Here is a 56,276-nt window from a genome sequence, read left to right as displayed (position 1 = left end):
ACGCCTCCGCCTCGGCGAGGTCCTCACCCGGGGATCCGCCGATCCACAGGGTCGTGTAGCCGAGGCGTTCGACTCCGGCCGCGAACTCGGGCGTGAGGCCGTCGCGCCGACGCCATACGCCGAACGTGCCGAGGGGGCGCGGGAGTTCGGTCATGCTCTCAGTCTCGCCGGAAACGGAGCGGGCGCGGCATCCGTCCCGCTCTGTGGAAGACGGATGCCGCGCCCGCGCGACGAGGTCGGATCAGCGCCCGGCGTGCACCTGCTCGTCGTGCGCCTCGATCTCGGCGTCGAGGTCCACCTCGGGGGTGTCCTCGGCACTGTCGTCGACGAACGGGAGGCCCTGGCGGGGAGCGTTGTACAGCTTCTCGTCGAGGATGCCCTCGCGCTTGGCGACGATCGTCGGCACGAGCGCCTGCCCCGCGACGTTCACCGCGGTGCGGCCCATGTCGAGGATCGGGTCGATCGCCAGCAGCAGGCCGACGCCTTCGAGCGGGAGGCCGAGGGTCGACAGCGTGAGCGTGAGCATGACGGTCGCACCCGTCGTGCCGGCGGTCGCGGCAGACCCGAACACCGAGACGACCGCGATGAGCACGTAGTGCAGCGGCGAGAGCTCGATGTTGAAGAACTGCGCGACGAAGATCGCGGCGATCGCCGGGTAGATGGCGGCGCAGCCGTCCATCTTGGTCGTCGCCCCGAAGGGCACGGCGAACGAGGCGTACGCGCTCGGCACGCCGAGATTGCGCTCGGTGACGCGCTCGGTCACGGGGAGCGTGCCGATCGACGAGCGGCTCACGAACGCGAGCTGGATCGCCGGCCACGCGCCCGAGAAGTACTGGCGGATCGAGAGGCCGTGCGACTTCACGAGGATCGGGTAGACGGCGAACAGGACGAGCGCGAGGCCGATGTAGATCGCGATCGCGAACCAGCCGAGCGATGCGAGCTTCTCCCAGCCGTACTTCACGACGGCGCTGCCGATGAGTCCCAGCGTGCCGATCGGGGCGATCCGGATGATCCACCACAGCACGCGCTGGATGACCTTGAGCGTCGACTCGACGAACGACAGGAACGGCTCGGCCTTCTTGCCGACGCGCAGGGCTGCGAGGCCGATGACGGCCGACACGACGATGACCTGGAGCACGTTGAACCCGACCGACGAGGCGACCGCGCCGGCCTCGGCGTCGAAGCTCGACGACACCTGGAGGCCGAGGAAGTTCTGCGGGATGAGACCGATGAGGAAGTTCCACCAGGAGCCGACCGTGTAGGGGTCGCTCGGCTCGAGGCCCTCGCCGGCGCGCGAGCCGGGCTGGATGACCAGGCCCAGCACGATGCCGATCGTCACGGCGATGAGCGCCGTGATCGCGAACCACAGCAGCGTCTGGCCGGCGAGGCGCGCGGCGTTGCGGACGCGGCGGAGGTTCGAGATGCTCGCGACGATCGCCGTGAAGATGAGCGGTACGACGGCCGCCTTCAGCAGCGTGACGTACGACGAGCCGATCACGTCGAGCGTCGCGGCGAGGCCGTTCGGGGCGCCCTCGGCGTCGGGCCCGATCCCGCGGGCGACGAGGCCCAGCACGATGCCGAGCACGAGGGCGACGAGGATCTGGAAGCCGAAGCTGCCGAGCAGCCTGCGCGGCGAGAAGCGCTTCGGCGCGGATTCGGTGTCCGCAGCGGCGGACGCGGTGGGGTTGCTCATGGTTCTCCGTGTTCGTGCCCGCGGGGCTGGGGCGGAACCTGGGGAGGGGCTCCGGCGGGCAGACCGGTGACGATCGTACGAATGCCTGACAGGGGGCAGGTGCTGTGTGACGCTGCGTGACGTCACACGCCGCCCGGTGAACGGGAGAAGGGGCGGATGCCGCGGCATCCGCCCCTTCTCATGAAGCCTCTGCGAGCTGCTCCTCGAGCCGGTCGATCGCCGGGCGCTGCCCCTTCACGAGCCTGCCCCGCGCCTCGTCGAAGCTCACCCACTCGACGCGGTCGACCTCGGGGAACGTCTGCGTGCGCCCCGACCGCGGCGGCCACTCCAACTCGAACTCGCCGAACTCGAGGCCGTCGAGCTCGAAGCTCGCCCCGTCGGCGACGAAGACCGTGACGCGCTTGCCTGAGGAGTACGGGAACGTGCCGAGCTCGGCGAACGGGCCCTCGGGCGGGTCGATGCCGAGCTCCTCGCGGAACTCGCGCTTGGCAGCGTCGAGCGCCGATTCCGAGTCCGCGTCGTACTCGCCCTTCGGGACCGACCACGCGCCCTCGTCCTTCGACGCCCAGTAGGGGCCACCCAGGTGCGCGATGAGCACCTCGGGCGCGCCGTCCTTCAGGCGGTACAGCAGGATCCCCGCGCTCGTGACGGCCATGGCTCCCACGATGTCAGGTCAGTCGCGCCTTCGGGGAGGACTCGTACGTCTTCTGCGGGTCGGTGATCGCGACGTCCGCGAGGGCCTCGTCGACCGCCGCCTTCACGGCGGGGTCGAGGGCGACCCCGGATGCCTTGACGCTGTCTTCGAGCTGCTCGGGGCGAGACGCCCCGACGATCGCCGCCGACACGTTCGGATTCGCGAGCACCCACGCGATCGCAAGCTGCGGCATCGTGAGGCCGGCATCGGCGGCGATGGGCTTGAGCCGCTGCACGGCCTCGAGCACGTCGTCGGCGAGGAAGCGCTTGATGAAGTTCGCACCCGACTCGTCGGTCGCACGCGACCCTTCGGGCAGCGGCCGTCCGGGCAGGTACTTGCCGCTGAGCACGCCCTGCGCCATCGGCGACCACACGATCTGCGAGATGCCGAGCTCCTGGCTCGTCGGGATGACCTTGCCCTCGATCACGCGCCACAGGGCCGAGTACTGCGGCTGGTTCGAGATGAGCTGCACGCCGTAGCTCTTGGCGAGCGCGTGGCCTTCGCGCAGCTGCTCGGCGGTCCACTCGGACGTGCCGATGTAGAGCGCCTTGCCCTGCCGGACGACGTCGGCGAACGCCTGGATCGTCTCTTCGAGGGGCGTCTCGTAGTCGTAGCGGTGCGCTTGGTAGACGTCGACGTAGTCGGTGCCCAGGCGTTTGAGCGAGCCGTTGATCGACTCGAGGATGTGCTTGCGGCTCAGGCCGTGGTCGTTCGGCCCCATGGGCCCCGTCGGCCAGTACACCTTCGTGAAGATCTCGAGGGACTCGCGCCGCTGCCCCTTGAGCGCCTCGCCGAGCACGGACTCGGCGGCGGTGTTCGCGTAGTTGTCGGACGTGTCGAAGCTCGTGATGCCGAGGTCCAGCGCCTTGTGCACGGTCGCGATCGCGGCCTCGTTCGCCACCTGCGACGCATGCGTCAGCCAGTTGCCGTACGTGATCTCCGAGATCTTGAAGCCGCTGTTTCCGAGGTACCGATACTGAACCATGCGCACAAACGTAATGGCGAAGCGGATGCCGGAACCGCCCGCTCACGCCGGACGGAGCCCACTCTTCGGGACTCGCTTCGGACTATTCACAAATTCGTGAAACGCGCGTAAGGTGACGCGGCATGGCGACAGTCATCCGCACGAGCGGACTGCACAAGCACTACGGGCGCGTCCGCGCGCTGGACGGACTCGACCTGGAAGTCTCCTCCGGTCAGATCCACGGCTTCCTCGGCCCGAACGGCGCCGGCAAGTCGACGACCATCCGCGTGCTCCTCGGTCTCGCGCGAGCGACGAGCGGCGAGGCGCTCGTGTTCGACCGCGATCCGTGGCGCGACGCCGTCGCGCTCCATCGCCGGATCGCGTACGTTCCGGGCGACGTGAGCGTGTGGCCCAACCTCTCCGGCGGAGAGGCGATCGACTTCCTCGCACGGCTGCGCGGCGCCTCGCGTCGCGATGCCGTGTACCGCGCCGAGAAGCAGCGGCTGCTCGAGGCGTTCCAGTTCGACCCGCGCAAGAAAGGCCGCGCGTACTCGAAGGGCAACCGGCAGAAGATCTCCCTCATCGCGGCTCTCGCCGTACCGGCCGACCTCTATGTGCTCGACGAGCCCACGAGCGGCCTCGACCCCCTCATGGACGTCGTCTTCCGGCGCGAGGTCGCCCGCGTACGGGACGCGGGAGCGACGGTCCTGCTCTCGAGCCACATCCTGTCGGAGGTCGAGCAGCTGTGCGATCGCGTGTCGATCATCCGCGCGGGTCGCATCGTCGAATCGGGAACGCTCGCCGATCTGCGTCACCTCACCCGCACCGAGGTGTCGTTCGAGGCGGACGACGCGACCGCGCTCGACGGCATCGTGGGCGCCCACGATCCGGCCTATGAGGCCGGCCGCGCCCGCTTCACGGTCGACAGCGACGCCGTGGCATCCGTGCTGCCGGAACTCGCCCGCCGCCAGGTGGCCGGCCTTCGCGTGCAGCCTCCCACGCTCGAGGAGCTCTTCCTGCGGCACTACGGGGAGGACGTCGCGGCTGAGCAGAACGGCGAACGCGAGCGAGCGCGCGTGTCGTCGACGTCGGGGCGGTGACGATGGGACTCGGCACACTGTGGGCGCAGCGCGTGCGGCGCGACTGGCGCCAGCTGCTGATGTGGACGGTCGGCACCGGACTCCTCGCGTACCTGTCGTACGTCGGCGTCTCCCAGTCCTACGGCTCCGAGCAGGAGCGCGCGTCGCTGCTCGCGGCGGCCGTCGCCAATCCCGTGATCCTGCTGTTCCGTGGGCTGCCGTCGGGAGCCGACGAGGGCGCATTCATGGTCTTCCTCATCATGCCGTGGCTGGCTCTGCTGGCCGCCTTCATGAGCGCGTTCCTCGCCGTGCGGCACACGCGCGGCGACGAGGAGGCCGGGCGGGCCGAGCTCGTGTCGGCGACCCCGGCGGGACGCATGATGCCCGTCGTCGCGACCGCCCTCCACGGCATCGGGGCGAACGTGGTGCTGGGCGCTCTCGTCGCCGTCGCCTACATCGCGGTGGGCCTCGACCCCGCCGGAGCCGTCGTCGCGGGCGCCGCCGCAGCCTGCGTTGGGGTGTGCTTCCTCGGCGTCGGACTCGTGTGCGCCCAGCTTCTGCGCACGTCGCGCGCCGCGAACGCTACCGCGGTGTGGATCACGCTCGCGGCTTTCCTCGTATCGGGCATCGGCAACGCGATCGGCACGCCGAGCGACGACCTCTCCCACGTCGAGAGCTCCGGGTTCGCGTGGGCGTCGCCGTTCGGTTGGGCCGAGAACACCCGCGCCTTCGACGAAGACCTCTGGTGGCCGGTGCTCCTGGGGCTCGCCGCGGGGTTCGTGCTCGCCGGGTCGACGATCGCCCTCGCTGCGGCGCGCGACCTCGGTGAGAGCTTCATCCCCGCTCGGCGCGGGCGGACCGAGGCATCCGTCGCCCTGTCATCGCCGACCGCGCTCGTGTGGCGGCTCACGCGTGGCGCCATCATCGGCTGGCTCGTCGGCGGACTCATCGCCGGGGTCATGTCGACGTCGCTCGCATCGATCGTCGAGGAGGTGGGCGCGTCGAACCCCGCGATCGAGGAGATCGTCCGCCAGATCTCCGGCGACGCAAGCGTCGAGCAGGGAACGATCACGACGTTCTTCACGATGCTCGGAGTGCTCGCCGCGTGCTGCGCGGTGCAGGTCGTGTGCCGCGCACGTCAGGAGGAGGCACACGGAACCGCGGAGATCGTCCTCTCGGCGCCGGTCGCGCGCGTGCGCTGGCTCGCCGACTACCTCGCCGTGGCCGCGGTCGGAATCGTGCTCGTCGTCGCGGCCGCCATCGGCGGTGCCGCGCTCGGGATCGCCGCGCGCGGCGGCGACGGGGACCTCATGCTCACCGTCGTCGTCACCGGCGCGGGGCAGGCGATCGGCGCATCCGTCTTCCTCGTCGCGACCGCGCTCGCCTTCGTGCTCGTGCCGCGCATCACCATCCCGCTCGGGTGGTCACTGGTCGTCCTCGGCATGACGCTGGGTCTCTTCGGTCCGCTTTTCGGGTTCCCCGAGTGGCTCGTGCGGGTGTCACCGGTCGCCGTGACGCCGATCGTCGACGGCGACACGATCGACGTGCGCGGGCTCTGGTGGCTCGTGGGCGCCGTCGCGGTCGGAGCCGTCGCCTCGCTCGGGCTCATGCGTCGTCGAGAGCTCGCAACAGGAGGATAGATTCGGGGAGGGGGGAGCATGAGCGACGAGCACGCGGGGATCGACGCCGCCGAGCAGGGCGCGGCCATGCTGGCCGCGGCCGGTATGCCGCGGATGCCGGCGCGGGTCATGATGGCGCTGGTCGGATCCCCGGACGAGGGCTACACCGCCGCGGAGCTCGCCGATCGACTCGGGGTGTCGGCCGCCGCGGTCTCGGGGGCCGTGCGGTACCTGCAGTCGATGCGCATCATCCAGAGGCTCTCGAAGCCCGGCGATCGCCTCGCGCGCTACGACCTCATGGACGACGGGTGGCGTTCGATGGTCGTCGCGAATGCACCGCTGTATGCGAAGCTCGGCGAGTTCCTCGACGCGATCGCGGACGAGAACACGGATGCCCCGGCATCCGTGTCGCGCGCACGCGACATGGCCGCGTTCCTTCGGTACCTCGCCGAACGCATGCCCGAACTCGTCGAGGAGTGGGAGAGCCGCCGACGCTGATGCGCCGGCCTTGAGCCCGAACGCCGCCGACGCCGGCGGTGGGCCTCACGGCAGACCCACCGCCGGCGGGGTCAGTTGACCGACGCGGTCTCGTCGGCCGGCTCGCCCTCGGCGCGGGCGGTCGCCTCCTCGGCCTCGACGCGGAACTCCTCGTCGAGGTCGATGACGGCCTGCTCGAACTGCGAGTTGTACAGCCGGTAGTACGCGCCCTCGGCGGCGATGAGCTCGTCGTGCGTGCCCTTCTCGACGATTCCGCCGTTCTCCATCACGAGGATGAGGTCGGCGTCGCGGATCGTGGAGAGGCGATGTGCGATCACGAACGACGTACGTCCCTTCCGCAGCGCCGCCATGGCGTGCTGCAGCAGGAGCTCGGTGCGCGTGTCGACCGAGCTGGTCGCCTCGTCGAGGATCAGCACGGACGGCTGCGCGACGAACGCGCGCGCGATCGTGATGAGCTGCCGCTCGCCCGCCGAGATGTTCGACGCGTCTTCGTCGAGCAGCGTGTCGTAGCCGTCGGGCAGAGAGTGCACGAACCGGTCGACGTACGTCGCCCGCGCGGCCTCGAGGATCTCCTCGTCGGTGGCGTCGGCGCGCCCGTAGCGGATGTTCTCGCGGATCGTGCCGGCGAACAGCCACGGGTCCTGCAGCACCATGCCCGTCTTGGCCCGGATGTCGCGTCGGGTGAGCTCGGCGATGTTCTGCCCGTTGAGGAGGATGCGGCCGCTGTCGAGCTCGTAGAACCGCATGATGAGGTTCACGAGCGTCGTCTTGCCGGCACCCGTCGGCCCCACGATCGCGACGGTCTGGCCCGGCTCGACCCGGAACGACAGGTCGTGGATGAGCGGCCGGTCGGGCGAGTAGGAGAACGACACGTTCTGGAACTCGATCGTCCCGTCGCCCTCCACCGGGACAGGGGCGTCGGGGGCATCCGGCTCCTGCTCCTGCTCGTCGAGGAACTGGAACACGCGCTCGGCGGATGCCGTGCCCGACTGGACGACCGCGGCCATCCCACCGAGCTGTGCGAGCGGCTGCGTGAATTGCTGCGAGTACTGGATGAACGCCTGCACATCGCCGAGCCGCAGCTGGCCGCCGGCGACCATGAGCGCGCCGAACACCGCGATGCCCACGTACGTGAGGTTGCCGATGAACATCATCGCGGGCTGCATGATGTTCGCGAGGAACTGGGCTTTGAACGAGGCCTGGTAGAGCTCTTCGTTCTCTTCTCGGAAAGCCTCGCGAGCGGCCTGCTCGCGACCGAACACCTTGACGAGCGCGTGCCCCGAGAAGGACTCCTCGACGCGCGCGTTGAGGCGCCCCACCTTGCGCCACTGGATGCCGAACGCCTTCTGCGAGCGCGGACCGATGACGCCGAACAGGATGCCCATGAGCGGGAAGCTCACGAGCACGACGAGCGTGAGCTGCCACGAGATCGACAGCATCATGATGAGCACGCCGACCACGGTCAGCACGCTCGTGAGCGCGCCCGAGAGCGACTGCTGCATCATCTGCGTGATGTTGTCGATGTCGTTCGTCACACGCGAGATCACCTCGCCGCGCTGCACGCGGTCGAAGTAGCGCAGCGGCAGGCTGTTGATCTTCGCCTCGACCTGCTCGCGCAGACGCCACATCGTGCGCACCATGATCACGTTGATGACGTAGCCCTGCAGCCACATCAGCAGCGACGACGCGAAGTACAGCGCCAGCACGAGCAGCAGCACGCGGCTCAGCGCGAGGAAGTCCACGCCGGCGCCGGGCACGAAGTTCTGCATCGCCTCGACGATGTTCGCGAGGTCCTGCTGGCCGGCGTCGATGAGGCCCTGGACGACCTGCTCCTTCGTCGCGCCCGCGGGCGCCAGCGACGAGACGACGCCCTCGAACAGGATGTTCGTCGCCTCACCGAGCACCTTCGGCGACAGCACGGCGAGCACGACGCCGATCGCGCCGAGGAGCGACACGAAGCCGAACGCCCATGCGTGCGGCTTGAGCAGGCCGATGAGCCGGCGGAACGAGGGCCAGAAGTGGGCGGGCTTGCCGGGCGCGACGCCGCCGCTCCAGTCGTCGGCGGCCAAGCGGGCCTGTTCGGCGAGCTCGAGCTCGAGCTTCTCCTCTTCGGTGAGCTCGCGCTCGGCGCCGCGGCCGCGGCGGGTGGCTGTCTTGTCGGTGCTCATCGAGCCGCCTCCACTCCGAGCTGGGATTCGACGATCTCCTGGTAGGTCTGGCACGTCTCGAGCAGCTCGTCATGCGTGCCGAGTCCGACGACGCCGCCGTCGTCGAGCACGACGATGCGATCCGCGTCGGTGATCGTCGAGACGCGCTGCGCGACGACGATCTTCGTGACGTCGGGCAGCTCTCTCCACAGCGCCTGCCTCAGTCGCGCATCCGTCGTGAGGTCGAGTGCCGAGAACGAGTCGTCGAACACGAGCACGCGCGGGTTGTGCACGATCGCACGGGCGATCGCGAGTCGCTGCCGCTGGCCCCCCGACACGTTGGTGCCGCCCTGCGCGATGCGCGCGTCGAGGCCGCCCTCCATCTGGCTCACGAAGTCGCTCGCCTGCGCGATCTCGAGCGCGCGCCACAGCTCGGCATCCGTCGCCTCCTCGCGACCGAACCGCAGGTTGGTCGCGACCGTACCCGAGAAGAGGAAGGGCCGCTGAGGAACGAGGCCGATCGTGCTCCACAGCGCGTCGAGGTCGGCCTGGCGCACGTCGACGCCGCCGACGAGCACCGCGCCACCCGTGACATCGAACAGCCGTGGGATGAGCGACACGAGCGTCGTCTTGCCGGCGCCGGTCGAGCCGACGATCGCCACGGTCTGGCCGGGCTCGGCACGGAAGCTCACGCCCGACAGGATCGGATGCTCGGCGCCGGGGTACGTGAAGGTCACGTCGCGGAACTCGACCGCGCCCGGCTCGGGCTGCTCGGCCACGCCGTTCACGGGACGCTCGAGCGTGCTCTGCGAGTCGAGCACCTCGCCGATGCGCTCTGCCGACACGGATGCGCGCGGGATCATCAGCGTCATGAAGCTCGCCATCATGACGCCCGACAGGATGATCATGACGTACTGCATGAACGCGAAGAGCGTGCCGATCTGCACCTCGCCCGCGTCGACCTGGATGCCGCCGAACCAGATCACTCCGACGACGGTGACGTTGAGGATCAGCATGATCGCCGGGAACAGCACGACGAACAGCGAGCCGACCTTGCGGCCGACGACCATGATGTCGGTGTTCGCCGCGCGGAAGCGCTCCTCTTCGATGGGCTCGCGCACGAAGGCTCGGATGACGCGGATGCCGGTGAGCTGCTCGCGCATCACGCGGTTCACGGCGTCGAGCTTCAGCTGGTAGGTGCGGAACAGCGGCACCATGCGGCTGATGATGAGCGCCGCGACGACCAGCAGCACGGGCACCGCGACCGCGATGATCCACGACAGGCTCACGCTCTGCTCGATCGCGAGGATGATGCCGCCGATCGCGAGCAGCGGCGCCGAGACGAGGAAGGTCGCCGCCATCATCGCGAGCATCTGCACCTGCTGCACGTCGTTGGTGTTGCGCGTGATGAGCGAGCCCGCGCCGAAGCCCGTCACCTCGCGCTCGGAGAAGCCCGAGACCCGCGCGAAGATGTCGTCGCGCAGATCGCGTCCGGCGCGCATGGCGGCCTTCGCCGCGAGGTAGGTCGCGATGACCGACGCGACGATCTGCCCGAGCGAGACGGTGAGCATGAGGACGCCGGTGCGCCAGATGTATTCGGTGTCGCCGCGCGACAGGCCGTTGTCGATGATGTCGGCGTTGAGGCTCGGGAGGTAAAGCATCGCGAGCGCGGAAGCGAACTGGAACAGCAGCACGCCGAGCAGCAGCCACACGGAGGGCTTGAGGTAACGGACGAGGAGCTTGGCCAGCACGATGACTCCCGGGGGCGGCGAGGGGAAGACGGCGTAGCCCCGCAGAGGGGGCACGAGTTGAAGGGATGCGGGATCAACCCTGGCACGCACTCCAGACATTCATCAGGTGCGTTCACCGAGGGCGAAACGATTCAGCAGCGGATGCCTCGGCCGCGGCATCCGAGCTCAGGTAACACGATATATCGCGTTACGCCGTCATCACGCCTCGAGCGGCGTCTCCGCGGCGACGCGCTCGTCGTCCTCGGTGGCGACGAGCTGCCCGCAGGCACCGTCGATCTCCTTGCCGCGCGTGTCGCGGAGCGTGGTGGGGATGCCGGCGTCGTTGAGGCGGCGCACGAACTCGTCCTGCACGTCGCGCTCGGACGCGGTCCAGATCGATCCCGGCGTCGGGTTGAGCGGGATCGGGTTGACGTGCACCCACCCGCGGCCGCGCGCGTTGAGCTTCTCCGCGAGGAGGTCGGCGCGCCACGCGTGGTCGTTCATGTCCTTGATGAGGGCGTACTCGATCGAGACGCGGCGGCCGGTCTTGTCGAAGTACGCGCGCGCGGCATCGAGCGCCTCATCGACCTTCCAGCGCGAGTTCACGGGGATGAGCTCGTCGCGCAGCTCGTCGTCGGGCGCGTGCAGCGACAGCGCGAAGGTCACCGGGATGTCCTCGTTCGCGAGCTTCGTGATCGCCGGCACGAGGCCGACGGTCGATACGGTGATCCCGCGCGCGCTCATGCCGAGCCCGTGCTCCTTGTCGACCATGACGCGCACGGCCTGCATGACGCGCGCGTAGTTCGCGAGCGGCTCCCCCATGCCCATGAACACGATGTTCGTGACGCGCTCGCCCTTGTGGCCGACGCGTCGCGGATCGCCCAGTCCCCCGTCCGCGATGAGACGGTTCGCGCGCACGACCTGCTCGATGATCTCGGCCGCCGACATGTTGCGCGTGAGGCCCGCCTGGCCCGTCGCGCAGAAGGGGCAGTTCATGCCGCATCCGGCCTGTGACGACACGCACAGCGTGATGCGCCCCGGATACCGCATGAGCACCGACTCGACGAGGGCTCCGTCGTGCAGCTTCCACAGGAACTTGATCGTGTCGCCGCGGTCCGTCTCGAGGCGCCGCACCTCGGTCAGCAGCGGCGGGAGCATGCCGTGCACGAACTCCTCGCGACCCGCCGCGGGAAGATCGGTCATATCGGCCGGATCGTGGGTCCAATGCGTGAAGTAGTGCTTCTCGAGCTGCTTCGCGCGGAACCCGGGCATACCGAGCTCCTTCACCTTCGCGATGCGCTCGGCGGGTGTGAGGTCGGCGAGGTGCACGGGAGGCTTGCCGCGCTTCGGGCTCGCGAACTGCAGCAGCGGGCGGCCCTCGGCGTCCTTCTGCTGCGTCCACCCCTCGGTGGTCGGACGCACCTGGGTCGCCTCTCGCACCCGCGGGGTCGCCGGACGCGTCTCACGGGCAGGCGGGCGCGACGAAGTCATGGATTCCAGGGTAGGCGACGCGCCTGCGCGAAACCTGGTCGGCCCGAACGCGCACTCCCGCACGCGTCGCGCCGGGTCTACCGTGATACTCGACGGGCGGAGCGGGGAGCGGTGAGATGGATGTCGCGGAGCGGGCCGAGCTCGACGCGCTGAGGCGCCGGGCGTACGGTCCCGCGGCAGAGACCCTCGGAGCGGACGAGCTGGCACGCCTGATCGAGCTCGAAGACAGGGTGCGCGCCGAGCACGCGCAAGCCGCTCACGCCGCGAACGACGCGGGGCCGGTGGCGGATGCTCCGGCTGGCGGCGCGACGTACGACGCCCAGGCCACGGGCGACACGACCGCCCCGGTCGACGCGGGCTCCGCGGGCGTGCAGGTGCTCGCGCGGCCGGCCGAGACATCGGCGGCGGAGCGGGACCGCTCGGGAGAAGGCGGGGGCGAGGCATCCGGTTCGTCGGGGTCACCCGGGTCGTCCCGTTCACCCGGTTCGCCTGCTCAGCCCCTCGAAGCAGCCCAGTCGAAGGGCTCGCGTCGCCGCACGCTGATCGTGGCCGGAATCGCGGTCGCCGTCGTGGCCGCCGCCGTGATCGGCTCGAGCATCGTGCAGAACCTCCTGCGCGATGCGGGTCCCGCGACCGACGTCGACTACGTGGAAGCCCCCGAGGCGTACTCGTTCACACGGGATCTCACGTCGAAGATCCTGCTGCGAATCCCTCTCGACGGGTCGTTCGGCAGCTTCGTGGATCTGCCCGACTCGGACGCGCCGGAGATCCCCACGAGCGGCACGGTGCAATGGGTCGAGCCGCTCGGCGAGTACTACGGCTGGAGGGTGTGGATCGCCGGCGCCGATGGCGCGCTCCAGCGCGAGCACTGCGTCGTCGTCGAGCGCGAGGACCGCGCACGCGGGCGCTGCGTGCCGGCCGTGCTGCGCAGCGAGAGCGCGCTGGTCGTACCGATCCCCTACGCGTGGATCCCGGCGGACGAGCGACCCCGGGAGATGACGCCCGGGCAACGGCTCGGCTTCTGGTGGGGCGGGACGAACGCCGTCATCGTCATGATCGGCGACACGCCCCAGCCGCGCTGACTCAGCCGACGATCGGGATGCGGATGCCGTCGAACTCCGGCCCCCCTCCGATGAGCACGAGCTCCACGTCGGAGTCGTCGTCGAGACCCTCGACCTGGGCGACGTTGCCGCGCGGCCCGATGTCCATCGTGCAGACCTGGTCGGCGGGAGGCTCCTGGAACGTGACGGTGACCTCGGCCTCGCCGGTCGCTTGAACGTCCTCGATCACCGGCGGGCACGACGACGAGCCCCACGTCAGGATCACGAACTGGCCGTCCTCGTCGGTCCACCCGGCGGTCGGCTGGTAGTCGGTCGGGCCGTCGGGCATCGGCAGGTCGACGCCGTCCAGGTCGGTGTCCTCATCGAGCCCCTCCCCCTTCGCGACGATGCGCAGGCCGGCCGACGGGTCGACGGGCTCGGGCAGGCCGACGAGCGTCACACGCGGAACGAGGTCGCGCGTGCACGGCTGGGCGCGGTCGCCGGGCACGACGAGCGTCACGGTCAGCACGCCGTCCGCCAGCTCGACGTCGTCGGCCACCGGCACGCACGTCGACGATCCCTGCGTCACGATGCCGACCATGCGGCCGCCGTCGAGCCACGCGGCCTCGATGTCACCGTCCGACCCCGACCCGTTCGCGGGCGATTCTCCCGCGGACTGGTCGGCCGGCGACGGGGTCACCGCGCCGGGATTCGTGGCGCACCCGCCGAGCAGGGCGGCGAACAGCAGGGTGGCGGCGGCGAGGGTCACACGGCGAGTCGACGACATGCCTCGATCATCCCGGAGCCGGCCGAGCGTCGCCAGGGAGTCCGATCACGGCTCGATAACGCGGATGCCGCGGCATCCGTCACTGCAGAGCGGACGTGAGCCGTGCGAGGTTGTCGAGGACGGTCGAGCGCAGCGGCTGCTTCTCCCACTCCTCGATCGTGAGCTCGCGGCTGAGGTCGCGGTACTCCTGCTCGACCTCGCGCATCTCGTCGATGAACTCGGTGCCGCGCACGAGCATCGAGATCTCCATGTTGAGACCGAACGAGCGCATGTCCATGTTGCTCGACCCGATGATCGCGACCTCGTCGTCGATCGTCATGGACTTGGAGTGCAGGATGAACGGCTTGCGGTACATCCAGATGCGCACGCCCGCTCGCAGCAGCGTCTCGTAGTAGCTGCGCTGCGCGTGGTAGACCATCGCCTGGTCGCCCTCTTCCGACACGAACAGCTGCACGTCGAGCCCGCGGTGGCACGCCGTCGTGATCGCGAGCAGGAGCGCCTCGTCGGGCACGAAGTACGGGCTCACGATGATGACCTTGCGCTGCGCGTAGTACATGAGCCCCGCGAACAGGCGCAGGTTGTTCTCGAACTCGAATCCCGGCCCCGACGGCACGATCTGGCAGTCGAGGTCGCCGGGTCCGGACTTCACGTCGAACAGGTCGATCTCGTCGGTGAGCACTTCGTCGGTCTCGCTGTACCAGTCCGAGAGGAAAACGGCGTTGACGGATGCCACGACCGGCCCCTCGAGGCGCACCATGAGGTCGACCCAGTGGAGCCCTCGGCGGATGTTCTTCTTGAGGTTGTAGGTCGAGTCGGTCACGTTCTGCGACCCCATGAAGGCGACCGCGCCGTCGACCACGAGGAGCTTGCGGTGGTTGCGCAGGTCGGGACGCTGGTACTTGCCCTTGAGCGGCTGCACGGGGAGCATGAGCCGCCACTGGGCGCCCATGCGGTCGAGGCGCTTGAGCGTCTCCTTGTAGAACGGCTTGCCGCGGTTCGCCCAATGGTCCAGCAGCACCCGCACGGTCACGCCGCGTGCGCAGGCCTCCTCCAACGCCCGGAACAGGTTGTCGGTCGAGGCGTCGGACTGGAAGATGTAGAACTCGACATGCACGTACTTCTGGGCGGTGCGGATCTCCTCGGCCATCGCGTCGAGGCTCGACTGGTAGTCGGAGATGAGGTGCGCGGCGTTGTCGCCCGTGATCGGCATCGCGCCGAGCTTGCGGTTCAGGGTCACCATCGACGTGAACCAGTCGGGCTGACCGGGCCGCAGCGACCCGAGCTCGAGTGAGGCGCTCGTCTCGCGGATGTACGCGTTGATGCGCTCCTGTTTGAGCCGGCGCTTGCGCGGCAGTCGCGGGTTGCCGATCAGCAGGAACAGGAAGACGCCGATCAGCGGGATGAAGTAGATCGCGAGCAGCCATGCCATCGCCGCCGTCGGACGACGGTTGCGCGGCACGACGATGATCGCCGCGATGCGGATCGCGAGGTCGAAGACGAAGACGATGATCAGCCACCAGCTCGCGTCGAACGTGATGCTGATCACAGATCCCCCTTCCCCCAGCCGAGATCACCAGCGTAGTGGGAGGGACCCTCACGGGCCGGAGAGGCTCACTTCGCGTCGGCGACGGGCGGAAGTCCGCGCTTCGCGCGCTCCTCGGCCTCGATGCGCGCGTACTCGCGACGCTCGTTGCGGTCGGCGCGGACCACGCTGCGCAGGACGAAGAAGAAGATGGCGCTGACCACGACGGTCGGCAGCAGCGACCAGATCACGGCGAGCCAGTAGTTGTCCACAGACCAAGGATACCGGCGACGCCTCCTGCACAGCCCCGCCCCGGTCACGACCTTCGCCCACGCCGACGCGATCGCGGATGCCGTGCCCGCCGGCTCGGGGATCGTCGGCGTATGACCACGACGACGATCATCACCGCCGGCAGTGCCGCGGAGTTCCTGTCCCTGCTCCCCCGCATGCTCGGCTTCCGTCCGCGGCGAAGCCTCGTGCTCGTGCCGTTCACGCGCACGCGCACGCTCGGCGCGATGCGCTTCGACCTGCCGGATGCCGACGCCGACGACGTCGAGGCGTACGCGGCGACGTGCGTGGGCATGGTGTGCCGCGTGGAGTCCGCCGAATCCGTCGCGCTCGTGGTGTTCGACGATGCGCCGTTCGACGCCGACGGCACCCCGCCGCGCGATGAGCTGGCGCGCGCACTGGTGTCGAAGGCCGACGCGTGCGGGCTGCGGATCGTCGACGCGCTGTGCGTCGCATCCGATGGATGGGGCTCGTTCGTGCGACCCGAGCTGTCGCCGCGGTCGCTCGCCGAGCTCGAGGTCGACCCGTTCGGCGCCGAGCAGCTCGCCGAGCCCGACGGCGACCAGTGGTCCGGCAGTGACCTTCCCGAGGTCGATGACACGGATGCCGCGGCGGTGGAGTCCGCGCTCGAGGCGCTCGCCGGCGCCGTCGTCTTGCTGTGCTCGGACGCGGCGCTCGACGAGACGGAGCGCGTCGATCCGCGGGCGCTCGACGCCGCGGTGGCGCTCGACGACCTGCCGACGCTCTTCGAGAGGATGCTCGCGTGGGACGCGACGCGGCTCGAGCCGTTCGACGTCGCGACCGCGGCGTGGTGCCTCTCGCGACCCGCGCTGCGCGACATCGCCCTCGTCGGGTGGACCGCCGGACCCGAGCGCGGCGACGAGGCGCTCGCCGCGCAGCTGCGCTGGGAGAAGGGCGAGCCGTACCCGGCCGAGCTCGCGCAGATCATGTGGGGCGAGGGCGCTCAGCCCGAGCCGCGTCGCCTGCTCGATGCGCTCGCGGTGATCCGTGCGGTGGCCGCCCTCGCGCCGGCGTCGCACCGGGCAGGGCCGCTCGCCGTGTGCGCGTGGCTGTCGTGGGCGGCGGGCCGATCGACCCACGCGGCGTCGTACGCGAAGCGGGCCGTCGAGATCGAGCCCGAGCACGGGCTGGCCGAGATCGTCCTGTCGTTCGTGACGGCGAACCACCTGCCCGACTGGGCGTTCTCACGCCCGTGAGGTCACTTCACGAGGGGGAACAGGATCGTCTCGCGGATGCCGAGCCCCGTGAGCGCCATGAGCAGCCGGTCGATGCCCATGCCCATGCCGCCGGTGGGCGGCATGCCGTGCTCGAGCGCGCGCAGGAACTCCTCGTCGATGCGCATCGCCTCGAGATCGCCCCTCGCCGCGAGCTTCGCCTGCTCGACGAAGCGCTCGCGCTGGATGATCGGGTCGACGAGCTCGGAGTACCCCGTCGCGAGCTCGAACCCGCGCGTGTAGAGGTCCCACTTCTCGACGACGCCGGGGATCGAACGGTGCTCGCGCACGAGCGGACTCGTGTCGAGCGGGAAGTCCATCACGAACGTCGGGCGGGTGAGCGAGGGCTTCACGAAGTGCTCCCAGAGCTCCTCGACGAGCTTGCCGTGGATCGGATGCGGCGGCAGCTCGAGGCCCTCGGCCTCCGCGAGCGCGACGAGCTCGTCGAACGGCGTCTCGGGCGTGATGCGGCGGCCCGCGGCATCCGACAGAGAGTCGTACATCGGAAGGCGGTCCCATTGACCGCCCAGGTCGTACTCGGTGCCGTCGGCCAGCGTGACCGTCGTCGAGCCGGTGACCGCGATCGCCGCGTTCTGGACGAGCTCCTGCGTGAGGTCGGCGATGCCGTTGTAGTCGGTGTACGCCTGGTACGCCTCGAGCATCGCGAACTCGGGGCTGTGCGTCGAGTCGGCGCCCTCGTTGCGGAAGTTGCGGTTGATCTCGAAGACCCGCTCGATGCCGCCGACGACGGCCCGCTTGAGGTAGAGCTCCGGGGCGATGCGCAGGTAGAGGTCGGCGTCGAACGCGTTCGAGTGCGTGATGAAGGGGCGAGCGGATGCGCCGCCCGGCTGCACCTGCAGCATCGGGGTCTCGACCTCGAGGAAGCCGTGCTTCGCGAACGTCTCGCGCAGGCTCGCGTTGACCTTTGCGCGCGCGACCACGGTCTCGCGCGCACGCTCGCGCACGATGAGGTCGAGATACCGACTGCGAACGCGGCTCTCTTCGCTGAGCTCGCGGTACATGTTCGGCAGAGGCAGGATCGCCTTCGAGGCGATCGCCCACTCCGAGACCATGATCGACAGCTCGCCGCGGCGACTCGAGACGACCTCGCCCTTGACGAAGACGTGGTCGCCGAGGTCGACGAGCTCCTTCCACCGCTGGAGCGACTCCTCGCCCACGACCGCGAGCGACACCATCGCCTGGATGCGGCTGCCGTCACCGGCCTGCAGCGATGCGAAGCACAGCTTGCCGGTGTTGCGGCTGAAGACGACGCGACCCGAGACCGCCGCGATCACCCCGGTCTCGGCGCCGGCCTCGAGGTCGCCGAAGCGCTTGCGCAGGTCGGGGATCGTGTCGGTGATCGGCACGGCCACCGGGTAGGCGCCGCCCGCGGCATCCGCACGCTCCGCGATCAGTCGCTCGCGCTTGCCCAGCCGGACGGCCTTCTGTTCGAAGACCTCTTCTTCGGTCGGCTCGGCGGGCGCGTCGTTCTGCGCGTTGGCGTCGGTCATGGGGGCTCCTCAGAAGGCGGACCCTCAAGTCTATCGACGGCCTCCTGCACGCCCGATGCGGGCGAATCACACGGATGTGACTTCCCGTCGGAAGTGGGCTATGGTCTCGGGCAATCGCCAACTGTGATAGGGGAAGCGAGGACGACATGGCGAAGCAGCAGCAGAAGAAGCCCGCGAAGATGTCGCTCAAGGAGAAGCGCGAACAGAAGCGGGCGAAGGCCCAGGAGGGCATGGTCCGGGTTCGCAAGGGCTCGTAGCCGCAGCGGACCGAGCGGGCGCAACGGCGCGCTCGACTCCCGCGCCCAGCTGCTCGCGACGCGCGCGGCTGGGCGCGGCGAGCGCGCCGAACGCTCAGTGGATGTAGATCTCGGCGTTGTCGACGAACCGGTGACCGGCCACGGTCGCCGCGATCAACGCGATCGCGCGACCCTCGTGTCCTTCGTCGACGGGGAGGAACGAGTCGGGATCCACCACGCTCAAGTACTCGAGCGTGATGCGCGGCTCCCCCATGAGGGCGGACTGCGCGGCGGCGATGCAGGCATCCACACCGCGATCGGCGTTGGAGGCCGCGGCGTCGAGCGCCCGCGGCAGCTTGGCGGCCGCCGCGAGGTCGGCGTCGTCGAGCATGCCGACGCGGGTCGACACGGGAAGGCCGTCATCGCCGCGGACCGTATCGACTTCGACGACCTCGACGTCGAAGAAGAGGTCGCGGATCATGCGCTTGACGAGGAACACCCGCTGGCGGTCGCGCAGACCGTACACCGCGATGTCGGGTCGCACGAGGTTGAGCAGCTTGGCCTCGACCGTCAGGAGGCCATCGAAGTAGAAAGGTCGCGAACGCCCCTCGTATCGGAGCCCGAGGTCGCCGGCGCCCACCTTCGTCGCCGAGCCCGGCGGCAGCAGCTCGTCTCGCGTCGGCGCGAAGACGACGTCGACGCCGAGCGAGTGCAGGAGCGCTTCGTCCTCATCGGGCGTGCGCGGGTACCCCTCGAACTCGGCGACCGTCGCGAACCGCAGCGGGTTGACGAAGATCGAGACGACGACGATGTCGGCGGACTCGCGTGCCGTGTGGACGAGGTCGATGTGGCCGTCGTGCAGGGAGCCGATGGTCGAGACGAGCGCGACACGGGCCCCTTCGCCGGCTGCGGCTCTGGCCTGGGCCAGTCGGGTGCGCAGTCCGTCGATGGTCGTGATCATCCGTCGATGCTATCGGCGGGTCCGCCCGCAAGACCGCCACCGGCGAGCCCCGTGTCGGCGGCCGCCCCGTCCGAGAGGGCGTGGTCGATCGTCGAGTGCACGAGTGTGCGGAGGTACGACCCGGGGTCGGAGACCCCGGCCTCCGAGAGCAGCGACATCGACTGCGCGACGATCGAGCGCGAGAATGCCGTCGCCGTCGCGATCGCCTCGCCATAGGCGGCGCGATCGGACTCGGCGATCACGACCGGCTCGCACCCGAGCTCGACCGCGAGCGCCTGCGCGATGGGCAGCACGGGCACCGGCGCGGTCACGGCCGCGTACGCGCCCGAGAGCTGGCGCAGGTCCATCGATGTCCCGGTGAAGGCGATGGCCGGATGCAGCGCGAGCGGTATCGCTCCCTGGGCGACCGCGGGCGCGAGGACGTCGGTGCCGAACGCGGGGTCCGTGTGCAGCACGAGCTGCCCAGGCTGCCACGCGCCGACATCGGCGAGGCCGCTCACGAGGTCGGGAAGCTGGTCGTGCGGCACCGCCACCACGACGAGTTCCGCGCGGCGCGCGACCTCGACGGCGTCAAGCACCGGCAGCCCGGGGAACAGCGCCTCGACCCGCTCGGGGTCGGAGCCCTTCGTGATGCCGACGAGGGCGTGTCCGGCACCGGCGAGTGCGGCGGCGAGCACGGGACCGACACGTCCCGCACCGATCACGCCGACCCCGAGGCGTCCGTCGCGTGTCATGGGCGCTCTCCGTCGGCCGGCGGGGGTGCGGGGATGTCGGGGGTGTCCGGTGCAGCCGGAGCCTGAGGTGCGGGCGGCGCCTCTGGCGCGGGCCGCGCTCCGGACGCGGATGCGGCGTCGGGAACCGGCTGCGCTCCGGACGCGGCGTCGGGAACCGGCGAAGCTGCGCCTCCGGCCGGAGGAACGACCTCGGACTGCGGGCTGGGCTGCAGCGGAGCATCCGTCGCGCTCCCGCCGGCTGCAACGGCACCGGCGTCGGCCTCCGCCGCGGCTGCCTCGGCCCACCGGTGTGTACGGTCCACCACGGCGGCGTGCACCGCCGCGCGGGCGACGTCGTCGAAGAGCTCGAGGGCTCGGTCGCGGTCGACCGCTGCGACCGACGCGTAGACGGGTCCGCTCACGACGTGCGCGCGGACGGATGCCACGCGCAGCGCGCGGTCGACGGGACCTTGGTTCAGGCCGAAGCTCTGCATGCGGGCGAGCGGCACGAGCGCGAGCTTGCGCCAGATGAGCCCCCGCCGCAAGAGCAGCAGGTCGTCGGTGAGGCGGAAGCCGTTCCGTCGCCACGACAACGGTCGGATGATCCACGCGCGCTTGGGCGTCGTCGTGAACGAGTCCTCCTCGGTCGGCCCACTGATGCCCTCGCGCACGATGAGGGCCCATTCGTCCTCGCCGACGGTCGGCTGCAGCAGGCGCAGCACGCGCTCGACGTCGAGGGCGGTGCCCACGGGCAGCGCCGTCGTGAACTGGTCCGTGCTGCCCTCGCTCGCACTGCGGCCCGAAAGACGGTTGATGCGGATCTTCCACCAGCCGAACGGCCGCCACAGGATCGGCTGCTCGACTTCGACGGCGTGGACGCGTCCGGGCGGGACGATCTCCGTGATCGTGGTGAGGAGGCCGAACGTGATGCGCACTCCATCGGGCGTCGGGGCGATCGAGTAGCGCAGCGAACGGAAGATCGTGCGCACCCACAGCGCGCCGAGACCGATGAGCGCGGGCACGTACGCGAAGAGAACCCACGCGATGCCGAACGACGCCGCGACGGCGACCGCGATGAGCGCGATGATGAACGCGACCGTCGACATGCTCACGACCTGCGACAGGATGATGCGTCCGACGGGGATGCTGACGACCGACTCGGGCTCGGCGACCGGAGCCTCATCGCCCTCGATGAGCCCGGTGATCCCACGGCTCACCGTCTCGGAGAGGGCATGCGCACGTGAGCGCGGACCCGTCGGTCCGGCGCCGCCCGGCCCGGCATCCGTCAGTCGTCGGCCCGACGCGAGCCTCAGGATGTCGGCTCGCACCGCCTCGGCGTTCGCGGTCGACAGGTATTCGAGCTTCACGTTCGCGTCGGTGCCGGCGCCGACGACCTCGAGCTTCGCCATGCCGAGCAGCCGCGCGATCATCGGCCGCACGAGGTTCACCCCCTGCACGCGGTCGAGCGGCGCGCGGCGCTGCGTGCGGAAGAGCACCCCGCTGCGCACCTCGACGTCGTCCTCGGTGATGCGGAACGTGTGGAACCGCCACGAGAGGTAGAACAGCACGACGAGCAGGATGAGCACGACGAGCACGACGACGCCCGCGAGGAAGTACAGGTTGTTCGCGACGATCCAGTCGATCGGGTCGCCCGTGTCCCAGTCCTCGATCTCGACGTCAGGCGCGAACCACGGCAGGAAGAGGAACACCAGTCGATCGCGCAGGTTCGCGACGATGACGCCGATCACGACGAGCAGGAAGATGCCGCCGCGCAGCAGCGGAGTGAGCGGATGCAGCCGGTGCCAGTCGCCGTCGCTGAGCGGCGACCGAACGGGGCCTGCGACGACCGGTCCGCCCGTGAAGGCCTGCGGTTCGGTCATAGCCCCGTGCGCCGGCTCTCGGCGACCTGGATGAGGTGGTCGCGCAGCGTCTCGGCGGTCGCCTGTTCGAGTCCGGGGATCGTGACGCCAGTCGTCGCCGCGGCCGTCACGAACTTGAGCTGCGCGATGCCGAAGCCGCGGTCGAGCGGCCCGTGCGTGATGTCGACGAGCTGCATACGGCCGTACGGCACCGCGACGAAGCGCTGCCACAGGATGCCGCGGCGGAAGACGAGGTCGTCGTCGCGCAGCTGGTAGCCGATCGCGCGCGCCTGGCGCGGCATGATCGCGAGCGTCCACGCGAGGATCACCGTGAGGATGCCGCCGGGGATCCACGCCCACACCTGGTGCATCAGGAGCGTCAGAACGAGGGTCGCCGCGATCACGATCAGCAGGAAGGACCCGGTCGAGATGAGCTGCACCCACACGTACTTCGGCGAGATCTGGTGCCACGTGCCGCTTTCGAGCACGAGGCGGTTCTCGGACCTGGGCTCGATCAGTCGCCCGAACGTACCGTGATCGAGAGTCTCGTCAATGGTGGTGGGCTTCGAGTCCGGGGTCTTCGCCTCCGGGCTGTTCGTCATCGTCGTCCTTCCGGATGATGCACAGGTGCTCGGCGACAAGGCCGGCCCCGATCAGCAGAGCGCCCGCGGCGGCGGTCGCGAGGATCGTGCCCATCGAGCCTAGCGATGGCGTGACCGGTCGCGTGACGAGGAAAAGCGCCAGACCGACGCCGATGCCCCCGACCGCCGCGCCGACGATGCTCGACGCCTTCGCGAGCATCGCGATGCGCACCGCGCGGAACGGGTTCACCGGCTGGCCGGACTTGCCGTGGATCGCACGCCGGATCGGCACGGCGAGCGCGACGACGACCGCACCGAGCAGCACCAGGAGGATCGGCAGCGTCACCGCGGGCGTGAAAGTCGGGCGCCCCGTGGCCGTCAGCACCTGGTCGATGAGGAAGCCGACGCCGATGCCGATGACCGCGGCCACGACGAGCATGCCGGCGCTCGTGCGCTTCACGAGCCTTCCCCCGTTCGCAGATGCTCGAGGAGCACGTCGACGCGACCGACGCCGGGCAACTCGGCATCCGGATCGATCGCGAGCCACGGCGCGAGCACGAACTCACGCTCGGCCGCGCGCGGGTGCGGCAGCGTCAGAGTGGGGTTCGCCGACTGCACGTCCGCGTACGAGATGAGGTCGAGATCGAGGGTGCGGTCGCCCCAGCGCTCGCGGCGCTCGCGTCCGTGCCGCGCCTCGATGCGGTGCAGGTACTCGAGCAGCACCGACGGCGCGAGCCGCGTCGTGACGATCGCGACCGAGTTGAGGTAGGCAGGGGCCTGCTCATCGGGGCCTTCGGGCTTGACGGCGACCGACTCGATCGGCGTCGCCACGCGCACCTCGGCGACGAGCGGCAGCCTCGCGAGGTCCTTCACCGCCGCCTCGAGCGTCGCCTTCCGGTCGCCGAGGTTGGCGCCGAGCGCGACGACAGCCTCAACCCACGGGCGGTCGTGCCGTGCGGGCACGTCGCCCTGCGGTCCGTCGGCGAGTCGGCGGCTCACAGCGCAACCCCTCTGTCTCCGGCGGGCGAATCGGATGCCGCGCCCTTCACGCGCCGGATGGTGACGGCCACATCCGCGAAGGTCAGCGGGATCGGAGCATCCGGCTTGTGCACCGTCACCTCGGCCGACCGCACCGGGGCGGGCTCGAGCAGCGCGTCGGCGATGCGCGCCGCGAGCGTCTCGATCAGGTCGACCGGCTCGCCCTCGACGATCGCGGCCACGCGCTCCGCGAGCTCTCCGTAGTGGACGGTGTCGGCGACGTCGTCGCTGCGCGCTGCGGGGCGCGTGTCGACGCCGACGGCGAAGTCGATCACGAACCACTGACCATCGCGACGCTCATCGGGGTAGACGCCGTGACGGCCGAAGACGCGCAGACCCGTCAGGCGGATCTCGTCGAGACCTTCCACCGGTCCTCTCCCCTCCATGCTTCGGCGATCCGCAGCGCATCCTTGGTCGCACCGACATCGTGCACGCGCACCGCCCACACTCCGGCCTGGGCCGCGAGCACGCTCGTGACGGCGGTCGCGAGGTCGCGGCGGTGCTCGGAGACGGTGTCGCCGCCAGGCTCGTCGGGCCCGAGCGTCTCGGCGAGGAACCGCTTGCGGCTCGTGCCCACGAGCACGCGCGGGCCGACCCCGATGATGCGGTCGAGTCCGCGCAGCACGTCCCAGTTCTGGTCGCCCTGCTTGCCGAAGCCGATGCCCGGATCGATGATCATGCGTGCCGGCGGGATGCCCGCCTTCGCGGCGGCCTGGATGCGCGCGACGAGCTCGTCGATGACCTCGCGGATGACGTCGTCGTAGCGCGCGTTCGCATACATGTCGGCGGATGCCCCGCGCCAGTGCTGCAGCACGATATCGGCTCCTGTGCCGGCGACCGCGGGGAGCATCTCGGGGTCGGCGAGACCGCCCGACACGTCGTTCACGATGCGGGCGCCCGCCTCGACGGCGGCGAGCGCGGTCGACGCGTTCATCGTGTCGACGCTCACGGTGATGCCCGCGGCCGCGAGGGCCTCGATCACCGGGAGGACTCGTGCACGTTCCACCTCAGGCGACACGCGCTCCGCACCGGGCCGCGTGGACTCGCCCCCGATGTCGACGATGGCGGCTCCCTGTGCGCACAGCGCCAGACCGTGCGCGATCGCCCGCTCGGTGTCGTCATACCGGCCGCCGTCGCTGAAGGAGTCGGGGGTCACGTTGACGATCCCCATGATGAGCGTCATTCGCGCCCCGCGGTGGTCATGAGGGTGATGAGCTCGGCCCGCGCGACGGGCTCGGTGAACTCGCCGCGCGCCGCGATCGTCACGGTCGACGCCTCGCGCTGGCGCTCACCGCGCATGGTCACGCATCCGTGCGTCGCCTCGAGCACGACGAGGACACCGCGCGCCTCGAGCGACTCGGAGATGGTGTCGGCGATCTGCTCGCCGAGGCGCTCCTGCACCTGCGGACGCGCGGCGAGGATCTCGACGACCTTCGCGAGCGCGCCGAGCCCGACGACCTTGTCGCCCGGCAGGTATGCGACATGCGCCTTGCCGCGGAACAGCAGCAGATGATGCTCGCACACGGAGCGGAACTGGATGTCGCGAAGCATCACCGCGCCGGACGGCTGGGTCTCTGGCGCCGGCCCGTGCGCGATCGAGATCGTATGGGCGAGAGGCTCCGCCGGATCGGCCTGGACGCCCGCGAAGAACTCCGCGTAGGCGTCGGCGACGCGTCCGGGTGTCAGGCGCAGGCCCGGACGGTCCGGGTCCTCGCCGATCGCGTCGAGGATCTCGCGGATCGCCGCGGCGACGCGCTCACGGTCGACAGCCATGCCGACGACCCTACGCGGTCGCGGGACGCGCCTGCCCGGTCGGGCGGCGGCGCGGCTTCTTCTCGGGCGTGCCCTGCTCGGCCTCGACGCTGGCCGCCACGCCCGCGGGCTCCTCTCGTCGCGGGATCTCGACGGGGGGCAGAGCCGAGACCGGCCGCCGGGCGCTCGAGAGCCACTGCGGGCGTGGCGGGAGCTTCTTGACATCCTTGAAGATGTCGGCGAGCTCGATGTGGTCGAGAGTCTCCTTCTCGAGCAGCGCGAGCGCGAGCCGGTCGAGGATCTCGCGGTTCGCGTTGAGCACCTCGTACGCCTCGTCGTGTGCCTGCTCGATGAGCGCGCGCACCTCCTGGTCGACGCGCTCGGCGACGCTCTCGGAGTACTCGCGGCCGTGGCCCATGTCGCGGCCGAGGAACATCTCGCCGGAGGCGGAGCCGAGCTTGACCGGCCCGACTTCGGTGGTCATGCCGTACTCGGTCACCATCTTGCGGGCGATGTTCGTCGCCTTCTCGATGTCGTTCGAAGCGCCCGTGGTCGGGTCGTGGAACACGATCTCCTCGGCGACACGGCCACCCATCGCGTACGTCAGCTGGTCCTGAAGCTCGTTTCGCGTGACGGAGTACTTGTCGTCGAGCGGCAGCACCATCGTGTAGCCGAGGGCCTTGCCGCGCGGAAGGATCGTGACCTTCGTGACGGGGTCGGTGTGGTTCATCGCCGCCGCCGCGAGCGCGTGACCGCCCTCGTGGTAGGCCGTGATGAGCTTCTCCTTGTCCTTCATCACCCGCGTGCGCCGCTGCGGCCCCGCGATGACGCGGTCGATCGCCTCGTCGAGCGCACGGTTGTCGATCAGCTGCGCGTTCGAGCGGGCCGTGAGCAGAGCCGCCTCGTTGAGGACGTTCGCGAGGTCGGCGCCTGTGAAGCCCGGGGTCTTGCGCGCGACGACCTCGAGGTCGACGCCGTCTGCGAGGGGCTTGCCGCGGCCGTGCACCTCGAGGATCTTCTTGCGGCCCTGGAGGTCGGGCGCGTCGACGCCGATCTGCCGGTCGAAGCGGCCCGGACGCAGGAGCGCGGGGTCGAGGATGTCGGGGCGGTTGGTCGCCGCGATGACGATGACATTCGCCTTGGGGTCGAAGCCGTCCATCTCGACGAGCATCTGGTTCAGCGTCTGCTCGCGCTCGTCGTGCCCGCCGCCGAGGCCCGCGCCGCGGTGGCGCCCCACGGCGTCGATCTCGTCGATGAAGATGATGGCCGGCGCGTTGTCCTTCGCCTGGTTGAACAGGTCGCGCACGCGGCTCGCGCCGACGCCGACGAACATCTCGACGAAGTCGGAACCGGAGATCGAATAGAACGGCACGCCCGCCTCGCCCGCGACCGCGCGCGCGAGGAGCGTCTTGCCTGTGCCGGGAGGGCCGTACAGCAGCACGCCCTTGGGGATGCGCGCGCCGACCGCCTGGAAGCGCGCCGGGTCCTTCAGGAAGTCCTTGATCTCCTGCAGCTCCTCGATCGCCTCGTCGGCACCTGCGACGTCGGCGAACGTGACCTGCGGCATCTCCTTCGTCACGAGCTTCGCGCGCGACTTGCCGAACTGCATGACCTTGCTGCCGCCGCCCTGCGCGGACGAGAGCAGGAACCAGAACAGCACGCCCAGCAGCAGGAGCGGGAGCATGAGCGACAGGAATCCGTCGAACCACGTCGGGCGCGGCACCGCGTCGTTGAAGCCGTCTTCGGGAGCGGCGGCGTCGATCGCCTGCACGACCTCGTCGGCGCGCGCCGACACGTAGTAGAACTGCACCTCGGTCGCGCCCTCGTAGGGCTTGGACAGCGTCATGTCGACGCGCTGGTCCCCGTCGGTGTTGAGCACCTCGGTCACGGTGTCGCCCTTGAGCAGCTCGAGCCCCTCCTGGGTCGAGATCTGCTTGGCCCCGCCGAGAGTCGAGATCAGCGAGAAACCGACGATGAGGAAGACCCCGATCAGCAGAACATAGAAGAGCGGGTTGCGTGTGATCTTCTTCACGTCCATCGTTCGGGCGCGGCCCGTTACCTTTCGTCGGCGATCCGCCGCCGGGTCGTCCGGATGCCTCGGCAACGGTGGAATTCAGGGTATCGCGGCGATGCTAGGCGCGGCCTGTGCATTCGCCCAGGGCTGAACGCCCGTTCGGGCCCGGGGCATCCGCTCACACCCCGTGTTCTGCGCGAGAAGATGCGGAGGAGACGCGCGTCAGGAGTAGACGTGCGGCGCCAGCACGGCGACATCGCGAAGGTTGCGGTACCGCTCCGCGTAGTCGAGGCCGTAGCCCACGACGAAGTCGTTCGGGATGTCGAAGCCCACGTACCGGCACTTCACCTCGACCTTCGCGGCATCCGGCTTGCGCAGCAGCGCGAACACCTCGATCGATTCCGCTCCGCGGGACTCGAAGTTCTCGAGCAGCCAGCTCAGCGTGAGGCCGGAGTCGATGATGTCCTCGACGATGAGCACGTGCTTGCCGGTGAGGTCGGTGTCGAGGTCTTTGCGGATCTGCACGACGCCGCTCGACTTCGTGCCCTTGCCGTACGACGACACCGCCATCCAGTCGATGGGCGCGACGCGCTTGAGTGCGCGCGAGAAGTCGGCCATGACCATGATCGCGCCCTTGAGCACGCCGACGAGCAGGAGGTCCTTGTCGGCGTAATCGGCATCGACCTGCGCCGCGATCTCCTTCAGCCTCTCGTGGATCTGCTCCTCGGTGACGAGGACTTGGGTGATGTCACTCTGAACTTCGGCGGCGCGCATGGCTCCGAGTCTAGAGTCGCCGGGGCGATCCCGAAGACCCTGTCGGGCGGTCGCCCCGGTCAATAGGCTGAGCGCGTGCCCGGGGGCACCGGAGCCCCCGCGGACCGATCCGGAGGTGGCTGCGATGGCTGGACTGGACGACATCCTCACGATGATCCCCATCGATCAACTCGCATCGAAGCTGGGGGTCGACCCGGACACGGCCGCGCAGGCCGTCGAGCAGGGCGGGGGCGCGATCCTCGCCGGACTGCAGAAGAACGCGCAGTCGCCCGACGGCGCGGCAGCGATCCAGAAGGCGCTCGGGAAGCACCAGGGCCTCGGCGACGCCGTCGACGTCGACAGCGTCGACACCCAGGACGGCGAGAAGATCCTCCAGCACGTGTTCGGCGAGAGGGAGCAGGCGGTCAAGAAGACCCTCACCGAGGCGCCGCAGACCGCGGGTATCGACTTCGGCAAGCTCCTGCCGATGCTCGCGCCCATCGTGATGGGCCTCCTCGCGAAGAAGCAGCAGCCGGCGGCCGAGCCGCAGGCGCAGGGGTCCTCCGGCGGCGGCATCGGCGACGTCATCGGCGGGCTGCTCGGCGGCGGAGGGCTGCAAGGCGGCGGCCTCGACATCGGCGGGCTGCTGGGCGGCCTTTTCGGCGGCGACAAGTAGAGGCGGATGCCTCACCGCCCGTGCGGACGGACGTCAGCGCCGCCCGTTCGCGGTGAAGACGATGCGTCCGCCGGCGCGGTGGGCGCGGCATCCGGGAAGGTCGATGGGCCCCTGACCCGACCAGTCCGTCACGAGGCGTGCGACCTCGACGGTCTGCGTGCGCGTGAGGCTCTCGCCGAACTCCGCCGCGACGACGTGACGGATGATGCGGTTCCGCAGCGCCGCGGGGTTCGCCGCGAGCGCCGCGACCGACACGGAGATGCCGGCCTCGGCGTGCTCGACGACGTCTTGGACGATCTCGTCGATCATGTCGGCGAATGCCTCGGCATCTTCGCGCAGCTGCTCGGCCGTGCGCGCGAGCGCCTCGGCGACCCCCGGCCCGAGCTCCTCCTCGAGGACGGGCAGCACCGTCTCGCGCACGCGCACGCGCACGAAGCGAGGGTCGAGATTGTGCGGGTCGTCCCATGGCTCGATGCCTTCCGCGGCGCAGGCGGCGCGGGTCGTCGCGCGGCGGACGCCGAGGAGCGGGCGGAGAAGCGCCACCCCGTTCGCGAGGGTCGAGACGGGCGCCATGCCCTGCAGGCTCGCCGCACCCGACCCGCGGGCGAGCCCGAGGAGGACGGTCTCGGCCTGGTCGTCGAGCGTGTGCGCGGTGAGGACGGCGGCGTCTCCGGCGGCGCGCGCTTCGGCGGCGAGCGCCTCGTACCGCGCGGCGCGGGCCGCCGCCTCGGGACCGTCACCCCGCGCCACCTCGACTCGGACGACGCGGGCGTCGAGCCCGAGGGCGCGCGCCTTGCCCGCGGCGGCGGTCGCGGCATCCGTCGACCCCTCCTGCAGTCCGTGGTCGACGATCACCGCCGTCGCCCGATGCCCGAGTCTCGGGGCCTCGAACGCCACGGCTGCGGCGAGCGCGAGAGAATCCGCCCCTCCTGAGAGCGCGACGACGACGGCGGAGCCCGGTGCGAGATCGCCGAGCGCCTGGCGCACCGCGCGGCGCACCTCCGCGACGGCGGGATGGAGGCCGGGTCGGTGTTCCACGGGCCCACCGTACCGCCGTGCGGAACTCCGGAGATTCGGGCTCTTCGACGCCGAATCGGGGCCGCTGGGGCGTCGAACGGCCGAAAACTCCGGAGTTCTGCACGCGCGACGCCCGCGACTAGGCTTGTCCGCGGCATTCCCGCAGTCTTCAGAAGGAGCACCACATGGGCGCTTACGACGCCGTCATCGAGATCCCGCGCGGCAGCCGCGTGAAGTACGAGGTCGACCACGGCACGGGCCGCGTCTTCCTCGACCGGGTGCTCTTCACCCCGATGGGCTACCCCGCGAACTACGGCTTCTTCGAAGACACGCTCGGCGAGGACGGCGACCCGCTCGACGTGCTGCTGCTGCTCGATCGCGACCTGTACCCCGGCATCCTCGCGAAGGTGCGCCCGGTCGGCGTGCTCAAGATGAGCGATGAGGCCGGCGGCGACGACAAGGTCGTCGCGGTGCTCGCGAAGGACCCGCGGTGGGACCACATCCAAGACGTCGACGACATCGACGAGTGGACCAAGTCCGAGATCGGCCACTTCTTCGAGCACTACAAGGACCTCGAGCCCGGCAAGTGGGTCAAGGTCGAGCAGTGGGCGAACGCCGCCGAGGCCGAGCGGCTCGTGTCGGAGGCGTTCGACCGCTTCCACGAGAACGAGGGCCAGACCGCGACGCAGGGTGCGGGCGAGGCGCCGAAGACGATCTGACCGACCTCGCCAGGAGGGCCGACTATGTCGCCTCCGGGTCGGGGCCCCATGCGGTGCGCCCGCTGGCCTATGCCTCGACGACTCCGGCGTGCGGTCAGACCGAGATGCCTCGCGCCGCCATGAATCCGACCGGGTTCACCGGCGAGCCGTTGACGTACGTCTCGAAGTGGAGGTGGCAGCCGAACGAGTTGCCGGTGTTGCCTTCGCCTGCGATGAGCTGGCCGGCGTTGACCCACTGGCCGTAGCGCACGTAGATGTGACCCGTCGCGATGTGACCGTAGCCCGTGCCGATGCCCCCGCCGTGGTCGATCTTGATGTAGTTGCCGTAGCCGCCGTTGTAGCCGGCGTACACGACACGCCCGGATGACGCGGCGAAGATGCCCGAATAGCAGCCCGCGGCAAGGTCGACACCATAGTGAAAGCCAGACGAGCAGTAGCTGTTGCCGCACTGTACGGTGCGGGCGCCGTATCCCGAGCTGCGCCATCCGGACGACGGGCGTGCCCAGCCGGAGCCGACGACGGCACCGCCGCCCCCGCCGCCACCGCCACCGCCGCCACCGCCGCCGCCACCACCGTTCGACGCGGCCTGCTCGCGGGCACGACGCTCCGCCTCTTCACGAGCTCGGCGCTCGCGCTCCTCACGCGCCTTGCGCTCGGCCTCGACTCCGGCCTTGTATCCGGCGAGCGTCTTCGCGGTGTTGTCCTTGAGCGCGGCGAGCTGCGCGTCGAGCTCGACCTTTCGGGACTGCTGCTCGGCGAGCGCGGCCTCTGCGGCATCCGCTGCCTGCTGGGCCTCGATCATCTTCTGCTCGGCGATCTTCTGCAGCCGGTCGCGCTCGTCGCGCGCGACCGCGGCCTGGTCGCTCAGGCTCTGCGCGGAGTCGCGCGCCGTGATCGCGTCGGCGTACACTGCTTGGTTGCGCTCGAGGAGCTTGTCCATCGTGCCGAGCCGCGCGAGCAGGTCGTCGGCGGTCGCAGCGGAGCCCGAGAAGAAGAGCTCGAGCGACGTGTCGTCGCCGCCCTTGCGGTACAGCTGCGCGGCGACGCGTCCTGCTTTGGCTGCCGCCTCGTCGGCTTTCGCGGCCTCGGCGTCGGCCTGCTCCTGCAGCTGCTCGGCGTAGAGAGCGGCCTCGAAGTACGCCTGCTGCGCCTCGTAGAACTCGTCGGATGTGCGCTTGGCCTCAGCCTGCGTGCGCGCCACTTCGTTCTCGAGGTTGCGGATGAGGCCCTCGATCTTGGCGACCTCGGCTGCCTTGGCGGCTTCGTTCGCGCGCGCCTTCTCGACCTCTTCCCACGTGGGGTACTGCGCCGCGAAGGCGGCGGGCGCAGCAGAGAATGCACCGCCGATCGATCCCAGCGCTATGACGCCGAGGGCCCCGAGGCCGAGCATGCCGCGCCGCGACACGGACGCGGGCCAGAGCAGGCTGCGCTCACGCGGCGTGGGCGCACAGCCGCAGTCGTCGTACGCCTCCTCGGTCCGCACGCGCACCCCTCCTTGCGGTCGTCGACGCACATCACACTAGCAACATCAGTCACACGCGCAACAGGCAGGACCACACTGTGCCTCCCATATTGCGCCCAGAGCAGCGAGAACGCATCAGTCTCCTTGCGGCGGGTCGGTTTCCGAGCCCCGAGCGCGGGCTCCTCGATTTGGCGGATCGCCGGTCACCTGCGTATGCTGGATCGTCGGTAAGCGTGAGCCCCCGGGTTCACCCGGCCCCATCGTTTAGCGGCCTAGGACGCCGCCCTTTCACGGCGGTAGCACGGGTTCGAATCCCGTTGGGGTCACTCAGCCCAAACCCACAACTGAACAAGCATGGCCCTGTAGCGCAGTTGGTTAGCGTGCCGCCCTGTCACGGCGGAGGTCGCGGGTTCAAGTCCCGTCAGGGTCGCTCCGAGCGACGGGCCCTTTTCTCGAAGAGGGCCTTTCGTCTAGGACGTGGCATCGCGTCGAGCAATCGAAACGGATGCCGCGCGGCTCTGTAGCTCAGTTGGTAGAGCGTTCGACTGAAAATCGAAAGGTCACCGGATCGATGCCGGTCGGAGCCACAAGGGTGACCGTTACATCACCCCAGAAACCCCCGCGTAGCTTCTACATCGCGGGGGTTTCGTGTTCCTCGACGCTGCCTGCGCACCCGAGGCTCGCTCCTGTTCACTGCGCGACCGGCGTGGGCGGCTCCGCGTCTGCCCTGCAGACGGCCGAAGTCCAGCGCGAGTGACGTCCGCGCGCGTTGACACCGCGCCCGCGCCTCTGCGAGCGTGAAGTCGACCGAGGCGAAGGAGCACGGGACGTGACGCAGGCGAACGAGAGCTTCCCCGATCTCGACATCGGCACGGTGATCGACATCGAGATCGTGAGCATCACGGATGCCACCGGCGCCCCGCCCTCGGTCGCGCCGACGCCCGGCCGGCTGCCGGGTGAGCGCGTCGAGAACCCCTTCCCCGCCCCGAAGCTCGAGGACGTGCTGTCCGCACTGCGCGCCGGCGAGACCACCGTGCACGCGACGGGGCCCCACCGCGGCATAGCGATCGTCGGACCGCACCAGGTCGAGCTCGAGCTCTATCCCGCCGAGACGCACGCCGGCACCGGGACGGTGACCGAGAACTTCACGGTGACCCAGATCGACTCCGGGTCGCTGTCCCTCGCGCCGGTGGGCGACGATGGCGACTGAGCAGGAGCCGCGGCCGCCCGAGCGCCCGGCGGGCCCCGCGCTCATGCACCTGTTCGAGCAGGAGCTCGCCGCCGCCGACACCGCCCGCGAGGCGTTGCAGGCGCGGGCGAGCACCGTCATCACGACCTCCGTCGCGCTCGCCACCCTGTTCCTCGCGTTCGGCGGTCTCGTGCAGGGGCCGGAGGACCCGCTGCCTTCCGTCGCGCTCGCGCTGCTCGTCGCGGCCGCAGCGACTCTGCTCGCGAGCAGCCTGACCGCATTCCGGCTGCAGGCGTTCCGCCGCCTTCCGAGGCTGAGCGATGAGACGCTCACGCTGTACACGCACCCCGAGCTGCCCGCCGCGAGCGCGCTCGATCTCGAGACGCGCATCCTGCCGACGCTCGCGGTGCGCATCCGCTCCGCGAGGGAACTCAACGAACGTCTCCATGCGCTCCTGCTGCGCGCGCTCGCCCTCGAAGTCGCCGGGGTCGTGCTCGCGGCGACAGGTGCGGTGGTTCTCCTCGCCGTGGCGACGGATGCCGCATCCGCCGCCTGGCCGCTCATCGCGGGCCTCGTCGTGTCGGCGGCGGTCGTGTTCGCGGTGCTCGTATGGAGAGGGAGGCCGCTCGCGGCGCCGTGAGCGAAGGCGCAGACGAACCCCTCCCGCTGGGAGAGTCGGCTCTCCTCCGGACGGCTCCTCAACACGTAGCCTTTCGAGAGGATCTACCGAGCGTTCGATGACTCGAGCACGTCGACGCGGACTTGAGAGGACCGACGATGTTCACGCTGGATGCGCCCTGGGAGGGCAAGCTCTTCTCCGACGGCTGGGTGAGCGGCGGCGGCGCGCCGCTGGAGGTGCGCTCCCCCGGTTCAGGTGCCGTCTTCACGAGGGTGGGCGGCGCGACCCCCGAAGATGTGGACCGCGCCGTGACCCGCGCGACGGCGGCGCAGAAGGCGTGGGCGTCCCAGCCGTACACGGCCAGGGTCGCGGTTCTGCTCAAGGCGGCGCAGCTGCTGCGGGAGAACCCCGCGCGCCTGCACGAGGTGCTGGTCGCGGAGTCGGGCTCGACACAGGGCAAGGCCGGCTTCGAGACCATGCTGGTCACGACCGAGCTGGAGGAGTCGGCCGCACTGGCATCGCACCCGTACGGTGAGGTGCTCCGGTCGATGAAGCCCCGCTTCTCCGTGGCGAAGCGAGTCCCGGTCGGCGTCGTCGGTGTGATCTCGCCGTTCAACTTCCCCGGGATCCTCTCGATGCGCTCGGTGGCTCCCGCACTTGCGCTGGGCAACGCCGTGATCCTCAAGCCGGACCCGCGCACTCCCGTCTCCGGCGGGCTGGCGCTGGCCGCCCTGCTGTCGGAAGCCGGGCTGCCCGACGGTGTGCTGCACGTCCTGCCGGGCGGGGCCGATGTGGGGAATGCGATCGTCACGCATCCGGGAATCCCGACGCTCTCGTTCACCGGCTCCACGGCGGCAGGGCGGAAGATCGCGGAAGTCGCGGGTCCGCTGCTGAAGAAGGTGCATCTCGAGCTGGGCGGGAACAACGCCATGCTCGTGCTGCCCGACGCCGACGTGGAGCGGGCGGCATCCGTTGCCGCGTGGGGATCATTCCTGCACCAGGGGCAGATCTGCATGACGACCGGCCGGCATCTCGTCCACCGATCGATCGCGGACGAGTACGTCCGCCTGCTGGCGGAGAAGGCGAAGCGCCTCCCGGTCGGGGACGGTGCGGACCCGGGCAATGCCCTCGGGCCGCTCATCGACGACCGGCAGCTGCAGCATGTGGTCGACGTGGTGGAGACAGCGGTGTCGCAGGGCGCGACGATCGCAGCGGGCGGCACCCACGAAGGGCCGTTCTACGCTCCCACGGTGCTCACCGACGTCACGGTCGACAACCGGGCCTGGACCGAGGAGATCTTCGGTCCGGTGGCGCCCGTCATGGTCTACGACGACGTCGATGAGGCGATCGACATCATCAACGCCTCCGAGTACGGGCTGTCGGTGTCGATCCTCACCGGAGACGCGTATCGGGCCTTCGAGCTGGCCGACCGGATCGAGTCCGGGGCCATCCACATCAACGACGCCACCGTCGACGACGAAGCCCCGATCCCGTTCGGCGGGACCAAGGCCTCCGGGGTCGGCGGACGCTTCGGCGGGCCCCACGCGAATCTGGACACCTTCACGGAGATCCGCTGGATCACCGTCCAGTCGGAGATCGAGGCCTACCCGTTCTGACGGTCGACACCGCGATCGCCCGCGGATCAGCGTGGTCGTCGTGATCGCTCAACGCGCGTTCGCCGGGGGGACCGTCCTGCGCATCACGGTCTTGCTCTTGCCGATGTGACGCTCGAACGTGAATCCCGCCTTCTCGAACATCGCCCGCGTGCCGTTGTGGAGGAACGACGCCGACGTCTTCTTGCCGGGCACGAGCTCGTTCGGGAACGAGACGACCTCGCCTCCGCCGGCCAGCGCGATGAGCTCGAGCGCGCCGTCGAGGGCCTCTCGTGCGACGCCCGAGCGCCGGTGGTCGCGGTCGACGAAGAAGCACGTGATGCGCCACGGCGCCGGGTGCGCCTCGCCCGCGTCGTACTGCGTGCGGTGGTAGATGCGCGGCAGCTGCTCAGGGCTGCCGTATTCACACCACGCGATCGCCCGATCCCCGTCGAACACGAGGGCGGCGTGCGCGACCCCCTCCTCGACGAGACGCCGTTTGAACTCCGGGTTCCTGTGCTCGGCCCGGGTGGTGGTCTCGGTGTCGTCGTGGAAGTACGTGCAATAGCAGCCGCCCCACACGCCGTTGTGCTTCTCGGCGAGCGCGAGCCACGCCGGGAAGGTCTCGGGCGTGAGCGGCTTGATCACATGACGGCCATCACCCATGGCGCACTCCTCGCGTCGGTGCGGCAAGTGTTGCGCGGGGGTCGGACATCGAGGAGGTCAGATGTCGCTGAAGTCGTTCATCGGCGCGCTGATCCGGCTGACGACGTCGTCCTCCACGGCGAGCTCGACGAAGAGGATGCCGATCTCGCCCGTGACGAGTGACGTCGTGCCGGGCACCTCGTGACGACCGAGCTGCAGGTGGTCGGCGATGCCGTCCTGGTCCTCGTCCCAGAGGTCCACGGCGCCGGCGGCGACGGCATCCGCCCGTGTCGAACCCACCGCGATCCCCTCGGCCGTTCGGAACGGCACTCCGTCGATCTCCGGCGCGCTCACGGTGATCCACACCTGGGACTGATCCTCCACAGACATGAGGACACGCACCTCGGGCCATTCGTATTCGACCAGCCCACGGTCGTACCACCCGTCGAGCTCGACCGCCGGGGGCGCGTGCCCGGTGATCTCTTCGAGCGCCGCGAGGATCCCCGGCCCGTCGTCCAGGGAGATCGTCTCGGTCACATCGTCGTGCGTGTACGCGAAAGCCTCCACGGACAGGACGACCTCTCGTGCAGGCGACGGCTGCGCCGGGGTCGACGCGGTCGGCGCGAACGGCGCCACGGGTCGGGCTCGCATCCGGGTGAGGGCCTCTCATGATCGCCGACTCGCGCACGCGGGTGGGCGATCGGGTGCTTCGCGGACAGGACTGCTGCCCCGACCATTCTCACAGGGACACGCCGGCGCCCGACGTTCCATCCACAGGGGCTCCGGCGTCTCCAGGCAGAATGGCCGCATGCCCCGCTTCTTCCGGGCCGTGCTCCGGTACCCCGTGATCTTCGTCACGATCGTCGTGCTCGTGGGTGTGCTCGTGCTCGAGGCGGCGGGTGCGACGAGCACCTCGAAGTGGATCTCGATCGTCTACGTGGCTGCGATCATCGCCTGGACGCTGGTCGGCATGGTGCGCGACGTGCTGCGCGGGCATGTCGGGCTCGACGTGCTCGCGGTCGTCGCGATGGTCGCGACGCTCGCGGTCGGAGAGTACATCGCGTCGCTCATCATCGTGCTGATGCTCACCGGCGGCGAGGCGCTCGAGGACTACGCCGGCCGCCGCGCGCGGCGCGAGCTGACGAACCTCCTCGACCGGTCGCCGCAGATCGCGCACGTGATCGTGCACCCGTCCGACGAGTCATCGGGCGACGTGCAGGACATCTCGGCCGACGACGTGCGCGTGGGCGACGTGCTGCTCGTGCGGCCGTCCGAGATCGTCCCGGTCGACGGCGAGCTGCTCACCGAGTCGGGCTCGTTCGACGAGTCGTCGATCACGGGCGAGAGCCTGCCCGTGACGAGGCGAGCCGGCGACGAAGTGCTGTCCGGCGCGATCAACGGCTCGCGCGCGGTGCGCATCCGCGCGGTGCGCCGAAGCGGCGACAGTCAATACCAGCAGATCGTCGCACTCGTGCGCGAGGCGCAGGATTCGCGAGCCCCCGTCGTACGGCTCGCCGACCGGTTCGCGATCCCGTTCACGGCGGTCTCGCTCGTGATCGCGGGCGCCGCGTGGGGGATCTCGGGCGACCCGACCCGGTTCGCCGAGGTGCTCGTGCTCGCGACCCCGTGCCCGCTGCTCATCGCGGCTCCGGTCGCCTTCCTCGGCGGGCTGTCGCGCGCCGCCAAGGCGGGAGTCATCGTCAAGGGCGGCGCCGTGATCGAGCAGCTCGCGCGCGTGAGGTCGGCCGCGTTCGACAAGACGGGCACGCTCACGCAGGGCCGCCCCGACCTCGTCGAGGTGCGGCCCGCCCCCGGCTTCGACGCCGACCGCGTGCTCGCGCTCGCGGCATCCGCGGAGCAGTACTCGAGCCACGTGCTCGCCGACGGCATCCGTCGTGCCGCGGTCGCGCGCGGCCTCACGATCGAGCGCGCGGAGCGCGCGAGCGAAGCCGCGACGAACGGCGTCACGGCGACCATCGCGGGGCAGACGGTCGTCGTGGGCAAGCCCGCGTACGTGAGCTCGCTCGCGCCCGACGCCGAGCGCACACCGCTCGCGCCCGGGCAGGCGGCCGCGTACGTCGCGATCGACGGGCGCTACGCGGGCGCCCTCGTGCTCGCCGACGACCCCCGTCCCGAGTCGCCCGCCGTCGTGTCGTGGCTGCGGGCGCACGGCGTCGAGCGCATCGCGATGCTCACCGGAGACGCGGCCCCCACCGCCGAGACGATCGCGGCATCGGTCGGCATCGACGAGGTGCACGCCGAGCTCCTGCCCGCCGAGAAGGTGCACCTCGCGGCGCAGCTTCGGCCACGGCCGGTGCTCATGGTGGGCGACGGCGTCAACGACGCTCCCGTCCTCGCGGCCGCGGACGTGGGCATCGCGATGGGCGCCAAGGGCGCGACGGCCGCCGGTGACGCCGCGGCCGCCGTCGTGCTGCAGGACTCGCTCGCCCGCGTCGCGGATGCGGTCGCGATCGGGCGGCACACGCTCCGCGTCGCGTACGCCGCGATCTGGATCGGCATCGCGCTGAGCATCGGCCTCATGCTCGTCGCGACCACGGGCGTCATCCCGGCGGTCGTCGGCGCGCTCGTGCAGGAGCTCGTCGACCTCGCGACGATCCTCTACGCGCTGCGTGCACTGGCCGGTCCGGTCGCCGACCTCGACGCCTACGCGAAGACGGATGCGCCGTCCGCGCCGACCCCGGCCGGGACCGTCGACCGGCCGACGGCCGCGTGACGCGGCATCCGTCTCACAGGCGTTCGGGCCGGAACCCGTAGCCCACCAGCCGCGCCATGAGCGGCCGCGCGATCGGGATGGCGATCCGCATGACGATCCGCTGCAGCCGCGTCGGAGGATTGTCGAGCAGCCGCACGCCCCGGCCCGTCGCGATCGTGCGGTGGACGCCCCGCTGGATCCGCTGCATGAGTATCGTGGGCAGCTCGCGGCGCCGCTGCACCGCGACGCACGCGGCGTCGATCTCGGCGGCGTCGCCCGACTTCAGGGCGGGCACGAGCACGCGGGCGGCGGCCACCGCGTCCTGGATCGCGTAGTTCACGCCGACGCCGAACGCGGGCGACATCGCATGGGCGGCGTCGCCGATGAGCAGCACGCCCGGCGACCACCACCGTTCGAGGCGATCGATCTGCACCGACAGGAGGCTCACCTCGGCGAGCGAGCCGAGGTGGTCGACGACCGTCCGCAACGGCGGCACGGCGCGAGTGAGCCGTTGGCGGAAGGCTGCGAGGCCCTGCTCGCGCATCTCGTCGAACGACCCCTTCGGGATGATCATGCCGCACTGCAGGTAGTCGGGCCGCGGGATCGTGATGACCATGCCCTCCTCCGAGATCCACGCCAGCGTGTCGGGAAGCTCGGTGTCGGGGTAGGGCAGGCGGAACCACAGAACGTCGCACGGCACGCCCTGCGCACGCGGGGTGAAGCCGAGCACGTCGCGCACCGTCGAGTGGCGGCCGTCGGCGGCGACCACGAGGTCCGCCGAGATCACGTCCTCGCCTCCGTCGCGCGTCCGCACGCGCACGCCGTTCACGCGGCCGCCCGCCGCGCGCGTCACGTCGACGGCCTCCGCTCCCATGCGCAGATCGAACGTCGGATGCTGCTTGCCCGTCGCCGCGAGCAGGTCGAGCAGGTCCCACTGCGGCATGAGGGTCAGCATCCGGTTCGGCGGAGGCAGCGTCGTGAAGTCGATCGCGTGCACGCGCACGCCGTTCGCCACGACGTCGAGCCGCGGCAGCGGCTTGTGCGGGATCGCGTCGAACTTCTCGCGCACGCCGAGCGCGTCGAGGATGTTGAGCGTCGACGGATGCACCGTGTCTCCGCGGAAGTCGCGGAAGAAGTCCTCGTGCTTCTCGAGCACGGTGACCTCGACACCCGCGCGTGCGAGGAGGAGACCGAGCATCACGCCGGCGGGTCCTCCGCCGGCGATACACACCTTTGCCGAGGGGGTCACGTCGGCTCACGCTACCGCAGCCCCCGGCGGTCGCGGATGAGCCGTCCGCGGTTCGGAGGAATCCCCCGGGCGGGTCACCGAGGCGCGCGATGCCTCCGCACGAGCCGCGCCACCGCCCGGTACGCGACGCCCACCGCGAGCACGACGACACCCGCCGCGATCGACGGCACGGGAAGCGTGGCCACGAGCACGAGGCATCCGATCATCCCGATCACCGCGAGCCATCGCGGGAAGCGCCGGTCCTCGCGAGGCTGCGTGAAGGCCGACGCGTTCGCGATGAAGTAATAGAGGAGCACGCCGAACGACGAGAAGCCGATCGCGCCGCGCAGGTCGAACGCGAACACGAGTGCGATGACGACGATCCCGAGCACGATCGTCGCGCGGTGCGGCACGCGATACCGCGCGTGCACGCCCGCGAGCCACGACGGAAGGTCGTCGTTGCGTGCCATCGCGAGGGTGGTGCGGCCGACGCCGGCGATGAGGGCGACCAGCGCGCCGAGTGCGGCGAGCGCCGCCCCGACCCCCACCACGACGACCGCCCAGGTCCAGCCGCCCGCGGCGGCGACGTCGGCGAGCGGCGAGGTCGAGCCCTGAAGGGCCTCGGGTCCGAGCACCGCGAGCGCGACGACCCCGAGAACTCCGTACACGACGAGCGTGCCCGCGAGCGCGAGCACGATCGCCCGTGGGATCGTGCGCTGCGGCTCGCGCACCTCCTCGCCCATCGTCGCGATGCGCGCGTAGCCGGCGAACGCGAAGAAGATGAGTCCCGCAGACTGGAGCACGCCGTACCACCCGGCGTCCGCCCAGCCGTCGGTGAGCCGCGACGGGTCGGTGTCGCCGGATGCGAGCCCCGCGACCACGACGAACGCGAGCACCGCGAGCACGACCGTGACGATGACCCTCGTCACACCTGCCGTGCGCGTCACGCCGAAGCCGCTCACCGCCGTCAGCGCCGCGACCGCGAGCGCCGCGACCGGCTCGCTCCACTCGGGCGGCACCGCATACGCGGCGAATGTGATGGCCATCGCGGCGCAGCTCGCGGTCTTGCCGATGACGAAGCTCCACCCGGCGAGGAACCCCGGCCACTCCCCCAGCCGCTCGCGCCCGTAGACGTACGTCCCGCCCGAGGTCGGGTACCGCGCCGCCAGCTGCGCCGACGACGTCGCGTTGCAGAAGGCGACCGCCGCGGCGAGCACGAGGCCGATGAGCAGGCCCGCGCCCGCCGCTTGCGCGGCGGGCGCCCATACCGCGAACACGCCCGCGCCGATCATCGAGCCGAGGCCGATCGCGACGGCGTCGCCCAGCCCGAGGCGGCGGGCGAGGGCGTCGGGTCCGGTCATCCGGGCGTCCCGTCGACGAGGAGGCGCACGGCCGGGACATCCGGCTCGGCCCAGTCGAGCTCGGCGAGCTCGGCGCGCGCGACCCAGCGCAGCTCGTCGTGGTCGGTGCTCTCGACGGGCGCCGGCCCGTCGAGGCGAGCGCGCAGGCAGATGAGACGGATGCCGCCCCCCTCGCCCGGGTCGACGGTCACGAGCTCGCCCATCACCGAGATCGACACGCCGAGCTCCTCCCGGATCTCGCGCACGAGCGCGTCGGCGGGCGATTCGGATGCCTCGACCTTGCCGCCGGGGAACTCCCACCTGCCGGCGGCCGCCTTGCCCGGAGCCCGCCGGCACGCGAGGAACGCGCCGTCGCGCTCGACGACGGCGGCGACGACGTCGATCGTGGGGAGGGCGTCTGGCACGCGCCCATCGTCGCACGCCGGAGGCGTCCGGGAGGGCGGCGCGTGCGAGGTGTGTATCACGCGAAGAATTCAGCAACTCTGTGGTGAACAACGGGTGAAAACAGGGTTTCGGTTGGCCGCAACCGGGAGTAGAGTGACGTTGCGCGCTAGCGATGCTGGGAATCATCGCGCGGGACACCCGAAAGCAAGACCCGCCGCGCATCTGGGGATATCGACCGTCTGACTCGGGCTGACGGGCGAGCACATTTGTCTGGGGACGAAATGCGTGCTGGGGGCACCTCGCACGAGAGTGTCAAGGCGGTCGTCGCATGACGACCTTCGCCGACGACGCTCTCAGTCGACCGATCGCGGCACCTCGCCATGTCGAGGCACCGCTCCGAACACTGATCACGCCTCGCGTGGCACCGGCCGTCGAACGCCGGCAGCTCTGGGAACGCCGCTACCGGCGTCGTCTGTGGGCCGCCGACACGTTCGTCGTCACGGCATCCGCGGGCCTTGCCGCGTGGATCCAGATCGAGATGGCGAACGTCACGATCTCGGATGCTCCGTGGCAGTACGGCCGCGTGTTCCTGATCACCGTGGTGATCTGGATGAGCCTGCTGGCGATGTTCCAGACGCGCGACCGTCGCATCGTGGGGCACGGCACGACGGAGTACCGTCGCGTCGCCCACGCGACGGGCATGGCGTTCGGGATCCTCGCGATCGGGTTCGTGCTGCTGCAGTCCGCGGGCATCCGCATGCAGCTGCTCGTCGCGCTGCCGCTCGGCATGGCGGGCATCGTCTTCGGCCGCTGGGTCTGCCGGCAGTGGCTGAGCGACCAGCGCGCGCAGGGCGACTTCATCTCGCGCGCGGTGGTCATCGGCAACCGCGCGGATGTCGAGTACGTCGTCCGCTCGGTCCACAGCGACTCCCTGCTCGGCTACCGCGTGGTGGGCGTGACGCTCGACGACGACCCCGCCGACGCGCTGAACGTCGAGGGTGAGACGATCCGCGCGACGGGCTCGATGCACACTGCGGCGACTGTGGCGGCCCAACTCGGCGCCGACGCCGTGATCGTCGCGAGCACTCCCGAGGGCGACACCGACTTCCTCAAGCGGCTGAGCTGGCAGCTCGAGGGGACGGCGGCCGAGCTCGTGCTGTCGAACCCGCTCGCCGACGTGGTCGGCCCGCGCATGTCGCTCAAGCCCGTCGAGGGCCTGCCGCTCATCCAGGTCGAGATCCCGACCTTCGAGGGCGGTCGCTACCTGACCAAGCGGCTCATGGACATCGCCATCTCGGCGATCGCGCTGGTGGCCATCGGTCTGCTGACCCCGTTCATCGCGCTCGCGATCAAGCTTGAGGGGCCCGGCCCGGTGTTCTTCCACCAGGAGCGCGTCGGCCGCGACGGCCGCATCTTCCGCATGCACAAGTTCCGCTCGATGACGACCGACGCCGAAGACGCGCGCGGCACGCTCGACGCGATCAACGAGGCATCCGGCCCGCTCTTCAAGATGAAGCAGGACCCGCGGGTCACCCGCGTGGGCGCGATTCTGCGCAAGTTCTCGATCGACGAGCTGCCGCAGTTCTGGAACGTGCTCGTCGGCGAGATGAGCGTCGTGGGTCCGCGGCCGCCGCTGCCGCGCGAGGTCATGTCGTACGACGGCAAGGTCTACCGCCGGCTCTACATCAAGCCCGGCATCACGGGACTGTGGCAGATCAGCGGCCGCAGCGACCTGTCGTGGGACGACACCGTCCGGCTCGACCTGCGCTACGTCGAGAACTGGTCGGTCATCGGCGACCTCGTCATCCTCTGGCGCACGGTCGGATCCGTCATCAAGGCGCGCGGTGCCTACTGATCGCCGCTCTTGATGCGTCGCGGCGAGGCTCCGCGACCACCAGGCCGGGCGGGCGTTGTGTCCCCAAGAGACGCCCGCCCGGCCGCCAAACGGGAACGCGTCAGCGACGCTGACCCACGTTCGAGGCGGATGACGCGGCATCCGCGAACAGCGGTTCGAGCACGTCCGCGTACTGCTCGACCCGGTGGGACCAGTCGGGCACATCGTCCACGGCGATCGTCGGCGCGTTCTCGCGCAAGGTCGCCGCGACTGCCAGCGGGAAATCCGCCTGCGATGCGAGGACGATCCCCTCGCCCTCGAGCTCGCGGAACCCCGCGACCGGCGTGCTCACGATCGGACGGCCGACCGCGCGGTACTCGTACAGCTTGATCGGGTCGAGGCTGTCGGTGAACGCGTCGACGACGTGCGGGACGATGAGCGCGGTCGCGTGCTGCAGGTACGCGGGGACGTCGCGGAACGCGCGCGGCCCGAGGACGGCGACATCCGGATGCGACGCCAGACGCTCCGTGTTGTGCGGGGCGAGCGCGTCGGGCCCGACGAGCACGATCGAGCTGCCGCCGGCCGCGATCGCCTCGGCGGTGCGCACGACGAGGTCGACGTCGAGGCGGTCCTCGTGGAGCGTGCCGACGTAGACGGCCGTCGGCCCGGCGGGAAGGTCGGCCGGGCGCGGCAGCGGTGTGCGATACCGAGCGGTGTCGACGGCGTTCGGGATGAGGACCACGTCCCGCTCCGACCCCCTCGTGCGCTCAAGGCCCGTCGAGCACACCACCACCGCGGCGCACAGGTTCATGAGGATCGCCTCGTTCGCGACGATGCGCCGCCTCTCACGCGCCGGGCGGTCGGCGGCGAGCCAGTCGTCGGTCATGTCGTACACGGCGGGCAGCCCCGTGTGCGCGACGAGCTTCGCCCACCCGGGGTCGTTCACCCACAGGACGGGGCTCGTCATGCCGAGCGCGCGCATCGCGCGTCGCGCCGCCCGCCGCAGGGCCGCGTCGGCGGCGGGCCCCGCGACGCGTGGGAAGAGCTTGTCGGGCTGGAACAGCGACAGCCGTCCGTCATATCCGTCCGCCGTGCGAAGCCCCCGGCCCCGACGGATGCCCCGGCCGGAGAGCGCAGAGTGCAGGAGGTCGTTCGGCGGCTCGACGAACAGCACGCGGAGGGCGGGATCACGCCGCAGCAGGCCGTCGATGAGGTACTGGTTCCGGCGCCACACGTCGTCCCACGCCTCCAGCGAGAAGACGACCAGATCGCGACCCCTCACGACACCACCAGCACGTGCTCGTAGACGCGGCGCGTCTGGGCGACCTGGCGCTCGACCGAGAACCTGCGACGCTGCAGGTCGCGCAGCGCGGCGCCCGCCGCCTCGCGGCGCGCGGGGTCGCGCAGCAGGTCGTCGAGCACTCGTGCGGCGTCGGCCGGGTCGCCCGGCGCGAAGAGCAGGTCGGGTCGGGCGGCCCCGACCGTCTCGAGGTGACCGCCGCCGGCAGCGGCCACGGTCGGCGCGCCCGCCGCCATCGCCTCGAGCACGAGGATCCCGAGACCCTCGCGCGGAGTCGGCGCGATCACGATTCCCGCTTCGGCGAGCAGCGCGGGCACGTCGGAGCGGTGTCCGAGGAACTCGACGCTGCCTGCGACGCCCCGCTCGCGCGCGAGCGCCTCGAGGTCGCCCCGTTCGGATCCGTCGCCCGCGATGCGGAGCTTCCAGCCGGCGGCGGGTCCGCGCGAGAGCGCCCACGCCTCGACGACGTCGGCGGTGTGCTTCTCGGCCTCCAGCCGCTGCGCGGCGAGCACGTACGGGCGGCGCTCGGCAGCCGCATCCGTCGATTCGACCCCGGTGTGGACCACCTCGACGGGAGGCTCGACGTGCTCGGCCACGAACCGCGAGATCGCGATCTGCGCCGCCAGCGACCTGCCGACCGGCCGGAAGACGAGTCGCGAGAGCGGGTTGCTGCCGCGGCGACCGGCGAAGTGCCGCGTGCTCACGTGCTGCGGGCGTCGGTGTCGGCGCAGGTGGAGCCAGCCCACGAGGTCGGCCTGTGACATGTGCGTGTGGAGGATGTCGGGAGGCTCGATGGCCCGAAGCGACGAGAGCGCCGTGCCCATGTCGTCACCCGGAAGCCACTGCACCGACGTCTGCGCGAGGGCGCGCTGCATGTGATCGGCATCTCCTCCGATCACGACGACGTCGTCGCCGGACGAGGCGAGGCCGGACGCCACGGTCACGATGTACCGTTCCACGCCGGCGAAGCCGGTCGAGCACACGAGGTGCACCACCCGCATCTCTCTCCCCCCGATTCACGGACCCCGCGTGAAGTCTATGAGCACGCGCGGCGGCTTTGGTGCGCGCGGCGGTCTGTAGCATGGCGACGTGCGCGTGGCGATGTCGTCGTTTCGATTCAACAACGAAGGCGGCATCGAGCGCGCGTCGTACGAGCTCGCGCAGCGGATGAGCGATCGCGTCGATCTGACGCTCGTCGCGACCGACGTGGCTCCTCCGCCGCCCGAGCCGCTGTCGTGGCTTCGTGTCGAGGCGCGCAGCTCACCGGGCTTCGTCGTGCCGGTGACCTACTCGGCCGCCGCGACCAAGGCGCTCGAGGGCATGGGCTTCGACATCGTGCACAACCAGGGCGGCTGCGCGACGCGACGGCAGGACGTCATCACGGCGCACAGCTGCCACAAGGCGTGGTGGGCGATGAAGTTCCGCAACGGCGAGGTGCTGCGCGCCCTTGCGAACCCCTTCCACCACGCGGTGCTCCAGGTCGAGCAGCGCAACTACCGGCCCGATCGATTCCGTCGTGCGATCGCGGTGTCGCCGACCGTCGCGCGCGAGCTCACGCAGTACTACAAGGTCGATCCGGAACGCATCACGGTGATCCCGAACGCTGTCGACGTGACGCGATTCCAGCCGGCGGATGCCGCGGCCCGCCGCGCGCGCATCCGCGCGCAGCACGGCTACACGGACGACGACGTGGTCCTGCTGTTCGTCGGCAAGGAGTTCCGCCGCAAGGGGCTTCGCGCGATCGTCGACGCGCTCCCCCACCTCCCCGAGGCGGCACGCCTGCTCGTCGTCGGCGGCGACGACGCCGCCCCGTTCCAGGCCCGGGCGCGTGAGCTCGGCGTCGCCGACCGCGTGACGTTCGTCGGGCATTCGCCGGCCGTCGAGGACTACTTCCAGGCGGGGGACGCGTTCGTGTTCCCCACGATCTACGAGCCGTTCGGCCTCGTGCTGCTGGAAGCCGCGGCATCCGGCCTGCCCCTCGTGACGACTCCGCTGGGAGTCGCGGAGGAGTTCGTGCGGGTCGGTGAGAACGGTGCGCTCATCGAGCGCGACGGCGCGTCGATCGCGCGCGCGGTACGGCCCCTCGTCGAGGACCGCGACCTGCGTCGCCGCATGGGCGAACAGGCGCGGCGCGACGCGGGCGGCTACACCTCGTGGGAATCGGTCGCCGACCAGACGATCGCACTGTACGAGCGCGTGCACGAGGAGAAGAAGGCCGGTCACCTGCTGAGCTGACTCAGCCCACGCGCTCGGCGTAGGCGACCGGCCCCTCGCGGAAGATCGCGCGACGCCGGCGAGCCGCTTCGCGCGACGCGCTCGAGCCGATGAACGACCGGATGGTGGCCCCCGCGATCACGCCGGCCCGGAACACCGCCCAGCCCCTCGCCCCGAAGTGCTTGCGCTGATACTTCTCGTTGCTCGCGAAGAACAGTGCTTCGCGGCGGGTGCCGTCGCCGCCCGTGCCTGCCCCGATGTGGGTCGCACGGGCCGGTGCCACCGCGATGTCCCACCCGGCGTCGCGGGCCCGCTTCTGCCAGTCCACTTCCTCGGCGTAGAGGAAGAACTGCTCGTCGAAGAAGCCGATCTCCGCGATCGCCTCCGACCGTAGGAGGAGGACCGAGCCGATCGCGAATCCTTTCGCTCGATCGAAGCGACCGAGGCCGAGCGCGTCGATCCATGCCCGCGCGGGACTCGGGAAGGGCCACCACACGCGCACAGGGCGACCTGTGTCGGGTTCTGTCTGAGTGGCGCCGACCGCGGCGAAGCGAGGCGAATCGTGCAGAGCCGCGTGCATGACCTCGACGTCGTCGGGTGAGATGCGTGCGTCGGGGTTCAGGAGCAGGACGTCGTCGTCGGCGAGACCGCGCTCCGCGAGCGAGCGCAGCGCGACGTTGACCCCGGCGCCGAACCCGAGGTTGCGTCCCGGATCGATGTAATGGGCGCCCCGCCGTTCAGCCATGGCCTGCGTCTCGGGTGACGACGAATTGTCGACGATCGTGACCGGGAACCGCCCCTCGAGTGCGTCGAGCGCCCCGTCGAGCAGATCGGGATCGCCATAGGCCACCGCGACCACATGCGGCAGGCGGTGTTCTCCGGCGTCATGTTCGGGCACGATCTCACGGTAGAAGGCGAGTTGCTGCTCTGCGACCCGCTCCCATGTGAACTCCTGAGCGCGCGTCAGTCCAGTCTCGCGCAACGCTGACCATCGAGCGGGCTCGAGCGCCTCGTCGAGTGCGGTGCGCAGTGCGTCGGCGTCGCCCGGCGTAACGAGGAGCCCGGCATCCGCCACGACGTCGGGGATCGCGCCGCTGCGGCTCGCCACAACGGGCACACCGGCCGCCATCGCCTCGACCGCGACCCTGCAGAACTGCTCGAGCCAGCCCGGCCACGGAATCGACGGCACCACGATCACGTCGGCTCGCCGGTATCGCTCGGCCAGGTCGGCATCCTGTGCGAACCCGAGGAACGCGACGCGGTCGGCGATGCCGAGCTCGGACGCCAGGGCCTCCAGATGAGCGCGATGCGGACCGTCGCCGGTCAGCTCGATGCGCCACCCGGGCCGATCGGCAACGGCCCGCAACAGCGTGTCGACGCCCTTGTACGGTTCGAGGCGACCGACGTACGCGATGACGGGCACGCTGCGTGGCGCGGACGCCTCACGCGGAGAGAACCGCGACGTGTCGACCCCCAGCGGGATGTACCGGATCGGCCCTCGTAGGCCCTTCCGGTGGAGGATGGCGCCCGCCTCGCGGTTGCACACGTACGCGCCGGATGCCCCGCGCAGCGCGGCGCGCTCGAGCCAGCGGAAGGGCACAGGGTATCGCTTGTCGATGTTCTGCGCCGAGTAGAGGACGTAGGGGATACGATTCCGGCTGAGCCGTCGGAGCAGGAGGATCTCGGCCGTCGCGAGCGCAACCGGCTCCTCGTGCAGATCGAGGAGGTCGACCGGACCCCCGAGCAGCCTCCAAATCGGGCGAGGGGCGTAGACGAAGGCATTGGGGTGTCGCCCCAAAGTCCTCGCCCCGGTCACGAAGCCATCGACACCGGGGTCCAATACGATGTCTCGACCACCCTCGTTCCAGCGCTTCGCCGACACGAGGCGAACGTCCGCCCCGAGCGTGCGCAACGCACGCTCGCGCTCCCGCCACGCCGACACGACTGCGTGGTGCGCGACGCGCAGAACTCTCACTGCGACCTCCCCCGCGAAAGCCTAGCGAGTCGGCGCGCTGATCCGCGTCGGCGTCAACGGCGCGGTGCGGCGCCGCCACGGAGCCGGCGTCCAACGCCGTCGACGAGCCCTCGCGGCGCCGTTCGGAGGGCCCAGAGCAGTTCCGCAGCAGCATCGAGCGGATGTCGTGAGACGAGTGCGGCCTTCGCGCTGCGCGCAGCGCTCCACCACGCGAAGCGGTCGTTCTTGCGGATGCTCTCGTCGAGCGCCGCCACGAGGTCTCCATCGTCGCGCGCGACGGCGGCCTCACGGTGTTGCCGAAGGATCCCGTCGATCGCCCGGACGAGTTCGCGGTATCGCGACGTGACGTTGGCGCCATGTGCGCGGTAGTCAACGAGGACGCGAGGCTCGAACACGATAGAGCCACGCTCGGCGAGCCGCAGCAGGAGATCAAAGTCCTCACCGAGCCGGAGCACGGGATCGAATCCTCCTGCATCGTCGAATGCGCGCTTACTCACCATGAGGTTGGGAAGAAGGATCCCGGTTGTCCGACGCGCGATATCCAGGCGTCCACCGATCGCGCGCTGGTCGGATTCCACAAGCACTGCGCCGTGCTCATCGATCGTCCGGAGTCCGCAGTATGACGCCACCGCCTCAGGGTGCTCGCGAAGACGGGCCAACTGCGCCGCCAATCGTTCCGGATGCCAGCGGTCGTCGTCATCGAGGAACGCCAGCCACTCGCCCTCCGCGAGCTGAACGGCCGCATTGCGGGCGGCGGCCGGCCCGGCCGGCTCCTGACGGATGAGCGTCGACCGGGGAACGGACCCGACTGCGCGAGCCACAGCCCCGGGGTCCGGTGAGCCGTCATCCACGGCGATCAGCTCGAATCGCGGCTCCGTCTGAGCGGCGAGCGACGACAGCGCTTCATCGAGAAACTCACCCGCTCGGTTCGTGGCCATCACGACCGTGACAAGCGGTCGCAGCATCCCCATGCGGGGAGCCTACCAACCGGAGTCGTTCAGTCCGGGGTAGACCTCTGCGTCGTGAACGCGGACCCAATCGACCTGGAGGTGTGCGGGGAATGGCGTCGTCTCATCGACAGCGCTTCCCCAGTCACCGCCGATGGCGAGGTTGATCACGATATTCGCAGGGTGGTCCAGCGACCACACTTCGTCCTCCGCCAGCTCGGAGCGTTCGATCCGACCGCGCTCCTCTCCATCGAGCAGGAACACAACGGCATCCGGCCGCCACTCCACTCCATAGACGTGCCAATCACCACCCCACGGCTCGCCGGTGGTCGATGCGCCGATGCTGCGGCTCCACGGCTCGCCATCGGTCCGCGCGCCCCACACGGCCGAGTTCAGGTCGAGTGTCTTGTCGAGAAGCTCCATGATGTCGATCTCGCCCACGTCGGGCCATGATTGCGTAGGCGACTCGACGCCGTACAGCCAGAATGCCGACCAGAAGCCGTTCCCGATCGGCGCTTTGATCCGCGCCTCGAACCGCCCGTATCGGAATGCGTCGTTGCTGTACAGCCGCGCCGATGTGTACTCGGCGCGATTGCCCTGGGAGTCCTCGGCCGGTTCGCGTCTCGCGGTGATGGTGAGTATCCCGTTCGCGATCATGGCGTTCTCCGGTCTGTCGGTGTACGCCTGCAACTCATTGTTTCCCCAGCCGTGAGCACCCTGTGCGAATCGCCACCTGTCGTCGCCCAGTGGGCGGGCAAACTCATCGGCCCATGCGAGACCCGACCTCACTTTCGCTTCGCTCGGCGTTGGCGAGGGGGCGGGCACTGCTCCCGTCTCGACGATCGTCGGTTCGCCGGTGGCCGCTCCGTGTGCGACGCAACCCACGAGGCCACACGCGAGGAGAAGAAGCACTACTGGGTGCGCGCGCCGCGTGGAACGACGCTTGACGGCTGCACTTCCCATCTCACCAAAGTACGCCGCGCTGCGTTCGAAAACGCCCACGGCTCGACCTAGAATACAATCGCCTTGCCGGCACGCAGGGGGTGGGGGACGCGGATGTCGCAGGGTCTCGCAGTGAGCGTCGTGATGCCTGCGAAAAACGCAGCCGCGACGATCGACGCGCAGCTCGATGCGCTGTCGCGGCAGCACATCGACGAGCGCTGGGAGGTCGTGATCTGCGACAACGGCTCGAGCGACGACACTGTCTCCATCGCGAAGTCGTGGCACGATCGACTCCCTTCGCTGCGTATCATCGACGCGTCGGAAGCACGCGGAGCCGGCGCTACACGGAACCTCGGTGTACGCGCCGCCCGAGGTCGGATCATCGCGTTCTGCGACGCGGATGATCTCGTGTCGGATGGCTGGCTGGCCGCCATCGCTGAGGGGATGACCACCCACGCCTTCGCGGCGTGCCTCTGGGAGATGTCCCTCCTCAACCACCATCGCCCGAGCGGCCTCACACAGGGGCCAACGTTCAGGATGTCCACGCTCTCGCAGTTCCCCTTCGCGGGAGCAGGTGCGATGGCGATTCGGCGCGACACATTCCTCGCGATCGGCGGATTCGACACGAGGCTCCCCATCGGCGAGGACGTGGACCTGAGCTGGCGGGTACAGCTCGCTGGCACACCGTTGGTGGAGCTCCCGGACGCCGTCGTCCACATCCGTGAGCGCAGCGGTCTCGTGGCGACCCTCCGCCAGTGGTACGCCTACGGCCGCGCCGAACGGCAACTGCGGGTCAAGTTCGCGGCTGTTCCGACCGAACACGCCCCATTGCCGAAGGAACCGTCGAGGGTCGCGCAAGTTGTCGGCGACTCCGTGTCGCGAAAACTCAGGAAGGCCTGGCGTGTGCGCGGCTGGCGTGACGTCGCGCCCTTCCTGCAACGTCGCGCGCGATGGCTCGGACTACGCTGGGGCGCCATCGACACCACCCTCGAGCCGTATGCCGGTCCGGGGGCAGAGCTGGCCGAGCAATCGTGACAGAGCCCATCGCCAGCGTCATCATCCCGGCGTGGAACGCCGCAGACACGATCGACGCGCAACTTGCCGCGATCACAGCGCAGAAGTCCGACGTCGCATGGGAGGCACTCGTCTGCGACAACGGGTCGACGGATTCCACGCCTGACCGGGTCCGCAACTGGTCCATGCGTGACTCCCGCGTGCGGCTCGTGGACGCGTCTGCACGCCGCGGCCCGTCTGCAGCGAGGAACCTCGGTGCTCTCGAGGCCCACGGCCGAGTCATCCTGTTCTGCGATGCTGACGACGTCGTCGCTGACGGATGGATTGCGGCACTCCTGCGAGCCCTCGATGGTCATGACATCGCCGCGGGCGAACTGGAGGGCCGCTCCCTCAACACCGGCAGTCGGTACTCGGTGAGCTGGGAGGTCTCGGGCGACATACGGCTGCCGTTCTGGCCGCGATTCCCCGCGGGCGGTTCGGGAAACCTTGGAGTGCGCACGAACGTTTTCCGAGCGCTCGGTGGGTTCGACGAACTCCTCCGCACCGGTGAAGACGTCGACTTCTGTTGGCGCGCCCAGCTCGCGGGCTACCGCTTCGTGCGTGCGCGAGACGCTCTCGTCCATTGCCGCCAGCGCGACGGCCTGCTTGCGGTCTACCGCCAGGCCGTGGCATACGGAGAAGGCAACCGAGCGCTGCGAGCGAAGTACTCCGCGATTGCAGCGGCAGATCCGGATGCCGCGACCGTGGCTGACCAACAGAGATCCGCACTACCCGATCCGCCTGTCGAGCCGACCCCGGCGAGGTCGCTCCTCTCGCGGATCGCGCGACTAGCCACTCCCCAGGGAATGGCCGACCTCGCCTGGCGCATAGGGGAGGCACGCGGCCGGCACCGGGAGCCGGGCCAGAGTATCGAGCCGCTCGACCCGCGTCTTCTCGCCGGCCGCGACGTGGCACGCGGATCCCTCAACATGCGTCAATAACGCACGAATGAACGCACGCTGGTGTGATCCCGCATGAGATCCGAGACTGTCGCGAGCTCGAACCCGCGATCGCCGATCCCGTCCAACACCTGTCGTAGCACTTCGGCTCGGTCGAACTCCGGCAGCCTTTCACCGGGCTGCGCCGTTTCCGGGTCACCTCGATCGTCGTGCAAGAGGAGGATGGCGCCTGGGAACACCCCCGCTAGCGATCGCGCGGCGATCGCCGACTCGTCGTCGTGGAGCCAGTCGACGGCGTCTCCCGACCAGATCACAAGGTCAAGACCCAATGCCCGTATGCCGAGGGCCTGAGTCAGTGTATGGCGCCCATATGGAGGTCGGTACGTACGGACCCGCCGTTGCGCGACGTCTTCCACGCGGGCCTTGGCATCACGAATGCGTCGAAACGCCTCGTTTGCGTTCATAGTCAGGAGGTCCTGGTGGTCGTCGCCGTGCAATGCCAGCTCGTGACCCTCCGCCACGATGCGCGCGGTGATCTCGGGGTGCAATGCGACCTGGCGGCCCAACACGAAGAACGTCGCCCTTTTGCCCCGCTCGGCGAGCAGGTCCAGGATGCGCGGTGTGTGCTCCGGGTGAGGACCGTCGTCGTACGTCAGCGCGAGCAGCTGCTCGGTCGTGTCGACGCAGAAGACACCGAGCGGCCTGCTGACGAATGCGGGGACGATGCGCGGCAGTGCGTGTTTGGCGGCGAAGTCACCTCCGCGCAGATCCGGAGTGCCCCACACATCATCCGGACGAACGACGACCGACCGCATCCTGTCTCCTCCCCCGCCGCCTGAGTCTAGCCCCGCATCCGCGCGCCTCTCACACGGCGTCTCGGCGTCCGAGGTATTCCTCGGCGATGCGCGCCGGCAGTTGCGGCATTGTGCGATCGACGCGACCGAACGCGTGTCCGAGCGCCGTCCCGGCCACGGTCGCGAGCGTGCGTGTCAGACGCAGGTAGGTGCGAAGCGCGAAGTCAGCGGCAGCCGCAGGGCTTGCGAAGGATCGGAGTACGCGCTGGATGCGCGACTGACCGACCGGGCCCGGCGCGGTGTCGGCATCCGACGCGTCCGCCTCCGGCTCCGGCTCGGGCTCGGGCTCCGGCGGCAGCTCACGCGGAAGGCGGGCGAGCGCATCGATGACGTGCTGGAATTTGTGCTGCACCTGCCGATCGCCCTTGCCCCACGCAAATGCCTGGCGGAAGATTCTGATGAGGCCGGAGCGAGGTGTGATGTCGATCACAGCCTCCGGATGTGGGACGAGCGCGTAACCGGCGAGTTGGACGCGCCACGACAGGTCGTCGTCCTCGCACGTCGTGAGAGATTCGTCGAACCCGCCAACGTGCCGGAAGACGTCCGTGTGGATCGCCATGTGGCCCGCGCCGACGATAGGGAAATACTCCAACACCGGCACCTTATGCGTGATGACGGTGATGTACGCCGGGTTGCGTTCCGTCGAGTAGAACGCGGGGTAACGCGCCGCCACACCGATGAACGCGTCGTTCTGCAGCGCCGCGACCACCTTGGGCAGCCAGTCGTCCGCGACGATGTCATCGGCATCGCAAAAGGCGAGATAGCGCCCCCGGGCGGACTCGACACCGATGTTCCGCGCTGCGCTCGGACCGCGCCTGGCTGATGCGTCGACAACGCGGATAGGGAGCCGGTCCGACCAGCTTTCGGCCACCGCCGCCGTCGCGTCAGTCGATCCGTTGTCGCACACCAGAAGCTCCCATTCGAAGTCGACCTGCTGGCGCGCGAGCGCAGCGAGTTGCCGTTCGATGACGTCAGCCGCGTTGTACGCCGGCAGCACAACGCTGACGAGAGGTGTCTCCGGAAGGATCGATGACGACTCGACCTTCATTGGCGGCCTCCCAACTAGAGCCCCATGTCATCGGGCGGCGGATGTCTGTGCAGGCGGATCGCTGCGGTCAGGTTAGCGAAACAAGATGCAGGAGGTTCAATCGCGCCCGATCAGCGGCTTGACAGTCTTCGCAACGCGATGGCGCAGGCTGCGGTACAGCCGAACCACGCGCGCCAGCAGGTCGTCGGCCACTGTGAGCGGATGACGTGCCGCATGGAGCCAAGGTTGCCGCGCGACCCACACGTCGGCGAACGAACGCCGATCGGGGTAAATGGCCGCGGACTGATCCGCCCCAGCGCCGAGTGCAGGGTCGAGAGGGAGCCGCGGAGTCGACTCAGAACGAAGGAGCATCATCTCGACGATTCGGCCGATCGTGCCGACTCCGAATCGCGAGAAGTCGTCATCCATCGAGTCGATGAAGCCGAAACGCGCTGCACCGGAACGCACCGAGAGCGCCAAGTAAAGAAGGCGATCAGCGCACGTGAGGGAGATCGCACGAGCGTCACCGTCATCGATGAACCCCTGCATCATCGCGCTGAACCAGGATGCGTCAACCGGATCCAGGAGGAACGCCTCACCGCCGCGACTTCGATCCCCTTTCCAACCCGACGCCTGAAAGTTGAGGAAGTCCGTCAGAGTCCCGGAGTCGGGTGTCCACAATCGCGCAGTGATAGGCGCGCCGGCCTCCCGCTCAAGTGATCGCATGCGGCGGCGCAAGGACTTCCTTCGCGAGGCGCTCAGGTGGTCGGCAGCATCGACGATGTCGATGACATCGACGCTCGGAGTCCCGCTTGGACTCCCAACCGACCGGTCGACGGCAGATTGGAATTGATTCTCGACGAGCAGCGACCTTTGGTGCGCCAAGGCTTCTGCGAGCACCCCGTCGGACGGAAAGAAGCGTAATTGGGCCCACAACGGCATTCCCCGGCGGCGCAGGGCGGCGAGGATCGCATCGACGATCTCGGCAGGGTTCTGCGCGGCGACGAGCGGGTGGTGGCGATCGGCGTGATCGTTCAGGAACGGCGTCGCCGTCGTGGCGAGACTCAGCGGAATGTAGCGCCAAGGCCTCAGCCGCGCGTACGCGAGGAAGCCCACCATGCGGCCTTCACGTTCCACGATGACGGCCCTCATCCCCGCGGCGTAGGGGTGATGTGCTACGGCCGGCATCAGGAAGCGCGGGTCGAGGCAGAAGTTCGGCTCAACTGCTTCGTGCGCGAGTTGACGCCAACGCTGGATCTCCTCTGCGGTGAGATCCGCGACGGTTGCGTCCAATAGCGTGGTGTACGGATCGGGTGACCGTGTCGCTGCGGACGTAGCGACGGTCACCGCGTGATCCTTCGAGAGAACTCTTCACATCCATCTCGAAAGGAACCACGACGATGACCGTCGCACCCCACGAT

Annotated in this window: 53 protein-coding genes and 3 tRNA genes (1 of these 56 running past the window's edge); 19 read left to right on the top strand and 37 right to left on the bottom strand. The window is 69.9% G+C overall.

Annotated elements, in window-relative coordinates:
* The 4 genes from VNR19_RS16365 to VNR19_RS16350 form a co-directional block, all read right to left on the bottom strand.
* Window positions 1-154, bottom strand: partial view of a TIGR03620 family F420-dependent LLM class oxidoreductase gene (locus VNR19_RS16365; protein ID WP_325728337.1) — the beginning only. 683 nt of this gene lie to the left of the window's left edge; only the first 154 of its 837 coding nucleotides appear in the window; its start codon is at window positions 152-154; its stop codon lies beyond the left edge, outside the window.
* A gap of 87 nt (window positions 155-241) precedes the next feature.
* Entirely contained in the window at window positions 242-1,693 is a 1,452-nt protein-coding gene (locus VNR19_RS16360; protein ID WP_325728336.1) for a dicarboxylate/amino acid:cation symporter, read from the bottom strand.
* Between the two features lie 178 nt (window positions 1,694-1,871).
* Entirely contained in the window at window positions 1,872-2,348 is a 477-nt protein-coding gene (locus tag VNR19_RS16355; protein WP_325728335.1) for an NUDIX hydrolase, read from the bottom strand.
* A 13-nt stretch (window positions 2,349-2,361) separates the two neighbouring features.
* Window positions 2,362-3,372, bottom strand: a complete 1,011-nt coding sequence (locus VNR19_RS16350) for an aldo/keto reductase family protein (RefSeq protein ID WP_325728334.1) — start codon at window positions 3,370-3,372, stop codon at window positions 2,362-2,364.
* A gap of 122 nt (window positions 3,373-3,494) precedes the next feature.
* Here VNR19_RS16350 and VNR19_RS16345 point away from each other — a divergent pair, with 122 nt between their 5' ends.
* The 3 genes from VNR19_RS16345 to VNR19_RS16335 are packed head-to-tail and all read left to right on the top strand — an operon-like array spanning window position 3,495 to window position 6,547.
* The gene (locus tag VNR19_RS16345) at window positions 3,495-4,451 is read left to right on the top strand and encodes an ABC transporter ATP-binding protein (protein WP_325728333.1); all 957 of its coding nucleotides are present in this window, start codon (window positions 3,495-3,497) and stop codon (window positions 4,449-4,451) included.
* 2 nt (window positions 4,452-4,453) lie between these two features.
* On the top strand, window positions 4,454-6,070 hold the full coding sequence (locus VNR19_RS16340) for an ABC transporter permease (protein WP_325728332.1): 1,617 nt from the start codon (window positions 4,454-4,456) through the stop codon (window positions 6,068-6,070).
* 18 nt (window positions 6,071-6,088) lie between these two features.
* Entirely contained in the window at window positions 6,089-6,547 is a 459-nt protein-coding gene (locus tag VNR19_RS16335) for a GbsR/MarR family transcriptional regulator (protein WP_325728331.1), read from the top strand.
* A 71-nt stretch (window positions 6,548-6,618) separates the two neighbouring features.
* Here the strand turns inward: VNR19_RS16335 and VNR19_RS16330 are convergent, their stop codons facing one another.
* The 3 genes from VNR19_RS16330 to rlmN form a co-directional block, all read right to left on the bottom strand.
* Window positions 6,619-8,715, bottom strand: a complete 2,097-nt coding sequence (locus tag VNR19_RS16330; protein ID WP_325728330.1) for an ABC transporter ATP-binding protein — start codon at window positions 8,713-8,715, stop codon at window positions 6,619-6,621.
* Window positions 8,712-10,445 carry an ABC transporter ATP-binding protein gene (locus tag VNR19_RS16325; RefSeq protein WP_325728398.1) on the bottom strand — a complete coding sequence of 578 codons (1,734 nt, stop codon included), beginning with the start codon at window positions 10,443-10,445 and terminating at the stop codon, window positions 8,712-8,714. Before VNR19_RS16325 ends, VNR19_RS16330 begins: the two co-directional genes overlap by 4 nt.
* A 198-nt stretch (window positions 10,446-10,643) precedes the next feature.
* Window positions 10,644-11,915 carry a dual-specificity RNA methyltransferase RlmN gene (gene rlmN, locus VNR19_RS16320; RefSeq protein WP_325728329.1) on the bottom strand — a complete coding sequence of 424 codons (1,272 nt, stop codon included), beginning with the start codon at window positions 11,913-11,915 and terminating at the stop codon, window positions 10,644-10,646.
* 116 nt (window positions 11,916-12,031) lie between these two features.
* On the opposite strand from rlmN, the gene VNR19_RS16315 reads away from it, so the two are divergent.
* Entirely contained in the window at window positions 12,032-12,997 is a 966-nt protein-coding gene (locus tag VNR19_RS16315; protein ID WP_325728328.1) for a hypothetical protein, read from the top strand.
* A gap of 1 nt (window position 12,998) precedes the next feature.
* Here VNR19_RS16315 and VNR19_RS16310 read toward each other — a convergent pair whose 3' ends face one another.
* From VNR19_RS16310 to VNR19_RS16300, 3 genes are all read right to left on the bottom strand, one after another.
* The gene (locus VNR19_RS16310; RefSeq protein WP_325728327.1) at window positions 12,999-13,742 is read right to left on the bottom strand and encodes a hypothetical protein; all 744 of its coding nucleotides are present in this window, start codon (window positions 13,740-13,742) and stop codon (window positions 12,999-13,001) included.
* Between the two features lie 79 nt (window positions 13,743-13,821).
* Window positions 13,822-15,288 (bottom strand): cardiolipin synthase, encoded by a 1,467-nt coding sequence (gene cls / locus VNR19_RS16305; protein WP_325728326.1) that lies wholly within the window; start codon window positions 15,286-15,288, stop codon window positions 13,822-13,824.
* Window positions 15,289-15,353: 65 nt separating this feature from the next.
* Window positions 15,354-15,536, bottom strand: coding sequence for a hypothetical protein (locus VNR19_RS16300; RefSeq protein ID WP_325034104.1), 183 nt, complete (start codon window positions 15,534-15,536; stop codon window positions 15,354-15,356).
* On the opposite strand from VNR19_RS16300, the gene VNR19_RS16295 reads away from it, so the two are divergent.
* The gene (locus VNR19_RS16295) at window positions 15,529-15,651 is read left to right on the top strand and encodes a hypothetical protein (protein ID WP_325728325.1); all 123 of its coding nucleotides are present in this window, start codon (window positions 15,529-15,531) and stop codon (window positions 15,649-15,651) included. The genes VNR19_RS16300 and VNR19_RS16295 overlap by 8 nt on opposite strands.
* Window positions 15,648-16,769 carry a DUF4192 family protein gene (locus tag VNR19_RS16290; protein ID WP_325728324.1) on the top strand — a complete coding sequence of 374 codons (1,122 nt, stop codon included), beginning with the start codon at window positions 15,648-15,650 and terminating at the stop codon, window positions 16,767-16,769. The genes VNR19_RS16295 and VNR19_RS16290 overlap by 4 nt, the downstream gene beginning before the upstream one ends.
* A gap of 2 nt (window positions 16,770-16,771) precedes the next feature.
* Here VNR19_RS16290 and lysS read toward each other — a convergent pair whose 3' ends face one another.
* The 12 genes from lysS to hpt all read right to left on the bottom strand — a co-directional run bounded on the left by lysS (window position 16,772) and on the right by hpt (window position 28,226).
* Window positions 16,772-18,298: a lysine--tRNA ligase gene (gene lysS / locus VNR19_RS16285; protein ID WP_325728323.1), complete on the bottom strand. Its 1,527-nt coding sequence runs from the start codon at window positions 18,296-18,298 to the stop codon at window positions 16,772-16,774.
* 351 nt (window positions 18,299-18,649) lie between these two features.
* Complete coding sequence (gene panC, locus VNR19_RS16280) at window positions 18,650-19,495, bottom strand: pantoate--beta-alanine ligase (RefSeq protein ID WP_325728322.1); 846 nt, start codon at window positions 19,493-19,495, stop codon at window positions 18,650-18,652.
* Window positions 19,492-20,229 carry a Rossmann-like and DUF2520 domain-containing protein gene (locus tag VNR19_RS16275; RefSeq protein ID WP_325728321.1) on the bottom strand — a complete coding sequence of 246 codons (738 nt, stop codon included), beginning with the start codon at window positions 20,227-20,229 and terminating at the stop codon, window positions 19,492-19,494. The genes panC and VNR19_RS16275 overlap by 4 nt, the downstream gene beginning before the upstream one ends.
* Window positions 20,226-22,088, bottom strand: coding sequence for a PH domain-containing protein (locus VNR19_RS16270; RefSeq protein WP_325728320.1), 1,863 nt, complete (start codon window positions 22,086-22,088; stop codon window positions 20,226-20,228). Before VNR19_RS16270 ends, VNR19_RS16275 begins: the two co-directional genes overlap by 4 nt.
* A complete protein-coding gene (locus VNR19_RS16265; RefSeq protein ID WP_325728319.1) occupies window positions 22,085-22,669 on the bottom strand; it encodes a PH domain-containing protein in 585 nt (194 codons plus the stop codon). The genes VNR19_RS16270 and VNR19_RS16265 overlap by 4 nt, the downstream gene beginning before the upstream one ends.
* The gene (locus VNR19_RS16260) at window positions 22,617-23,108 is read right to left on the bottom strand and encodes a DUF3180 family protein (protein WP_325728318.1); all 492 of its coding nucleotides are present in this window, start codon (window positions 23,106-23,108) and stop codon (window positions 22,617-22,619) included. The genes VNR19_RS16265 and VNR19_RS16260 overlap by 53 nt, the downstream gene beginning before the upstream one ends.
* Window positions 23,105-23,647, bottom strand: a complete 543-nt coding sequence (gene folK / locus VNR19_RS16255) for a 2-amino-4-hydroxy-6-hydroxymethyldihydropteridine diphosphokinase (RefSeq protein WP_325728317.1) — start codon at window positions 23,645-23,647, stop codon at window positions 23,105-23,107. Before folK ends, VNR19_RS16260 begins: the two co-directional genes overlap by 4 nt.
* Window positions 23,644-24,054 (bottom strand): dihydroneopterin aldolase, encoded by a 411-nt coding sequence (folB, locus tag VNR19_RS16250; protein ID WP_325728316.1) that lies wholly within the window; start codon window positions 24,052-24,054, stop codon window positions 23,644-23,646. Before folB ends, folK begins: the two co-directional genes overlap by 4 nt.
* A complete protein-coding gene (folP, locus tag VNR19_RS16245; protein ID WP_325728315.1) occupies window positions 24,027-24,869 on the bottom strand; it encodes a dihydropteroate synthase in 843 nt (280 codons plus the stop codon). The genes folB and folP overlap by 28 nt, the downstream gene beginning before the upstream one ends.
* Window positions 24,866-25,459 (bottom strand): GTP cyclohydrolase I FolE, encoded by a 594-nt coding sequence (gene folE, locus VNR19_RS16240; RefSeq protein WP_325728314.1) that lies wholly within the window; start codon window positions 25,457-25,459, stop codon window positions 24,866-24,868. Before folE ends, folP begins: the two co-directional genes overlap by 4 nt.
* Window positions 25,460-25,469: 10 nt before the next feature.
* Window positions 25,470-27,476: an ATP-dependent zinc metalloprotease FtsH gene (ftsH, locus tag VNR19_RS16235; RefSeq protein WP_325728313.1), complete on the bottom strand. Its 2,007-nt coding sequence runs from the start codon at window positions 27,474-27,476 to the stop codon at window positions 25,470-25,472.
* 198 nt (window positions 27,477-27,674) lie between these two features.
* Window positions 27,675-28,226 (bottom strand): hypoxanthine phosphoribosyltransferase, encoded by a 552-nt coding sequence (gene hpt, locus VNR19_RS16230; RefSeq protein WP_325728312.1) that lies wholly within the window; start codon window positions 28,224-28,226, stop codon window positions 27,675-27,677.
* Between the two features lie 124 nt (window positions 28,227-28,350).
* Between hpt and VNR19_RS16225 the strand changes: the two genes are divergently transcribed.
* Complete coding sequence (locus VNR19_RS16225; protein WP_325728311.1) at window positions 28,351-28,881, top strand: DUF937 domain-containing protein; 531 nt, start codon at window positions 28,351-28,353, stop codon at window positions 28,879-28,881.
* 33 nt (window positions 28,882-28,914) lie between these two features.
* Here VNR19_RS16225 and tilS read toward each other — a convergent pair whose 3' ends face one another.
* Window positions 28,915-29,919 carry a tRNA lysidine(34) synthetase TilS gene (gene tilS, locus VNR19_RS16220; RefSeq protein WP_325728310.1) on the bottom strand — a complete coding sequence of 335 codons (1,005 nt, stop codon included), beginning with the start codon at window positions 29,917-29,919 and terminating at the stop codon, window positions 28,915-28,917.
* 164 nt (window positions 29,920-30,083) lie between these two features.
* Here tilS and VNR19_RS16215 point away from each other — a divergent pair, with 164 nt between their 5' ends.
* Window positions 30,084-30,617, top strand: a complete 534-nt coding sequence (locus VNR19_RS16215) for an inorganic diphosphatase (RefSeq protein ID WP_325728309.1) — start codon at window positions 30,084-30,086, stop codon at window positions 30,615-30,617.
* 94 nt (window positions 30,618-30,711) lie between these two features.
* Here VNR19_RS16215 and VNR19_RS16210 read toward each other — a convergent pair whose 3' ends face one another.
* Window positions 30,712-32,100: a M23 family metallopeptidase gene (locus VNR19_RS16210; protein WP_325728308.1), complete on the bottom strand. Its 1,389-nt coding sequence runs from the start codon at window positions 32,098-32,100 to the stop codon at window positions 30,712-30,714.
* A gap of 232 nt (window positions 32,101-32,332) precedes the next feature.
* On the opposite strand from VNR19_RS16210, the gene VNR19_RS16205 reads away from it, so the two are divergent.
* The 6 genes from VNR19_RS16205 to VNR19_RS16180 all read left to right on the top strand — a co-directional run bounded on the left by VNR19_RS16205 (window position 32,333) and on the right by VNR19_RS16180 (window position 35,503).
* Window positions 32,333-32,405 (top strand) — tRNA-Glu (locus tag VNR19_RS16205).
* 30 nt (window positions 32,406-32,435) lie between these two features.
* Window positions 32,436-32,509, top strand: a tRNA-Asp gene (locus VNR19_RS16200).
* An 84-nt stretch (window positions 32,510-32,593) separates the two neighbouring features.
* A tRNA-Phe gene (locus tag VNR19_RS16195) sits at window positions 32,594-32,666 on the top strand.
* Between the two features lie 242 nt (window positions 32,667-32,908).
* Window positions 32,909-33,289 carry a hypothetical protein gene (locus VNR19_RS16190; RefSeq protein ID WP_325728307.1) on the top strand — a complete coding sequence of 127 codons (381 nt, stop codon included), beginning with the start codon at window positions 32,909-32,911 and terminating at the stop codon, window positions 33,287-33,289.
* Window positions 33,279-33,908 (top strand): hypothetical protein, encoded by a 630-nt coding sequence (locus tag VNR19_RS16185; protein ID WP_325728306.1) that lies wholly within the window; start codon window positions 33,279-33,281, stop codon window positions 33,906-33,908. The genes VNR19_RS16190 and VNR19_RS16185 overlap by 11 nt, the downstream gene beginning before the upstream one ends.
* Before the next feature lie 137 nt (window positions 33,909-34,045).
* Window positions 34,046-35,503: an aldehyde dehydrogenase family protein gene (locus tag VNR19_RS16180; RefSeq protein ID WP_325728305.1), complete on the top strand. Its 1,458-nt coding sequence runs from the start codon at window positions 34,046-34,048 to the stop codon at window positions 35,501-35,503.
* Between the two features lie 48 nt (window positions 35,504-35,551).
* On the opposite strand, the gene VNR19_RS16175 is transcribed toward VNR19_RS16180, so the two are convergent.
* A complete protein-coding gene (locus tag VNR19_RS16175) occupies window positions 35,552-36,145 on the bottom strand; it encodes a GNAT family N-acetyltransferase (protein ID WP_325728304.1) in 594 nt (197 codons plus the stop codon).
* Between the two features lie 57 nt (window positions 36,146-36,202).
* Entirely contained in the window at window positions 36,203-36,775 is a 573-nt protein-coding gene (locus VNR19_RS16170) for a hypothetical protein (RefSeq protein WP_325728303.1), read from the bottom strand.
* Between the two features lie 157 nt (window positions 36,776-36,932).
* Between VNR19_RS16170 and VNR19_RS16165 the strand changes: the two genes are divergently transcribed.
* The gene (locus VNR19_RS16165) at window positions 36,933-38,858 is read left to right on the top strand and encodes a heavy metal translocating P-type ATPase (RefSeq protein ID WP_325728302.1); all 1,926 of its coding nucleotides are present in this window, start codon (window positions 36,933-36,935) and stop codon (window positions 38,856-38,858) included.
* Window positions 38,859-38,871: 13 nt separating this feature from the next.
* Here the strand turns inward: VNR19_RS16165 and VNR19_RS16160 are convergent, their stop codons facing one another.
* The 3 genes from VNR19_RS16160 to VNR19_RS16150 all read right to left on the bottom strand — a co-directional run bounded on the left by VNR19_RS16160 (window position 38,872) and on the right by VNR19_RS16150 (window position 41,830).
* Window positions 38,872-40,068 carry an FAD-dependent oxidoreductase gene (locus VNR19_RS16160; protein WP_325728397.1) on the bottom strand — a complete coding sequence of 399 codons (1,197 nt, stop codon included), beginning with the start codon at window positions 40,066-40,068 and terminating at the stop codon, window positions 38,872-38,874.
* A gap of 92 nt (window positions 40,069-40,160) precedes the next feature.
* The gene (locus VNR19_RS16155; protein WP_325728301.1) at window positions 40,161-41,426 is read right to left on the bottom strand and encodes an APC family permease; all 1,266 of its coding nucleotides are present in this window, start codon (window positions 41,424-41,426) and stop codon (window positions 40,161-40,163) included.
* Complete coding sequence (locus VNR19_RS16150; protein WP_325728300.1) at window positions 41,423-41,830, bottom strand: (deoxy)nucleoside triphosphate pyrophosphohydrolase; 408 nt, start codon at window positions 41,828-41,830, stop codon at window positions 41,423-41,425. The genes VNR19_RS16155 and VNR19_RS16150 overlap by 4 nt, the downstream gene beginning before the upstream one ends.
* Before the next feature lie 308 nt (window positions 41,831-42,138).
* Between VNR19_RS16150 and VNR19_RS16145 the strand changes: the two genes are divergently transcribed.
* Window positions 42,139-43,665 carry a sugar transferase gene (locus tag VNR19_RS16145; RefSeq protein WP_325728299.1) on the top strand — a complete coding sequence of 509 codons (1,527 nt, stop codon included), beginning with the start codon at window positions 42,139-42,141 and terminating at the stop codon, window positions 43,663-43,665.
* 100 nt (window positions 43,666-43,765) lie between these two features.
* Here the strand turns inward: VNR19_RS16145 and VNR19_RS16140 are convergent, their stop codons facing one another.
* Both VNR19_RS16140 and VNR19_RS16135 read right to left on the bottom strand, forming a co-directional pair.
* Window positions 43,766-44,926 (bottom strand): glycosyltransferase, encoded by a 1,161-nt coding sequence (locus VNR19_RS16140; RefSeq protein WP_325728298.1) that lies wholly within the window; start codon window positions 44,924-44,926, stop codon window positions 43,766-43,768.
* The gene (locus VNR19_RS16135; protein ID WP_325728297.1) at window positions 44,923-45,945 is read right to left on the bottom strand and encodes a glycosyltransferase family 4 protein; all 1,023 of its coding nucleotides are present in this window, start codon (window positions 45,943-45,945) and stop codon (window positions 44,923-44,925) included. Before VNR19_RS16135 ends, VNR19_RS16140 begins: the two co-directional genes overlap by 4 nt.
* Window positions 45,946-46,033: 88 nt before the next feature.
* Between VNR19_RS16135 and VNR19_RS16130 the strand changes: the two genes are divergently transcribed.
* On the top strand, window positions 46,034-47,179 hold the full coding sequence (locus VNR19_RS16130; RefSeq protein ID WP_325728296.1) for a glycosyltransferase family 4 protein: 1,146 nt from the start codon (window positions 46,034-46,036) through the stop codon (window positions 47,177-47,179).
* 1 nt (window position 47,180) lies between these two features.
* Here the strand turns inward: VNR19_RS16130 and VNR19_RS16125 are convergent, their stop codons facing one another.
* Genes VNR19_RS16125 through VNR19_RS16115 form a run of 3 tightly spaced genes read right to left on the bottom strand, consistent with a single transcriptional unit; the run spans window position 47,181 to window position 51,082 of the window.
* Complete coding sequence (locus VNR19_RS16125; protein ID WP_325728295.1) at window positions 47,181-49,133, bottom strand: glycosyltransferase; 1,953 nt, start codon at window positions 49,131-49,133, stop codon at window positions 47,181-47,183.
* Between the two features lie 53 nt (window positions 49,134-49,186).
* Window positions 49,187-50,104, bottom strand: a complete 918-nt coding sequence (locus VNR19_RS16120) for a glycosyltransferase family 2 protein (RefSeq protein ID WP_325728294.1) — start codon at window positions 50,102-50,104, stop codon at window positions 49,187-49,189.
* Between the two features lie 9 nt (window positions 50,105-50,113).
* Window positions 50,114-51,082 carry a glycoside hydrolase family 16 protein gene (locus VNR19_RS16115; protein ID WP_325728293.1) on the bottom strand — a complete coding sequence of 323 codons (969 nt, stop codon included), beginning with the start codon at window positions 51,080-51,082 and terminating at the stop codon, window positions 50,114-50,116.
* A gap of 72 nt (window positions 51,083-51,154) precedes the next feature.
* Between VNR19_RS16115 and VNR19_RS16110 the strand changes: the two genes are divergently transcribed.
* Both VNR19_RS16110 and VNR19_RS16105 read left to right on the top strand, forming a co-directional pair.
* Window positions 51,155-52,057 carry a glycosyltransferase family 2 protein gene (locus VNR19_RS16110; RefSeq protein ID WP_325728292.1) on the top strand — a complete coding sequence of 301 codons (903 nt, stop codon included), beginning with the start codon at window positions 51,155-51,157 and terminating at the stop codon, window positions 52,055-52,057.
* A complete protein-coding gene (locus VNR19_RS16105; protein ID WP_325728291.1) occupies window positions 52,054-53,016 on the top strand; it encodes a glycosyltransferase family 2 protein in 963 nt (320 codons plus the stop codon). The genes VNR19_RS16110 and VNR19_RS16105 overlap by 4 nt, the downstream gene beginning before the upstream one ends.
* Here VNR19_RS16105 and VNR19_RS16100 read toward each other — a convergent pair.
* The 3 genes from VNR19_RS16100 to VNR19_RS16090 all read right to left on the bottom strand — a co-directional run bounded on the left by VNR19_RS16100 (window position 53,010) and on the right by VNR19_RS16090 (window position 56,202).
* Window positions 53,010-53,789, bottom strand: a complete 780-nt coding sequence (locus tag VNR19_RS16100; RefSeq protein ID WP_325728290.1) for a polysaccharide deacetylase family protein — start codon at window positions 53,787-53,789, stop codon at window positions 53,010-53,012. The genes VNR19_RS16105 and VNR19_RS16100 overlap by 7 nt on opposite strands.
* A 49-nt stretch (window positions 53,790-53,838) precedes the next feature.
* Window positions 53,839-54,876: a glycosyltransferase family 2 protein gene (locus VNR19_RS16095; protein WP_325728289.1), complete on the bottom strand. Its 1,038-nt coding sequence runs from the start codon at window positions 54,874-54,876 to the stop codon at window positions 53,839-53,841.
* Between the two features lie 96 nt (window positions 54,877-54,972).
* On the bottom strand, window positions 54,973-56,202 hold the full coding sequence (locus VNR19_RS16090; RefSeq protein WP_325728288.1) for a GNAT family N-acetyltransferase: 1,230 nt from the start codon (window positions 56,200-56,202) through the stop codon (window positions 54,973-54,975).
* Between the last annotated feature and the right edge of the window lie 74 nt (window positions 56,203-56,276).

The organism is Microbacterium sp., assembly GCF_035556355.1.
Lineage (GTDB): Bacteria > Actinomycetota > Actinomycetes > Actinomycetales > Microbacteriaceae > Microbacterium.
Note: the sequence above shows the minus strand (reverse complement) of the source record. Positions and strands in the feature narration are given on the sequence as shown.

Bases quoted from the DNA above. Each gene is read 5' to 3' on its own strand.
- rlmN (WP_325728329.1), bottom strand. From the start codon at position 11,915: ATGACTTCGTCGCGCCCGCCTGCCCGTGAGACGCGTCCGGCGACCCCG.
- VNR19_RS16310 (WP_325728327.1), bottom strand. From the start codon at position 13,742: ATGTCGTCGACTCGCCGTGTGACCCTCGCCGCCGCCACCCTGCTGTTC.
- folE (WP_325728314.1), bottom strand. From the start codon at position 25,459: ATGGCTGTCGACCGTGAGCGCGTCGCCGCGGCGATCCGCGAGATCCTC.
- VNR19_RS16165 (WP_325728302.1), top strand. From the start codon at position 36,933: ATGCCCCGCTTCTTCCGGGCCGTGCTCCGGTACCCCGTGATCTTCGTC.
- VNR19_RS16360 (WP_325728336.1), bottom strand. From the start codon at position 1,693: ATGAGCAACCCCACCGCGTCCGCCGCTGCGGACACCGAATCCGCGCCG.
- VNR19_RS16175 (WP_325728304.1), bottom strand. From the start codon at position 36,145: ATGGGTGATGGCCGTCATGTGATCAAGCCGCTCACGCCCGAGACCTTC.
- VNR19_RS16145 (WP_325728299.1), top strand. From the start codon at position 42,139: ATGACGACCTTCGCCGACGACGCTCTCAGTCGACCGATCGCGGCACCT.
- VNR19_RS16335 (WP_325728331.1), top strand. From the start codon at position 6,089: ATGAGCGACGAGCACGCGGGGATCGACGCCGCCGAGCAGGGCGCGGCC.
- VNR19_RS16265 (WP_325728319.1), bottom strand. From the start codon at position 22,669: ATGACGAACAGCCCGGAGGCGAAGACCCCGGACTCGAAGCCCACCACC.
- VNR19_RS16100 (WP_325728290.1), bottom strand. From the start codon at position 53,789: ATGCGGTCGGTCGTCGTTCGTCCGGATGATGTGTGGGGCACTCCGGAT.
- VNR19_RS16215 (WP_325728309.1), top strand. From the start codon at position 30,084: ATGGGCGCTTACGACGCCGTCATCGAGATCCCGCGCGGCAGCCGCGTG.
- hpt (WP_325728312.1), bottom strand. From the start codon at position 28,226: ATGCGCGCCGCCGAAGTTCAGAGTGACATCACCCAAGTCCTCGTCACC.
- VNR19_RS16270 (WP_325728320.1), bottom strand. From the start codon at position 22,088: ATGACCGAACCGCAGGCCTTCACGGGCGGACCGGTCGTCGCAGGCCCC.
- VNR19_RS16355 (WP_325728335.1), bottom strand. From the start codon at position 2,348: ATGGCCGTCACGAGCGCGGGGATCCTGCTGTACCGCCTGAAGGACGGC.
- VNR19_RS16315 (WP_325728328.1), top strand. From the start codon at position 12,032: ATGGATGTCGCGGAGCGGGCCGAGCTCGACGCGCTGAGGCGCCGGGCG.
- VNR19_RS16185 (WP_325728306.1), top strand. From the start codon at position 33,279: ATGGCGACTGAGCAGGAGCCGCGGCCGCCCGAGCGCCCGGCGGGCCCC.
- VNR19_RS16345 (WP_325728333.1), top strand. From the start codon at position 3,495: ATGGCGACAGTCATCCGCACGAGCGGACTGCACAAGCACTACGGGCGC.
- VNR19_RS16170 (WP_325728303.1), bottom strand. From the start codon at position 36,775: ATGCGAGCCCGACCCGTGGCGCCGTTCGCGCCGACCGCGTCGACCCCG.
- VNR19_RS16155 (WP_325728301.1), bottom strand. From the start codon at position 41,426: ATGACCGGACCCGACGCCCTCGCCCGCCGCCTCGGGCTGGGCGACGCC.
- VNR19_RS16180 (WP_325728305.1), top strand. From the start codon at position 34,046: ATGTTCACGCTGGATGCGCCCTGGGAGGGCAAGCTCTTCTCCGACGGC.
- folP (WP_325728315.1), bottom strand. From the start codon at position 24,869: ATGACGCTCATCATGGGGATCGTCAACGTGACCCCCGACTCCTTCAGC.
- VNR19_RS16330 (WP_325728330.1), bottom strand. From the start codon at position 8,715: ATGAGCACCGACAAGACAGCCACCCGCCGCGGCCGCGGCGCCGAGCGC.
- VNR19_RS16225 (WP_325728311.1), top strand. From the start codon at position 28,351: ATGGCTGGACTGGACGACATCCTCACGATGATCCCCATCGATCAACTC.
- VNR19_RS16120 (WP_325728294.1), bottom strand. From the start codon at position 50,104: ATGGGGATGCTGCGACCGCTTGTCACGGTCGTGATGGCCACGAACCGA.
- VNR19_RS16135 (WP_325728297.1), bottom strand. From the start codon at position 45,945: ATGCGGGTGGTGCACCTCGTGTGCTCGACCGGCTTCGCCGGCGTGGAA.
- lysS (WP_325728323.1), bottom strand. From the start codon at position 18,298: ATGACCGACGCCAACGCGCAGAACGACGCGCCCGCCGAGCCGACCGAA.
- VNR19_RS16095 (WP_325728289.1), bottom strand. From the start codon at position 54,876: ATGAAGGTCGAGTCGTCATCGATCCTTCCGGAGACACCTCTCGTCAGC.
- panC (WP_325728322.1), bottom strand. From the start codon at position 19,495: ATGATCACGACCATCGACGGACTGCGCACCCGACTGGCCCAGGCCAGA.
- ftsH (WP_325728313.1), bottom strand. From the start codon at position 27,476: ATGGACGTGAAGAAGATCACACGCAACCCGCTCTTCTATGTTCTGCTG.
- VNR19_RS16275 (WP_325728321.1), bottom strand. From the start codon at position 20,229: ATGACACGCGACGGACGCCTCGGGGTCGGCGTGATCGGTGCGGGACGT.
- VNR19_RS16340 (WP_325728332.1), top strand. From the start codon at position 4,454: ATGGGACTCGGCACACTGTGGGCGCAGCGCGTGCGGCGCGACTGGCGC.
- VNR19_RS16290 (WP_325728324.1), top strand. From the start codon at position 15,648: ATGACCACGACGACGATCATCACCGCCGGCAGTGCCGCGGAGTTCCTG.
- VNR19_RS16350 (WP_325728334.1), bottom strand. From the start codon at position 3,372: ATGGTTCAGTATCGGTACCTCGGAAACAGCGGCTTCAAGATCTCGGAG.